Below are 57,671 nucleotides of genomic sequence, written 5' to 3'. Positions count from 1 at the left end.
AAGGCTTTATCCAACGCATCAGGGGTATGAGCATAATCGACGACAGCTGTCGCCAAATTTTTAGCACTAGTAGCCTCCATGCGCCCTGCAACAGCATTCACTTGGGCTACTAAATCTGGCAGTTCACTTAATGGTACACCTTGAATAAGCAGTACACTGATAGCCGCTAATAAATTATCAATATTAAAGTCGCCCAACAATGGACTAGTAATTTCAATATTGCCTAAATGGCTAGTGAGTCTAAAAGATACACCCTGGCTGTGGTGGTTAATATTTTCAGCCATAACAAACTGCTTATGAGTGGTAATATTTTGTTCGCGGCTATACAGCCAAAGAGTTTGTTGCTCAGGCCAATTTTCTAGCCATGTTTGTGCTTGCTCATCATCATAATTAACTACCGCAACTTGATGACTCTCAGCAGTAAAAATTTGTTTTTTTGCCTCACCATAACTTGCCATAGAACCGTGGTAATCAAGATGATCTCGGCTTAAATTAGTAAAGACTGCTATATCAAATAAGTCTGCTTGCACGCGTTTTTGTGATAAAGCATGAGAAGATACTTCCATAGTTACATAGCTAAACTTGCCATGAACAGAGTGCTCGTCATTAAAACGGTTGAATAATTGGTGTAGCTCACACGCACCAGGCGTAGTATTTTCTATCGGCTGTAAATCTTGTAAAGGGCCTGCACCATTGGTCCCAATAACAGCACAGGGCTTATCATAAGCACTAAGCATCTGGGCTAATAGCTGGCTAGTAGTCGTCTTACCATTAGTACCGGTAATACCCACTAAGGTCATATTATTTTGCGGCGCTTGATAATAACTTTTTGTTAGAGAAAATAAATGTTGGTTAAGTTGATAGAACTTAATAATTGCTATCTTATTGTCACTTGGCGTAAAAGTAACATCACCATGTTCGTTAATATCCTCACACTCAGCAATCACTAATTTAGCCCCCTTTAGTATTGCTTGCTCAATATATTGGCGACCGTCTTGATCGTGGCCAATAATGGCGCAGAAAATATCACCTTTAACAACAGCGCGACTATCGTTATGAATATCACCATAAAAGCTACTTAAATCAATAGAGTTCGGGACAGTAATGGAATATTGAGCTAAACAAGCGGCTATGTATTGTGTAGCAGGTTTAGACATTATGCTCTCCTAATTCTGCTAATTTTTGCTCTGGATGAGTCAGTTTAATATGCTTACTAGCTGTGCGTGATCTTTGTGCATCTGGTGCGACATTAAGTACTCGTAAAGCACCTTTCATCACTCGGGAAAAGACAGGAGCTGCGACTTCGCCCCCATGATAAAGATCACCACTTGGTTCATTAATAACCACAACAACAACAACTTCAGGATTAGAAATGGGGGCGACTCCGGCAAATAGTGCAACATAATCATTACCATAACCACCAGCAACGGCTTTAATCGACGTTCCCGTTTTCCCTCCAACACGATAGCCATCAATTTTTGCTTTCGGTACGTGTTCATCAACAACAGCTTCGAGCATATGAGTTACTGCGAGGCTACTTTTCGCAGAAAAAATTCTTTCTTGATCTTCTGAATCAGTAGTTTTATCTGTGGTTTTAACAATACTTAATCGACGTTTTATTCCGCCATTGGCAAGTGCCATATAAAAACGCGTTAATTGCACGGGTGTAATGGCGAGTCCCGCTCCCCAAGATAGTGTTGCTAATTCAAATTTAGACCAACGACTTCTATCATGCATCATGCCAGCACTTTCACCGACTAAGTTAGTGCCAGTATCATCAGCAAACCCAGCATCAAAAAACTTATTCAACAAATAGTCTTTGGGCACTGATAGCGCTAATTTAGTGGTTCCCATGTTTGACGAAGTAACAAGGATATCTTCAATCGACAATTTACCTCGATTAATTGGATCACTCACTCGACGCCCACCTAAGCGCATCCAGCCGGGGCTCGTATTAATGATAGAGTCAGCTTTAGCTGAGCCAAATTCTAATGCTGTTAACGCCGTGAGAGGTTTCATGGTAGAGCCTGGCTCATAGATATCCGTGATAGCACGATTTCTAAAGCGATGAATTGCTGTATTTCGACGGTTATTCGGATTGTACGATGGACTATTGGTCATTGCCAATATCTCGCCAGTGTGAATATCGGCAACCACTACCGAACCAGAAGTTGCCTTAAAAGCCTGCACAGCGCCTTTTAGTTCTTTATAAGCAATAGCTTGAATACGTTGATCGATGCTTAACGTTATATCTTGCGCTTGCTCTGGCTCTTCAACAGAAATAATTTCAATTTTTCGTCCTTTGGCATCTTTTCTAAAGCGTTTAGCACCACCTGTCCCTGTGAGTAACTCATCATACATGCGTTCAATACCTTCAATACCTTTATCATCAACATTAGTAAAACCAATAAGGTGGGCACTGATTTCGCCAGTAGGATAGAAACGCTTTGACTCTTTACGTAAATGTATTCCTGGAATTTTTAGCTCTTTGATGTAACTGGCCATGGCTGGCGAAATTTTACGCTCTAAATAAATAAAACGTTTACGCGGGTTTTTAACGACACGTGCGATAAGTTTATTTATATCTTGGTCAAGAACGTCCGCGAGCGCTTGCCAGTGTTTAGTCATAGAAATGGCATTATTGTCCATAATGATTTTAGGATCAGCCCAGACAGTTTCAACAGGGACACTAATGGCAAGTTCGGCGCCATTTCGATCAACAATTGAACCACGTTGAACCGTATTAGAAGCAACGCGTAAAGAACGTAAGTCGCCTTGTTTTTTGAGCATTTCCGGTTCAATAATTTGAATATAAGCGGCTCGAGCCATCAAACTAATATAAATAAGCGCAACAAAAGCCAGCACTAAATAATAACGCCATGGCGCGGTATTTAGTGGGTTATTGTTTTTGGCTGATTTTTTATTCACACCGTTCTCATTTATATTATTGTTTCACTATTGTCTGACTCAAATTTGAGTAAAATTTTCTATCTTTTCTGGATCACAAACTTTTTTTGCTAAAAAGTAACATCGCTAACTTTCTTATTCTAAAGTAACAATTACTTCTGAATTCCCATTCGGGCGCTTCATATCCAATAGATTTTTCGCTTTACTCTCAATTGCACTATGTTCTGCCAAACTACTTTGCTCTAATAATAAATTGCGCCATTCAATATTTAACTCATCTTTTTGCGATAATAGAATTTCAAGTTCACTGGTTGTCTGTCGATTAACATGGCTGTAATAAATAACAGAAAATGCAGACAACACGACAAATAACAGCAAGATATAAGTAACACTATAACGGACAATATCTTGCCAAATATCAAAGACTAAGGCACGCGCAGCCATAATTAATCAGTATTTCTCGCTAAACGTTCTGCCACACGTAATACTGAACTACGAGAACGCACATTTTCTTCGACTTCTGTTTTACTCGGCTTTAACTTACGACCAATCAAAGAGAGCTTTTTACCTTTGTTCAATTCAACCTCACTGATAGGTAAGCCTCTGGGTACTTTTTTACCTTGCGAATGTTTTTTCATAAATTGTTTAACTAAGCGATCTTCAAGTGAGTGAAAACTAATAACAACCAAGCGTCCCCCCTCAGCTAACACATCAAGCGATGCTGCGAGTGCTTTCTCAATTTGATCCAATTCACTATTAATATACATACGGATAGCTTGGAAGCTTCTAGTTGCTGGATGTTTTTTTATTTCCCTTTGCGGGGCGGTTGTTTTGATTAGCTTAGCTAATTGACTTGTTCTCGTTAATGGCGCGTCATCACGGGTATCAACAATAGCATTAGCAATTCGCCATGCATGTTTTTCCTCACCAAAGGTACGTAATACCCAAGTGATGTCTTCTACGTCCGCTACAGCTAACCATTCTGCAGCGGTTTGACCTTTACTTGTATCCATACGCATATCTAAAGGGCCATCTTTCATAAAACTAAAGCCACGTTCAGCTTCATCAAGTTGGGGAGAAGAAACGCCAAGATCAAGTAAAATCCCGTCAACTTTACCCATTAACTCATGCTTTTCGGCAATATCAGCTAACGCAGCAAACCCTTGGTGTTCAATTAAAAAACGAGAATCATCTTTGAATTTTTCAGCAGCAATAATTGCTGTAGGATCGCGATCAATGGCAATTAAGCGACCATTGTCAGACAATTTAGAAAGAATAACGGTAGAATGACCGCCGCGACCGAAAGTACAATCGATAAAGCAACCGTCATCGGTTATAGCTAAACCATCTACGGCTTCATTGAGCAGCACTGAGATATGAGTGGTATCTAATTCCATGTTATATTTTTATAACCCTTGTTAACGCATTATTTTTAAAAAGTGACTTTGATAAAACTAAAGTGATAAGTCTAGTAAGCGTTCAGTCAATTCAATTTCGCCCGATTGTATTTTGCTAATGCCCTGTTGCATTTGCGCCTGCCATGCTGTGTCATGCCAAATTTCAAATTTTTTCAATTGACCCACAAGCATGACATTTTTTTCTAAGCCAGCATGTTGTCTCAAAGGTCCATTTATTAATAACCTACCGCTTTTATCTATCTCACAGTCACTGGCATTGCCCAAAATGACTTGCTGTAACAATCGCTCCTGTGGGTTCATGCTTGATAAATTACACAGTTTCAGTTCAATTTCTTCCCATTCGGGTAGTGGGTAAAGTAATAAACACGGATGTTGAATATCAACTGTACAGACCATTTTTCCATGGCAATCAGCAAATAGCTCTTCACGATACTTGGTCGGTATCGTGATCCTATTTTTACTGTCAAGCGTAATAGCGCTAGTGCCTCTAAACATAGTTGTTGTTACTTCACTCTATTGAACAATAAACAAACAGTTGATTAAGAATGTGCTATCTAATTACCATGTAAGATCCACATTTCCCCACTTTTTTCCACATTGCTACAGTTTAGTGAAAAAAGCAACGATCTGTCAAGTGACGAAAATGAAAAATGAAAGTACAGACACTGGCTAAAACACCAGTAAAATTAGGCCTTGTGAGGAAGTGGATGAAATCGTGGGCTTTTGTGGCAAGTTATCCCAAAAAAGGAAAATTATTTATTTTTTTTAGTGAAATGGTGTCTATTTTTAGCGACAGGGGTGATTAAGGTGAAAAATTAGGGGTCGTTTTTCCAGAAAGAAAAAACGTCCCCTAACAGAAGCTATTTTATAGGCTTAAAATAACTCATCATCAATAGCAAACAAACATTCACTGCCTGATTTTGCTGATGCAATTAATGAAATTCGACGTGGTAATAGTCGAGTAAAAAAGTAACGAGCAGTATGTAATTTACTTTGATAGAAATCTTTACCGCTTTCACCATTGTTATCTTGCTGTGACAAAGAGACCTGTGCCATTTTTGCCCATACGAATGCCATCGCTGTATAGCCAAAGACATGTAAATAATCATTTGCAGATGCACCGAGTTCATTAATATCATCTTGTGACTTAGATAATAAGTCACTCGTTAACTCAGTTAAATCAGTGACCGCTGCTGTTAGCGGTGTAATAAATTCACGCATAGCTTCATCATTTGCATTACTTTCAATGAAAGTATTCACTTCATCTGTAAACACTTTTAGCATAGCGCCTTTAGAGCCTGCTACTTTACGCATCAATAAATCCATGGCTTGAATACCATTGGTTCCTTCATATATTTGAGTAATGCGCGCATCACGTACCAATTGTTCTTGGCCCCATTCACGAATGTAACCATGGCCACCAAAAACTTGTTGGCCCGCAACCGTATTTTCGAACCCTAAATCAGTAAAAAATGCTTTGGCAATAGGTGTCATCAGTGCCGCTAAAGTTTCACCTTTAGTCTGCTCTTCCCCTTCACCATAAGTTGCGTAATCAAGTTGCATAGAAATATAACTAGAAAGAGCACGTGATCCTTCATTTAGAGCTTTCATATTTAAAAGCATGCGACGAACATCACCATGAACCATGATAGAATCCGCTTCTTGATCAGGATTTTTAACACCATTAGTTTTACTGTCTAGCGCTCTTCCTTGCAGTCTATCTTTTGCATACTCTAACGCATTTTGATAAGAACGTACCGCAGCACTTAAACCTTGGATGCCTACACCAATACGCTCAAAGTTCATCATAGTGAACATACAAGCTAGACCTTTATTTAGCTCTCCAATTAAGAAACCTTTTGAATCATCAAAATTCATTACACAAGTTGCTGAGGCATGGATACCCATTTTATGCTCTATAGAGCCACAACTCACATTATTAAATTCACCAAGTGTTTCGTCATCATTAACATTAAACTTAGGCACTAAAAACAGAGAAATACCACGGGGACCTGCTGGTGCATCAGGTAATTTAGCTAAGACTAAATGAACAATATTTTCAGTCAGATCATGCTCACCACCTGTGATAAATATTTTGTTACCGGTAATGTTATAACTGCCATCATTTTGTGGGATGGCTTTGGTTCGAATAATACCAAGATCTGAGCCTGAATGTGATTCTGTTAAACACATAGATGCAGACCAGTCACCTGCATACATTCGTGTCAAATAACGTTCCTTTAATTCTTCACTGCCATGTTTTGCTAGTGATAGTGCAGCACCTGCAGTAAGGACGGGATAAAGTGCAAAAGATATGTCAGCACTGCATAACATTTCTTCATGCATTGCCGTTAACATTTTAGGCATGCCCATGCCGCCATAGCTGACATCACCGCCAAGAGCAGTCCAACCGCCTTCAGCATAAGTATTAAAGGCTTCTTTATAACCAGGAGCCGTGGTAACGACTCCGTCGTTAAAACTCACCCCAATTTCATCACCTTGTCGAGCTATAGGATCAAGTTCTTGTTCTGCAATTTTGGCACACTCTTGCAAAATAGCTTGAGCAGTATCTTTATCAACTTGCTCCGCTAGTTTTGGTAATGTTTGCCACATTTCATCTGCTTTAAATACTTCGTAAAGCAAAAAACTCATATCATTTAACGGAACTTTATACTCAGCCATGGTGACTTCCCTTAGTAAATTTGGATTTCTGCGTGCTAAACACACAATTAAAACACTTGTTTGAATAATAATATAAATCGTAAAAATGTAAAGCTATATTGAACATTAGCCGGCTATTTTTTATCTTATGCAGAGATTACTAAAAGAATTAAAGGTATTTACTGGTTAGAACTTTGAACGCTCTTTGCTATTATCCTTGAAATTAAGTTAATGTCTTACTTAGAGTTTGTACATTTTACCAATAAAGTGGATAGTTAAACCTGACTGTGTAATTGCCATTCGAAAAAATATGTATACAAACTAATGAAAATGACAATAATTTTGAAAACCTGTATTAATGAGTGAAATTGACGTGATGCCTGACTTACCTTTTGCCCTTTTTAAAAAGTTTCATCTTCCGCTTTCAATAGCTGCCCTTTTATTATGTATTAGTCAAACACAGGCACAGCAGCTAAGTTTTCGTAAAACTCAAGTGGGGCAAGAGTATCATTTTCAATATCAATGGCTCGATTACACAAAAGCCAAACAGACAATGAGCTTTAACCTCAATCAAGAAGGACTATTTGAACGTTTTAGAAGCTTTAAAACATATCAGAAGAGTTATGCTCAAAAAACAATCCTCAAGCGTATTAAGAAAAAAATGCAACAAACCCCTATACAAGGTGTTCAGATTTTTTATCGACAACAACAAGACAGTTTTTTCATTGAAGCCAAGGGCTCAGACAGTAGTAAAGTAGCAGAAGCTTATCAAACTTTAGCGCTACTAGAAAAAGAGGTGAGACAGCAGTATTTTGAAGATAATTATTATCAAGCGTTTACCAACCATGATCAGGTAACTGGTATTAAAGTCGATCATGTTAGAATCGCTAATGATTCGGTCTTAGATTTAAAACCATTAAAACCACTGATTTTAGAGCATGTATCCATTAAGAATATTCGAAAAGTCACTAACTATGTTTTAGGTTTTGTGCAAAGTATTCCTTATAACCCTTTAGAATCTCGTCTTACTTCATCTGGTGCTGGTTTTAATCCCCCTTTACAGCTTCTATGGGAAAATCAGGGAGATTGCGATAGTAAAATGACACTAACGGCATCTTTATTAAGAGCATTAATGCCGCGAATTGATATGGCGTTAATCTATATTGAGGGTCATGCTTTTATTGGTATCAATATTCAAGGAGAACCGGGAGAAGTAACCATTACCCATAATAACGTAAATTACTTATTAGCTGAGCCGACGGGCCCAGCTTTGTTGCCTTTAGGGACAATAGCCCCAGAGTCGGAGTTAGCCATCAATCAAGGACATTATATTGCTCAGGATTATCATGAAGTATTATCTGCGCAGAAAGCTGAAACTAGCGTAAAATAAACAAACACTAGCCACAGCACGAATCTTACTAAATTAGGCTTTAGTTAGGAAATCAAACGTTAATCAATATCTGCAACATGAGCAAGAAAAGTCAAACTTGGCGCAAAAAAGGCACTACCCGTTTCCGCTTGAGTATATTTAAGTAAATGATCTGAATTACCATGGCCATCTCCGTAAATCATGCTTTTGAGCATAATTTCGAAGGGCTTAGGTGATTGGCAATACGAAACGAAAAATAAGCCTTTTCGCTTCATATCACCATAAGGCATACTTTGCCTTACGATTTCAATGCTATTGCCTTGTTCATCTTTAAGGCTCGTGCGTTTAGTATGTGCTGTAAGCGGCTTATCATCACTATCGTATTCAACATTATCTAATTTAGTTCGACCATAAACATCTTCTTGTTCATGTTCAGCGAGAGAGTTCCAAAGTGTTAAGTTATGTTGATAGCGTTGAGTGTGTAAATAACTCCCCCCGACAAAATTAATATCATCTTGTGCTTTAACCAAGGCAACGTCTCGACGATGCAAACCTTGAGGGTTCTCTGTGCCATCAACAAAGCCAGTTAAATCTCTGCCGTCTAAAAACCTAAACGCTTGCACTTGCTCTATTAACTCAACACTATCACCGAGTAGTTGGCACACTTTAGTGCTGACAATATGATTAACATCAGCACGGTCACTGCGAATTTCAATATAAATATCATAACTGTTTGTCGGGGCAACTCTGTCATCACTATGCATGGTAGGAAATGGCGCTAACAATGCGGGACGTGCTTCAGGATAAAACTCATCCCAATATGCATCGCCTATAGCAACAACCCCAATAAGGTTGGCTTCTGAAAACTGCTCAGAATAGTTATCAAATAGCTTAGGCAAACGAGATATCGCCGCACGAATAAAAGCATTCTTATCATCTAGTGCATTGAATAATAAATAATTCCCATGAAGGTTTGGTTCAGCGCAAATACCAAATTGTTCTCTAGCCATTTTCCATTCCTATTTAACATATTTTAGAATACAAACTTTTATTGACCGTATTGTACACAATAAATATTATGTTATACCAGTTTAGTTACGTTTATGCTCTTGTTTTGCGTAGAGAAAATAAATCAGAATCAAAGGTTCAACTTATCAATAGTTCACAATTCGTACTAGTCTGGGCTAGATAACTTTCCATAACCCTTTATCATTAATACACATTAACTCTTTTAGTGTTTCTTTTTCATCGCCAAAGCTGTTATTAAAGGTAACCATTAGACATTGTTGCTTATTTTTAGTCGTCTTTTTACCCTTAATAATAGTGCCGCGATTACCACTTTCAACATTTTGCCAAACTGACTTTGTTTGGTTGCTGTCATTGAGTAATGCCACTACTTTTTCTTGCATAAGTGCAATATCTCGAGCGGTTAAATACTTAGCAGAACGAGAGTCAGCATCGACAATTCCAGTTAAACCTGAAACCACTTCAAATGGCAAGTTAATCACACCTTTAAAAAAGCCAGAAACTAAACCGCTACTCGCCTCTGAACCGACGGTTTTAGCATCAGCGACAGTATTTTCAATGCGTGAAAGGTATTCTGGAATATATTCTCTGGAGAGCTCGATTTCCTTTAAATAATGAGTGGAGTGAGGTCGCCAACGAGCAACCTCTTCAGTGGTATTATTGGTCGTTATAACAACATCATCAACACGCTTTAGTATCGCTGGCATAGAAGCTTGCAATTCTTCTACTTGCTGTTCAATATTTGCTATTTGATCTAGCAACCTTGGTAATTGGCGTGAGTAATATTCACTTTCAACGATGACTTGTTGTACGACAGGTAGAGTCGCTTCAACTTGTGATAAAATAGCAGGCGTTTGTTGAGAGACTAAATTTCTCACTTTGCTTACTTCAATTCTCACTAAAGCTACTTCACTAACAATGTCATCCACTTTAGGACTCACTAAATCTACTGTTGTTGTCGTTTTCTCAATGGCACTGATAATAGCTGGCACATGCATTGTAAATTTAAATAAAGACAATGCTAACAGAGCAATGGCTAGAGCCAACAATGCTTGGGAATAAGAAAATTGTTTTACCATAGGTATTCTACTGATGCTCTATCAAGTTAATTTCATCTACTAAACAATGGGTCAACTCACCAATCAATTCATGCTCTGGCTTATCTGTCATTGATCCTTTTCTAATTATAGTCTCTAACTCTTTTGCTGCCTGATTAAGTTCTATAAAGCCAAACATTTGTGCAGCTCCAGCTAAGCGGTGAGCAAGTAAAGCTATTGCTTTAATATCCCCTTTATCTCGATAACGAATAAGCTCTTCTTTATCTTTACTAAGATTGACTTTAAATTCAGCAATTAAGTCACTTAAATCTACCTGAGAGAGGCTTTGTTCAGCTTTATTAATAAGCTCACTGGTTAAAAACGCTTGCCTTATTAAGTTATCTTGTGAGTTAATTTGCGCGCTTTTATTTGGTTTATTCGTTAAATATTTAGCGATAGTAGCGATAAAATGTTTTCTTTCTATCGGTTTCTTTAAATGTCCCGTAAAACCAAGTCCCAAGTATTGGCTAACCTCATGAGACATAGCGTTCGCCGTTAAAGCATAAATAGGCTGATTACACCCTAAAGCTCGCAGGGTTTTAAACGCTTCAACGCCATCCATTTCTGGCATTTGAATATCCAAAAGCACTAAGTCGGGTTGATGTGCCACGCAAAGTGTCACCGCTTCCTTACCATTACTGGCAACAATGACCTCCAGCCCTAAGCTCGTTAATAAGCGGGCGATCAATCGCCTATTGTCATCGTGATCTTCAGCCAGCAATATCTTCCCACTAAAAAATACTTCGCTACTATCCATAGCAGGCGAAGCAACTAAAGGCGCTATACTGTCATTACTATCATGTTGATAAGGGAGTGTTAAACAAAAGCAGCTTCCTTTGCCTAATTCACTGCTTACTTCTATATTCCCAGACATTAATTTTGCTAACTGATTTGATAAAGTCAGTCCAAGCCCTGAGCCACCAAAACGTCTGCTAATACTGTTATCTGCTTGAGTGAAAATTTCAAAAACTTGGGCTAAATGTTCCTCACTTAATCCTATGCCAGTATCAGAAACAGTAAAAATAAGTTGTTCTTTTTGCCGACTAATGCTGAGCATTACCTGGCCATTTTCAGTGAATTTTATCGCGTTAGCGCATAAGTTAAGTAAAATTTGCTTTAATCGTAAACTATCAACGTGAATAATAAAGGGTGAAGGTAATTGATGCTCAATAGTGAAATCTAAATGCTTTTGTTGGGCTTGTGGAGTAAAAGTGTGGGATAAGTCTTGAAGTAACTCAACTAAGTCAAGAGATTGAATTTCTAATTCAAATTTATTCGCTTCAATACGACTTAAATCCAAAATATCATTAATCAACTCAAGTAGATGTAAACTATTTCCATGAATAACTTCGATGTCTTCTTGTACTTTATCTTTATCTATATCGTCATGAATAATGGCTTCTGCATGGCCAACAATAGCTGTTAGTGGTGTACGAATCTCATGGCTCATATTCGCTAAAAATTGACTTTTCACTTGATTGGCTTTTTCTAATTCTATCGTCAAATCTTCCAGTTCATGGGTACGTTGTTTTACTCGTAACTCTAATTCTTGTGTTAAGCGCCTTTCAAGATAACGGCGATAGATGAAAAAGGTCACCACGAGAACTAATATTAGCAGTAAAATAATAATATTACGTTGTTGCTCGATTTTGGCCGATTGTAAAACTTGCAGCTTTCTGCGCTGCTCTAAATCTACGATTTTTTGATTTAGTTGTTCAGACTCAAACTCCGCCAACTTAGCATTCAGGGTATTATTAGAGGTGAGTAGATAACTTTTTTCATATTGCTGCTGTTCTTTAAGAGCTTTAATAAATTGTTGATTGCTAGCACTAATTAAGGCTGAAATAGCTAAGTTTTCGGTTAGTAGTATTTGGTAATCAATTTTTTTACCAACAGCAATTGACCGTTCAATGTAATGCTCAGCTTGTTTAAAGTTACCAGAATAAAAAAAAGCTTTTGCCAAACTTTGCAAACTACCTGCATAGGCCTTTTGGTGGCCAACTTCTTCACTGATAATCAAGGCCTTTTTTCCATAATACATAGCCTGCTCGACATCAAACATATCATTATAGAGTTCAGACATATTATGTAGTTGTGCGGCTATATCATGTTTAAAACCATGTTGTTGAAAATACTCTAGTGCAGACAATAAATTTGCCTTAGCCAGAGCAAACTGCCCAGAATATTTGTAAGCTATGCCTAAATCAGCTTTCGCTGAAGCCACACCATAGCCGTCTTTTAATTGCTGTCGTTTATCTATTACAACGGTCAGTATATCGATAGCACTATCAAAGCGCCTTAAACTAATAAGCAAAGCAGCGATATTATATCGAACATCAATTTTATCTTCTTCATTACCATATCGGGCATACAAAGGCTCAGCAAGTTGATAATTTATCAATGCTAAGTTTGATTGTCCTAAGGAGGTATAAACGAGCGCAATATTGTTCAAAAGATTGGCACGTTCAATCGCAAACATATTCATGCCAATAATTTGGTTATTATCATAATAAGCCAAAGATATTTGATATGCCTTCAGTGCTCGCTTTAATTCACCCTGATAATAAAACAGTATGCCCAACATTTTATCAGCTTGAGCTTTTAAACTGAAAAGCTCAGATTGTTGAGCCAATTCAATAGCATTATTAACCGCATCAATCCCCTGATTGTATTGATGTAGAGTAAACAGTACCTTTCCCTGACTTAGCGATACTTCAGCCTTTTCACCAATAGTAAGCTCTGGTGAACCATATAGAATGATTAACTCTTCCAGTGCGGATTTTTTATCTGATTTCTGGCTAATCTCGGTTAGTTGTTTCTTTAATTGACTATCCTGAGCCCACGTTTTATCCACCAACCCTAGACTTGCTGTGGTGAATAAAAATAATAGCAGTATTATTCTTGTCAGACGTTCCATCATCAGGTATTCAAAGCTCAACTTTCGCTATCATAAGGTACTGAATCTAACGAATATTAGTAAGGGGTTATTATTTATAGCATTATTTGCAATTAAAAAACATCATATCCCTAAATCGTCTTTGCATTTTGACATAATAAATTGCATTACCTACAATCCAAATCTACGCCTATACAATGGTATGACTTCAGTTTTCTCATTTAAGGATAGCTCTATGATTAAAAAATCTGTTGTATTAATGCTCGTATTAACAAGTATTACCAGCCAACCCACCATTGCCTATAACGCTAAAAGTCAATTTGTCGAAGTAGAAATCCGCTCTCTTGATGCCTTAATGACCTTATTTAAAAAACATAATTACACCAGTAATGATTGGAAAAACGGTGTTAGAGAAGTACCAAGATTAACGTTCGAAGGCGTCAGTGAAAGATGGAAAGAAACATCAAGCGAGATCCCTGTCAAACAAAAAAAACAGGTGTTTTTTCGACTAATGGCACCTTTAGTTTTAATATCTAATGAGAACATTCTTGCAGAGCGCCAAACTGTAAAATCAGCACCCTTATCATCAAAAGCATTGCTTGTTATCGCTAAAAAATATCGTTTATTTAACAATACCCCCTTAACTCTGACTGAAAACCAACGCCAACAATTATTGCAGCAAGTTGATATTATGCCGCCATCATTAGCATTGGCGCAAGCAGCAGAGGAAAGTGGGTGGGCGACCTCACGCTTTACCGAAGAAGGTAATGCTTTTTTTGGTCAATGGGATTTTTCGGGTAAGGGAATGATACCTAAACAACAACGAAAAGAGTTGGGCAACTATGGCTTAGCTCGCTTTGATAGTCCACTGGATTCTGTTGAAGGATATATGCTGAATATTAATACGACTAGTGCTTATAAAAAACTTCGCGTATTAAGAGCGAAGTTACGTCAAGAGAATAAAGCTATAACAGGATTAGAGTTAGCTGGTACATTAGATAAGTATTCTGAACGTGGACAAGCCTATATTGACGGTCTTCGATCTATGATCCGATATAACAAGTTAGAGGATGTCGATGAGGCATATTTATCCAAAACTATTTTAATTAAACTTGTCTCAGCCAAAAAATAGCGCTCATCCCAAATTAAAAAAGGCAAAATCAACTTACTGTGATTTTGCCTTTTCTTCTCTCGCAATTTTATATTAACTCACAAAGTGCTTACTAAGTTATGGCTCTTTCATCGTAGCAATTTTTGCAGTGAGTTCTGTTTGTTTATCACCTGAGAAAAATCGTTTAACTCCTGCAATAAGGCGCGATGTTAATCGCTTGAGGTCTTCAATAATAATATACAAACTTGGAATTAATACTAAGGTGACTATCGTTGCAAACAATACCCCAAACGACAGTGATACCGCCATGGGGATCACTATTTGTGCCTGAGCACTGGTTTCAAAGAAAATGATCGGTACTAAACCAATAAAGGTAGTGATCGAAGTTAACAAAATAGCGCGAAAACGTTTGGTTCCAGCATGTATTACAGCATCTTTTAAACGTTCTCCACGCTTTCTTGCTTTATTAACAAAGTCGACCATGACTAAAGAGTCATTAACGACCACACCTGAAGCAGCGGCAATACCAAACATGGATAACACACTTAAATCTAAGCCTAATATCATGTGGCCAAACACTGCGCCAATAATACCAAAAGGTATCACGGTTAATATCATCAAAGCTTGAGAGTAGGACTTTAATGGTATTGCCAAGAGTGAAAATATAATCATGATAGAAATTAATAGATCACGAACTTGTTCCGCGGCACCATCCATTTCTTCCTGAATACGACCTGATACTTCGCTTTTTACCGATGGATATTTTCTAAGTAAGTTAGGGATAAAATTATCACGAACATCTTTAGCTATTTCAAAGGGTTCAACTTGCTCAGCATCAACAGATGCCCACACATTAACAGTTCGATTACCATTTTCACGGCGAATACGAGTAACACCATCGGTCAGAGTAATGTCTGCTAACTCGGATAAAGGCAATTCAGCACCATTTGGCGCCTGAATCATAACATTATCAACATGGCCAACACTGCTGCGTTGCTCAAGGGGATAACGCACCATCACCTTAATTTCTTCGCTATCACGCAAAATGCGCTGTGCCTCTAAGCCATAAAAGCTATAACTAACTTGCGAGGCAATATCTTCTAGAGTTAGGCCTAAGCTATAGGCTAGGGGTTTTAAGGTGAATTGCACCTCTTTCGCACTAGTTTGGCGGGAATCATTAACATCACCCACACCTTTGAGGGTATTTAGTTTAGTTTTTAATTCTTGTGCTGCCGCCATAAGCTGTGCATCATCCTGACTTTCCAATCTAAAGGCAATATCACCATCATCACGGCCACTACCAAAGAAATTATCACTAATGGTTAGCGATTTAACACCAGGGTAATCAGGAATAGCATTTCGCCATAAATCAGCAAGTTCAAAAGTATTGATCGCTCTTTCTTTTGGAATAACTAACTTAACCATCACTTGACCATTAGTTCTACTACGTAAATCAACCTGCATATCGGCAATCATCGAGCTGCCATATTTTTCTTCAATATCCTGATCTATTTTATAAATAATACTTTCAATGTTTAACAGGGTATTTAAGGTGGATTTTTCCGAAGCATCTATGTTCATTTCCACACTAATTCGAGGAAAATCATGAGGGATTTTAGGTTGCCCCACATAACGTACTAAACCACCACCAAATAATCCAGCACTTAGCAACATCAAACTGATAAAAAACATCAGTACTGCATATCGATATTCAATAAAGGTTACTAAAGTGGGACGATAAATATTTTCGATAAAGTTTTTCAACTTCGTATCAATCCAAGCTCGAAGTCTATCCAGAGGGTTTCTCGAATTAAACTTTTTTACTTTCATTTTAACTAAATGCGCAGGCAAAATAAGTTTTGATTCTATTAGGGAGAATATCAGGCATAAAACTACCACCCCACCAATGGCTTTGCCAAAGGCCGATGATGGTCCTTCACCAAAGAGGAAAGGTATAAATACAGCAATAGTCGTTAATACACCAAAAGTTGCTGGTATAGCGACACGTTTAACACCACGAATAACATTGTCTGTAGTATGGCCGTGCTCTTCTATTTCATCATGGGCGCTTTCTCCCATAACTATGGCATCATCAACTACAATGCCCAAAACCAATATAAAGGCAAATAAGCTAATAACATTGATGGTAACACCGATAAACTCCATCGGCATGAATAATAAAGTACCTAAGAAGCATACTGGCAAGCCCATCATTACCCAGAAGGCTAAACGAACACGTAAAAAGAGAGCCAACATCAAAAAGACTAATACAGCACCACTTTTCATGTTGTCTAGCATCATATTCAAACGACCATTGAGATAATATGTTAAATCAACCCAGGTTTCTAACTTAACACCTTTAGGTAAAACCGATGATTTATCATCAACATAGCTATTCATAATATCAGCAATCTTCGTGATACTTTGATTCTCTGAGGCGCCAATAAAAATAGTGATAGAGTTTTCGCCGTTAAACTTAGAGTACTGCAATCCTTCTTGGAAACCATCATTAATGGTCGCAACCTCTCCTAACATGACTTTTGTGCCATCTTCTAAGGTAAGCACTGGAATTTGTTCAAATTCATAACCACGATAGGCTTGGTTTTCAACGCGTAAGTTGATATATCCATTTTCTGCGCGTATCTGTCCCGCTGACATATTGCGGGAAAAACTGCGTACCGCGTTAGCAACGTCTCTGAAGCTTAAACCATATTCTCGTAATTTATCTTTACTAACTTCAACTGATATTTCATAAGCTAAACCACTATATAACTCAGAAATACTGATACCGGGTAGTTGCTGTATTTCATTATGAATTTTGCGACCCAACTCTTTCAATTCACCATTAGTTAAGTCACCATACAAGCTGATGTACATCACTTCTTGACGAAATTTCTCTCTTTCAACTTTGATTCGCTCCATACCTTCAGGAAAACTGGAAATAGAGTCTATCGCTGATTTAACTTCTTCAAGTACCACTTGTGGATCATAATCCAGCTCAACTTCAAACCAGCCGTTGGAATAATTTCGATTCGAATAGGTAATTACTCGTTTAAGACCCTGGACTGATTTAAGCGCTTCCTCAATCTTAATGGTAATACCTTCTTCAACCTCTTGTGGTGCGGCCCCAGGATATGGCGCGGCATACGAAATCCAGTTAAACTCTACTTGGGGAAACATCTGTTTATTTATGGTTAGTGCCGTTAAAGCGCCACCAAGCAAAATAAAAACCATAAGTAAGTTGGCAGCAATAGTATTACGCGCAAACCAGGCAATAATGCCTTTTTTTGTATCGATATCAGCATGAGGTCTATTTAAGTTTTCGCTGTCATTTTTTTCATTAGTTATCAAATCACTAGAGCTCATAACTATTCTCCTGACTCAATATTATTCGCCATTTGAGTTTCACCCTGCTCAGTTTCTTGGTCTTTTTCTTCCAATTGCAAAGCATCTGAAGCTAAGGCTAATTTCATGCCATCCACAGGGTAATCTAGCGCTGACACAATCAGTTGGTCACCATTTTGTAGACCATTTGAAACAATCACATGACTACCTTGCTGGCGAACAATGTCAATTACCGCATAATGCAATCGTGAATCACTATCTAAAATAGCAACCTTGCCATCAATCACTAAATGTCTTGGTACTGAGGTTGCTTGGGCAATGCTATTACCAACAATTTTAGCGTTAACATAACTGCCAAAACGAAGAGGCGTTATCTTCTGCTCAGCATTACTTTTTAACTGATACGGATCATTTAGCTCTGCGACTAAATAGCCCATACGACTCTTATTATCTATAACTCCTTCATTTCGCTTGATAGTAGCGCTCCATTGCATATCTTTACCCGCATATTTCCCCAAAAGATTTACTTTTGCATTCACGCCGTGGTTAGCTAAAAACTCAAGTTGATTATCAGCAACAGGTAAACGTATTTCGGCTGTCTCGGTTGCCAATACATGACCAATTTTACTGCCAACACCAACAAAAGATCCTAAGCCAATATTACGACTATTGATCATGGCATCATACGGCGCTCTTATTTCAGTACGCTCTAAGTTACGTTCAGCACGTAATACTGAGGCTTGTGCTGCTTTAACACGTGCAAGTTCCTGCGCAAGTTGCGGTTTACGTAAGCTTAACTCTGTTGGCGAAGTATCTGTTATTTGCTTCCATTCACGCTCGGCCACTTTGCCTTGAGCAACTTCTGTTTCTAGTGCCGCTCTAGCAGTTGCCATAGCGGCTTGTGCATCAATAAGCGCCGCTTGATAATCATTCGGATCTATCCGCGCTAACAATTGGTCTTTTTTAACAAAACCACCGCGAAGAAATGTGTCGCTCAATTCAACTATTTCACCGTTAACTTGAGCAATGAGCTCTGTTTCATATTTAGGAGTCACCATGCCATAAGAGTTTACTTCTAGTGTCATTGGTGTGACTGAGATTTCGCTTACCGCTACGATTGGCGTGTTATCAACTTCAGCTTTTTCTTCTGGTGGTTTTTTCATACTAGAAAAAACAGCCATGGCAGCAATGCCTGTTGCTAAGATAACTATAGGTATAATAATTTGTTTTTTAGTGGCCACTTTTAATCCCTTTTTTCTTTAAAAGTTTTATATATTTTTTTATTTGCTTCATTGTGCGCAAATTTATCTTTATTTTAATAGCGCTAGAATAACTAATTCTTAGTTACAAGTATTAACAAAGATGTAACTCAGTATTACAAGATGCACGCCAAAAAAGAGTAAAAAGACACGATGACGCGACAAAAACAATAAACACATTACTTTACAACAGGTTAATAAATTTATTTTATTTGTGTTTTTCTAAGACAGGATATTTTCAACCGTATTATTTTTTATTATTAGTCTTTTTCACTAATTCTTGAGTGGTTTATCATTAACATTGTTAAAATCGCCACATGTATAGCCATTACCTTTTAAAGTGCATATTGAATGTTAGTAGATATAGTGAGTGCAATCGAATTGAAATCAGTGGGTATAACTTTTTGAATACGTTATAATGAAAAAAATTTTTCCACGGCTTTTTTCATGACAGATTCTCAAAATACAACGCAAGCAACCATTGGTAAATTCAACCTGCTCAACATTGTTGCCATGTTAGACAAAGGCGCATACCTTGATGGCGGGGAATTAGGTGAAATTTTATTACCTTCACGCTGCTTACCAGAAGGTTGCAAGGTTGGTGAAAAAATTAAAGCCTTCCTATACCTTGATTCTGCTGACAGACTTGTGGCAACAACAACGGCACCTTTAGCGCAAGTCGGTGAGTTTGTCTCGTTAAAAGTTGTACAAGTAAACAAAATTGGTGCTTTTCTTGATTGGGGGTTACCTAAGGATATATTGGTACCATTTAATCAACAGCATACCAAAATGGAAGTCGGTAAATACTATCTTGTCAGGGTTTTTCTGGATCAAATAACTAACCGCATTGCCGCCTCAAGTAAACTCGATAAATTTATTGATATTTGGCCTGCCGACTACCAACAAGGTGATAAGGTCAATTTGATTATTGGTGGAAAAACGGATTTAGGATACAAAGCAATTGTTAATGACTTACATTGGGGCCTACTTTACGATAATGAAGTTTTTCAACACCTTAGAGTAGGTAAAAAAATTCCGGGTTATATCAAACAAGTCCGTGAAGATGGCCGTTTAGATCTCATTTTAACCCGCGGTAGCAAAAATAAGGTTAATGACTTTTCTGAGAAACTATTAGCACATATTGCAGATAGAGGTGGTTTAACGCCCTTAAATGATAAAAGTGCACCAGAGTTGATTCAACGAACATTAGGCGTAAGTAAAAAGACCTTTAAAGCCACGGTAGGCAACTTACTCAAGAAAGGTAAGATAGCTATCGTCAAAGAAGGTATAAAGTTGCTGTAGAGCTCGAACAAAAAAATATACTCGATAACATGCATAAAAAAGAGGCTATATAACTATAGCCTCTTTTTTATGCCAATTTTGACCTACTGTATTAAATGATTTTTCAGGTTGACAAAATACTGCTTATTAGCGAAAAGTAACTCAGGAGTAAATTCCTCCTAAGTTACTTTTTTTCAATCAATATCTTACCTTTAAGCCTTAAAGTGGCGCCAAGTTAGCAATAACTTATTCAACTTAGTATTACTTTTTAAAAACTTCCTCGAATGCCAACGCTAAAATTACGTCCAGGCAATGGTGCTACTTCTTTAAGAAAAGATGAGTGCACACGGGCATGTTCGTCTGTTAAATTTTGTCCTTTCAAATACACAGTTAAATCATCACCCACTCCATTGATGTAATAATTAAAGTTCGCATCAACCATGGTATAGCTATCTGTGCTTGTTTCTAGCTCAGCAATATCGTCTTGTTCGAAGTAATGACTCACACTTAACTCACTATCAAACTTATCAGCTTGGTAATTGAAAATTGCACCAACTCGCATCGGCGGAATACGCGGCAAATTATCGTTTTCATCTTCGTTCACTAGACGTGCGCGAATGTAATCAGCAATTAAGCTTGTTTTAAATGACGATGAAACCTGATAAACAAACTGAGCCTCGGCGCCATACATCTCAACATCATCTTGCTGATACACAAGAATTGGTAGGCCCGCTTCATCTTCGTGTTCATCGGCATGGCCGTGCTCCTCGACAAAAAATAGACCGGTATCTCGCTGATAATAATAATCATCAACACGGTTATAAAAAGCACTGATGACATAACCAAAATCACCATTAAATTTTCGGAAGGTTAAGTCAAAATTAAGTGATGTTTCAACACTTGGTGCCTGCTCTGCTAACTCAACATGTATTTCATCACCTTCTTGATGCACATCAAACATAGCACCGACTTCAAAAGTATTAGTTCCTATATGAGGACCAAAGGAAAATAACTCTCCTGCAGAGGCTGCTCTTTGAGATAAGGCCGTAGAGAATCCTATGTTATATCCCGGTTGATAATTCCATACAACGCCTACTGATGCGCTCATTGGCGTAAATGACTGTTGCTCGAATGAAACTAAGGTTTCATGATGGTCATCGTGTTCGTCTTCAGTATGCACTTCATCGTGATCTTGATGAGATTCTTCAAAACCAATTAAGCTATCATCTGCATCTATATTTACTTGCTCTATCCTTGCGCCTAACTGTAACAATACCGAACCGAAGTGTTTCTCTTCTAACCAAGCTATAGCGAACATTTCTGATTTAGCCGGGGGTGAAAAAGCCTCTTCACCCAGTGCTTTGAAATCGGAGTCTTTATAATGAATTGTCCATGCACCTTGCCACCCGGCGATGTTTTGGTGAAATAGATCAACTCGTGCTTCGGTACTTTTATTGGTAAACGTAGTGCCTACTTCACCTGATTCTATTTCTTGGTGCTGGTAATCACTATAAGAAAATTTTGTGGCTACTCGACTAATAAATTGTTGCTCAAAATTATATTCACCAAGTATTTGCCATCTATCTTGCTTCATTTTGGCATAAACGCCAGCTTCTTCAGCATGATCTATATGTTCTGAGTGTTCATCTTCATGCTCATCTTCATGTTCTTCCCCGTGACTATGTCCAGGAATGCCGTATTCTCTGTCCATGAAGCCATAAGAAAAGCCGATAAATCCATCTTCAAATAAGTAACTTGAACCGAATGTCGCGCCACTGGAGTTGCTCGCACTATTTGCTAAGCGATTGTCACCGTGTTCCTCGTGCTCCTCATGCTCTTCTTCGTGCTCATCTTCATGATCTTCATCATGGTCTTCGTTATGGCTGTCAGCTTCACCTGCAAGTTTATAATCTTTTGAGTCACGCCAAAAAGCATCTAAATGAAAAGCAATGTTGTCAGTTCCCGTTTGAATATTCACTGAAGCTTGCTGTTCATTTGCTACATCGTTATATTGTAACAAGTAATCTACTTGATCATCACTACTCGTTGGCACGCGATCATCAACCACATTCACCACACCACCTATTGCACCACTACCGTAAAAAAGCGTTGCAGGACCACGTAAGACTTCTATCTGAGTTGCGGTACTCGTTTCTGTCGCAACCACATGATCAGGGCCAACACGTGATGCATCGCCAACGTCTAAGCCATTTTGTGTGATAAGAACCCTCGGACCATCCAAGCCCCTAATTATTGGTGTACTGGCAACAGGTCCATAATAACTCGAGTGCACGCCAACTTCATTTTTTAATGTTTCACCTAAGGTTGCCGCTTGTTTCATTTTCAATTCATCTTCACTAAGTACGTTAATCGGCAGAGCTGACTCAATTGAAGAGGTATGTAATGGGGTTGCATGTACATCAATAACTTCCATCACCGATCTTGGTAACACCACATTTAAATTAGTGATGTCTTCTTCTTTCATGATCACATGTTGATTGCTGTGACCGTAATTCTTAGCACTAATGTGAAGCTCAAAAGTGCCTTCTTTCACATCTGTAAAGTTAAATATACCTTCAGAGTTTGTACGTACTTGTTGTGAATCTCCATTTAAGCCAACAAAAGCATTTTCAATAGGCTGCCCTTGCTTGTTCAATACAACACCAGATAATTGCTGGGCGAAGGTATTGGGGGAAAAGCATAGGACTGTGCTCAGTGTTGATAATACAGTAGCATTAACAATTGTTTTAATTGGTGATTGTAATTGAGTGTTAATACTCTTTTTAGTCGCAGAAAATGACATAAACTGGTTTCCGATAATGTGAGGAGATGCATACAGCACTGCACAATACGATGCGCAGAAAGACAACTAAGTCCAGGGCTTATTTTTACTAAATATTTCACTCGATATTGCCATTATCAATCAAGATGCGTGCTTCAGAGTACTTGAGTAATTTTATAGTGGCGTAATAGGCCATGTTAAAAATACTGTTAGTTCACACAAAATTGCGCACTGTCAATGGTAACGGGGATCAATACATTATGAGTAAATTATAAAAAACTTGGCGGTGCTCTTAGTGGTGGGTATACATAAGCGGGAGATGGAAGTCCGGGCTTTATAATGCGAGTTTTGTCATAATTAATGACACCAGAAGATAGCGGATATAGCTTTATCGGGCTTGGCGGAGTGTCGATACCTTGTTGGCATAAATTACAGTCATGCTGTTCAGAACTGGCATAGGCGTCAAATTCAACTTGTGCATAATGCTCACTATGGACAAACAATGTTGCACAAAAAAGCAAAAGCGTTAGTACGCTTTGGCGAATCTGTCGTTCGTTAAGTTGAAATAGGGATAATGCAAAGTTCATACTTGTTATAGTATAACAGTTAAAAATCAAACTCAATAATTGCTTCTATCTCTGAAGGATATTTTTTTACCATCATCAAGAAAACCAGCGGTGCTGCGCTATACTTTAAACGAGCTCTTATGTCCTACCATCGCATCGAGTAGTTATGCTGTTTCGTTAACACAAGGATATTTTTATGGCACCTTTTACCCAATCATCATTAAGTAAATTGAGTACTGGTTTTCTGAAAAATGCATTTTTTTTACTACCCATTATGGCTTTAACATTACCTGCTTATGGTGAGAGTTTTACCGCAAAACGAACTGGACAAGGTTTCACAGACCTAACACAAGATTTTACTTCATCACTAAGCAATCCAGCCTTACTAACTAAATTCCGAAATGGTAATGACGTTTTCTTTTCATTGAACATAGGTCTCATGGCATCAGATAAATATAATGTTATCGATACGGCGGAAACCATCAGCGACAATTTAGCGGTGCTCGCCGACGACATCAATGGTATGTCATTGCAAATCATTCAATCCCCTGCTCAAATGAAAAGCTATAATGATGATTTGAATCAGCAGGTCGACAATATAATTGCCGACCTTGAAAGTATCGATGGGAAAATTGTTAAAATACGAAATGGTTTAAATTTACAAATCATCATCCCTTCTCAATCATTCAGTTTTGGTTTATTTACTAATCAATATGGCCGTATTGGTGGCATAATGGATTACAACGAAAACGATGAAAAAATACTAGATGATGCTATTTTATCAGGTGACTTAGATTTACAAGATTTAGAGTCCGCCACGACAGCTGTTGGCTACTCGGTTGCCGAAGCAGGCTTTATGGCAGGTTATTCAGTACTTACGGATGCTAATTATGACTTAAGTATCGGTGCAAAGCTAAAATATCAACGTATTGATGTTTATTATAATCGAGTACAAATCAGCGAATTTGAAGATGATGACTTCGAGATTACTAATGATGAGAATATCACAGACAAAAGTGGTACTAATATTGACTTAGGCTTATACATAAATTGGGGTGTTAAACGTCAATGGCACGCAGCATTAGTAACGAATAACATAATAAAGCAAACAGTACATCATACTGAACAAAACCTTATTTTTACCTTAAAAAGTAGCACAAGCTTTGGCTTAAGCTACCAAAACAATTGGGTCAGTGTAGCAACCGATATCGATTTAACCGATCGAGAACAATTCGCAACCATAGCGCCATCAAAATATGCAGGTATGGGAGCTGAGTTTCGCTTTTATGAACATATTCAATTTCGGTTAGGCTATCGCACTGACCTAAACGATGTAGATGGTGACATTTACACTGCGGGTATTGGTATTTCACCTTGGGAAGTTTTCGCCATTGATATAGCCGCTTTTACCGGTGACAGTGATACTATAGGAGCTGCATTACAACTGAACCTAAAGATATAGTCACTTAAAAAGAAAAATAAACGCAACGCTCTTTAACGGAACTTATCCTACTGACTGTGCAATAATAAAGCAGTAACTGATCGCATCAATAACTGCTTTTTTATAATACATGCGCTGTACTTAACACAGCCTAAATCTCAAAGTAATTACAAAAAACTTTGTATAGTTCAGTACCTTGGTTAACACTAGCTGAAGCAAAGTGCAAAATAGGGATAACATCTTGCTCCAGTGACACGTAATGTAATGCCTCTCCATCACCATAATTATCCATACGTAGAATTCGAGCTAAAGGCTCACCGGCTGCTAACGGTTTACCAAATTCCCCAAGGTAGTCGACCATACCACCCATTGGTGAATATAAGGCTTTATAATCTTTCAAATAACAAGCATACCGAGTCATTTCTTGTGGCTGATACTCCTTATTATCAACAACCCCTTGAGAGTGTAAGTAAGCTAAAATGCTCAGCGCATCTTGCTTAGCTACATCTAAATCAATTTGCTCTTGAGAGCCAAGTTCAACCGTAAAGCTCTCTTTCTTAAAAACACCCTCACCCATGGTAAAATTTCGACCTAATTCTCGATAGGCTTCCTGTAAGCTCCACCATGGACAGAAAGTTGCTTCGTCCATTGCGCCATCAAAGCCATTTTGAATAAAGATGGTATGCTCAATATCGAAAAATTCCGCACTGGATTTGGCATATTCAGGACAATATAAATGCTTGCTTGAAATAGGTCCTGTATGTAAGTCTAAAACGATGTCAGCTTGATGTGCTAATCGTTGTAACTGGTAGGCAATCCGTTGTCCCGTAGTGATACCCCAAATATTATGTTCTAATCGTTGATCTATTTCAGAGAGCAAAAGTTGCTGAAATTTATCTGCTATCTCTTCCTCACTGGCATCAAGGTTTTGCTGAGCAAAGGGGGCAATAACACTTTGGTTAAAATGATACATGCGATTCCAGTTTTCCCCAGTAATAGGGTCAAAACGACCTAAGGTATACTCACCATTTTTATGATTACAACCGACCGGGTTCGCATAAGGTACTAAGGTGATATTACCTTGTAAATTACAGTGCTGTAGCAGTTCAAGTAGCTGAAAGATAACGGCATTACCTTGTACTTCAGCGCCATGCATATTGGCTTGGATATAAACACTCGGAGAAGAGTTATTTTCAGCTTCAAAAACATAAACAGGCACAGTGAGCTTTGCACCACTGGCCATTTCGCCAACTGACATAACTTCTTTGGTAAAATTATTCATCGTAACTCCTCAACTAAGCCAAATATGATGAAGCAGGCTGAGCTGCTCTAACTTGCGTTAGCGTACCGTTTTGGTATACATATTCAGCCGCTAATTCATGACATAAGAAAAACGGCATGCTTTCAGTAAAACCATAAGCGCCGCAATAACCAAACACAAGCTGTTCACCTACAGCCGTATCTTTAGGTAACTGTAAATGCCCTAATTTATCCATGCTCGTACATAAAGGACCATGTAAATCAAAAGCTTGCATAGTACCTTCTTCTGCTATGAATTCTTCTCGTAATATCTGCACAGGAAAAGGTTGATCTGTTATCGCAGGGCGCAATAAATGATTTATTCCCGCCGCCAACACAAGCTGCTCTTGGTTATAGTTAATTTTTCTATCAACAACAGGTACAACGTAATAGCCATACTCCGCAACCGCATAACGTCCTAACTCAAGCCATAATTCTTTAACGCCAGCCTTTGCTTTAATGATAGCCAGATCTTCGATAACACGAGACCAAGATAACGCCTGTCCTTCCCCTAAATAATCAATACCTAAACCGCCACCTAAATCAAGTACATCAAGGGTCATCCCGATGCTGTTAGCTAAGTCGGTTAAGGGAGTTATCATTTGAGACCATAATGAAAACATTTTTTCATTACTGAGCATGTTGCCCCATTGAAAAATATGTAAACCACAAAGGTCCAACGCTGGATAACTATCAACATGGATATTCTGCCACTCAGATACTGATAAGCCAAAAGGCGTTAAGCTATTACCACCTAATGGGTTTTTCTCACCTTCGTGCCATTGTAGCTGCACTCTTAAAAGTACTTTTGGTCTTGCATTTTCACAGTTAGGTTGGTCTTGTTCAAGAACAGCCTCATTCAACCAATTCAGTTGATTTAAACTCTCAACCACAAAAGTCTTCACGCCCTGCTTAACAAAAGCAGTCAATTGTTTTTTTGATTTAGCTGGTCCGGTGTTTAATACTCGTTCAGGATCTATTCCTTGGGCTAACACTTGTGCTAATTCACCGCTACTAGCCACATCAAAATTAAAACCTTCACTATCTAAAGTTTGAATTATTTTTGATAGTGGGTTTGCTTTAACAGCGAACCATAATTTAATGACATCTTGCTGCTGCAAAGCGGCTAAATGTGCTTTCAGTGCATCGAGTTGATAAACAAAGTAGCCTTGTTCATCTTCTGGTGATTCGTGTGTAATTAAAGCATTTTCAATGCTGGTATCAAACCAAGTGGGTGTAGTCATCATAGTTTTCTTTTAAGCTTAATAACTCAATCGAGTTAGTGAATTAGTTATTCATCTTTAAGCTGTAGGGTTCAAGCTAAAGGAACAAAGCACGGGGTTGATGAATATCAATGAGTACTTTAGACGTATAGATTGAACCATACAGCGACAAGATGATTAATTAACGTAGAATTGATTCTAATTCTAGAGAAGCATCACTTTGCTCATCGCGATATTTAACAATAAGCGCACAGGCCATATTTAACCCCTGCTCTTGTGCCCATTCACCTTTAACAGGACGAGTACCAGGGACAACAACAGCACGTTCTGGAATTTCAGCACCTTTTTCTCGCATAACTTGATTAACACAGTCATATACAGGTACAGATTTAGATAAAGATACGCCGGGTGCTAATACAGCGCCTTTCTTAACAACAATGCCTTCAACCACAACAACACCTGCACTTAAAAAAGCATCATCTTCAATGATTACAGGACTAGCACCGATGGGCTCTAATACGCCACCAATTTGAACCGCGGCTGAAACATGTACATTTTTACCAACTTGCGCACATGAGCCAATCAGTGCATGACTGTCAACCATAGTACCGCTATCAACAAAAGCACCTACATTGATATAAGCTGGTGGCATAATTATAACGCCTTCCGCAACGTATGCACCTGCGCGAACTGATGAACCACCAGGTACTAAACGAACACCATCTTGTGGAGTAAATTGACGTGCAGGTAAGTTGTGCTTATCAACAAAACCCTGGTAATTATTTTCAAAAACAACGTTTTTACCCGCTTTAAAAGCAGCTAAGATACCTTGTTTTACTTCAATGTTGGCATGCCAGTTACCGGCATCATCTTGGTTTGCCGCTCGTAAACTACCTGATTCTAACTGTGCTAATACATCTTGCCAGTCCATTTCTTACTCCACTTATCTGATAAAAAAATCTATAAAAATAATGAGTACCTGTGTTATTAACGACATGTAAAAGTACACTGAATTAATAACACTAAATACATTTTTTGGGAGGGCTGGGCATTGACAAAGAAGAGCATAACATCGGCTGGGCTAATGTTTGGGCTAAGATGCAAAGACCAGAAGCTCCCCACTTAAACAACCAACATAGTTGTTATTTAAGTGACAGTTGTTGGGATTCAGCCCACTACTTTATACACAATATAAAGTACACAACCGATAAACAGCTTATCAAATAGCCATTTATCTCGGCGTTAATCCCCCTCATTACCATCTACAGATTTTGATATCTGTTTTTGAATTGTTTAACACAATTCAAAACAATCGTAATTACCTGGTTAACGCTCCTCTTCTGGCCCTATTAAAATTTACTAGCAAATTGCATTACCAGTAAATTGGAATTAGGGACAATTGCTATTTAAGCATTTTTTTTATCTCGACACAATTAACTTCCAGCAAATAACGCTATTCCCTTATACTTATTTACCGTAGAATATAACCATTGTTCTTACTCTATTTATGCCCAGTGTCTTGCCCTATGTCATTGTCAAACCCTAGCCAAATTTTGTTACGTAATAGTGAATTACTTGTAGCTAATGCTCCCTTATTAATTAACTTACCTGAAGATGGTTTTATCGACGCTTATCTAGAAATTCATCAACCAGAGAGCGTTAGTTGCTTTAATACAAACTTTATTGATTATCAGGCAATTACCAAGAAGCATAGCCATACTAAAAACGTTAAGGCGACATTTGACAGCACATATCAAACACAAGGCTATCATGACCTGGTGATAATAGCCTTTCCCAAAAGTAAAACTGAGCTCAATTTCACCTTAGCGATGATTGCCCATTGCATTAATGATAAAACCCAAATAGTACTGGTTGGTGAAAAGAAAGGCGGCATTCAATCGGCGGTTAAATTAACCCAAAACATATTTTCTTGTTGTCAAAAAGTCGATGCTGCTCGTCATTGCCTGCTATATGTCGGACTATTTCAGCCAGAAAAGTTATCTATTGAATTCAATCTACATGAATGGTTTAAAAAATATCAAATTACGATAGAAGGTATTCAACTGACAATAGCTTCTTTGCCTGGTGTTTTTAGCCAACAAAAACTTGACGTTGGTACAGAATTATTACTGAGTAATTTACCGAAAGAAATGACAGGAAAAGTGCTTGATTTTGGTTGTGGTGCAGGAGTGATCAGTTGCTTTATTGGCAAAAAATTTAGCGGTACAACTTTATCATTACTAGATGTTAGCGCCTTGGCTTTAACCTCAGCACAAGAGAGCTTGGCTTTAAACGGCCTCTCAGGAAATGTATTCCCTTCAAATAGTTTATCGGAGGTTAATGAGCATTATCAATACGTCGTTTCCAACCCTCCATTTCATCAAGGTGTTAAAACCCATTACCAAGCTAGTGAAGATTTTTTAGCCGGAATAAATAAAAAACTCAATAAAGCAGGTAACATTACCATAGTCGCCAATAGTTTTTTACGTTATCAACCGATTATGGAAGCGCACATTGGCAATACTCGAGTGATAACCAAAGAGAAAGGGTTTACTATTTATCGAGCTCAGTTATCATAAAGATAAAAAGCATAATTTTTTGAGAACCATGCCACACAAAACAAACACTATAACGCTGCATAATCGCTTAGTTAAAAGTATAATGACTTTAACTTTATTAATAATCATCACTCTGTCGATAAGCATTATTTATATAGTCGATGAACAAGAGAATGAGATTATTGCTAGTGAAACTCGTGCATGGGCAAATATTCTAGCCCAAAATAGCAGCCTTTTTCTTAAAAGTGATAATGACAACAGCCAAAGTGCACTAAGCAGTCAACTTAAAAAGCTGATTTCAACGCCCCTTATCAATCGAATTCATATATATCGAGCGAATGAAGATGGAAGCATTGAGTACTTTAGCAGCTACAACAAAAACCTCAATTTTCCAGCAGTTAGCGACAAAATATCTCAAATCTCACAATTAAGTACCATTCAATATGAAGAAAACCATCTAGAGCTAATTGTAAAAATAACACAAGATCAACATCTCTTGGGCTACTTATATATTCAATCGAGTCTTGTGGAAAAACAGAACTTCATCAAAAAATTAATCTACCTGATGCTTAGCTTTCTATTTTTTGCTCTGCTACTTGCTTTTGGTGTTGCGCAATGGTTATTTAATAAAACTGATCAGCCTGTAGCTAAGTTAATAGAGGACATTGGACAAATATCACAAAGTAAAAACTATACGCTCGAACTTGCTAACCAACCCTATAAAGAACTCGATGTTCTCGCTAAAAATATTAACGTATTACTAAGTCGCACCGACAAACATATCAACAAGATAATTGATAATCATCAATATGCCTTATCTCAGAACCAAGCATTAGAAAATAGGCTTAGTGCTAGAACTGATGCATTAAAAGAATCCAATCAAGAATTACTTTCCACGCTAGAAAAGTTACATGAATTTCAAGGACAATTAGTAGAAACTGAGAAAATGGCATCACTAGGCGATATGGTGGCTGGCATAGCACATGAAGTTAATACACCAATTGGTTTGGGGGTAACGGCTTCAAGCTTATTATCAGATAAACTAAATGAAGTTAAAGCTGCTTTTGATGATAAGACACTGAAATCTAGTCAATTAAAAAAATTCTTAACCGATGGTGTTGAAAACGTTTCGATAATATTTCGCAATTTAGAGCGAGCAGCCAAGTTAATATCAAGCTTTAAAAAAGTGGCTGTTGATCAGTCGAGTGCTGAAAACTGTACTTTTAATGTCCATAGTTTACTCGATGAAGTATTGCTAACGTTATCAAGCAAACTGGAGTCTAATAATGTCTCTGTGTCATTACTTTGTCCCAAAGATCTCAACATCAACAGTCAGCCAGGTCCTATCAACCAGATTCTGATAAACCTGATCTTAAATTCTATTTATCACGCTTTTGAAGAGCTAGACCATGGCACAATAACGATCAACGTTATGAACTTGAGTGACCAATTGCATATTAATTATAGTGACGATGGCATTGGTATTGATAATTCAGTAAAAGCAAAGATTTTTGATCCCTTTACTACCACCAAACGTGGCAGTGGTGGCAGTGGTTTGGGCATGCATTTAGTTTACAATCTAGTGACTCAAGCACTTGATGGTCATATTGTGCTGAATAACGAATCAAAGCATGGTGTGAGTTTTGATATTACTTTTCCAGTAGAATTAGCAGCAACTTAATGAAATAATAGTCTTAAAAATTGTTTTTTCAATTTCACGTGACTAATATAGTTAAATAAATGTAAATATATTACAAATAGTTCACTCATTATAATAATAATCGCAATCACCATTTAAAAATTAGGTAAATTTCAACATGCAGACTTATCAAATCTTAGTTGTCGAAGATGAAGACGTTACCCGCTTTAACTTACGCAATTTATTTGAAGCAGAAGGTTACGTCGTTTTCGAAGCGGTTGATGGCAATAGTATGGCTGAACAGCTTAGACTACACACCATTAACCTTGTCATTATGGATATTAATTTACCAGGGAAAAATGGCTTATTATTAGCTCGTGAACTTACCGCAAATAAAGACTTAGGATTGATCTTCCTGACCGGTAGAGATAGTGATATTGATAAGATACTCGGCCTAGAGATTGGCGCAGATGATTATTTGACTAAACCCTTTAATCCACGCGAGTTGACTATCAGAGCGCGTAATATTTTGAGCCGCATTGGGCAAACAAGTACTGAACCAGAACAAAGTATTATGAGCTTTAATCATTGGGTATTAGACGGTAATTCTCGTCAAATGACCAGCCCAGAAGGTGAAGTGATTGCTATTCCTCGTGGTGAATTTCGTGCATTAAGCTTACTGATCAAAAATGCAGGTAAAATAATTTCACGCCAAGAATTAATTAAAGAAATGACTGGCAGAGATTTACGTTCTAATGATCGTACTGTCGATGTCACCATTAGGCGCTTACGCAAACATTTTGAGCTTAACCAAGACACTCCAGAGTTAATTAATACTATTCATGGCGAGGGTTATCGCTTTGTTGGTACTCTAGATTAATAAATTTTAAGTACAAAAATTTGCAGCCCTCAACGGGCTGCACTTGTATAGCTTTGCTGTAAAAATGTTAGGCTATACACTCTCCAGCCAATGTTGAAAGGCAACTATTGCTTGCTCATTAGATGATCTCAACTCCTCTAGCAAGACCGCTTTTTTATCTGTCGATGCATCCGTTTTTTCTAGTAACTTTAGTTGTCCATGTAATTGATACATGCCAACACTTGCGGCGGCGCCTTTCATTTTGTGGCAATGCTCTTGCCATCCAGAAATAGAATCAGTAAGTTGTGACCTTTCAATATCATTAAGGTAAATTTCTACCTGCTGACAATATAAAGAAAACATCTGCTCAACAATTGTTTTTCCTAAACTGTCTAAATAACCTTGTAGTAACTCCAGATCTAAATCAGGATTCGATGGTTTAGTTTCCACAATAAAGCCTTTTTCTGTAAAGAATATAGGAAGCTTCTATATTACCGCAGTAATAAAACTCAGACAAACTTATTGAAAGTTATGAAAAAACATATCATATAGCTATATTTTTCATCTCTATAGCAACAACAGTAATGATTACCATTAAAAAATAAGCTAGAATGTGCGCCCTTAGATCTACTCTTCATCTATATTCCAAGAATAATTTGATGAGTAGTTAGTAATTATCGTTTAAAGTGGAGTCGAAATGACGACATCAATGCCAGATATCGCCAACCATACAACAGCTCAAACCGAAGGTACACTTGACTGGGTCGGCATGAGTAACATTGAAATGCCTATTATGGTTGCCTCAAAAGGTGTGAGTGAGCGTATGGTCTCAGCTCATATTGATGCCTTTGTAAACTTAAAAGAAGCACAAGCTAAAGGCATCCATATGTCGCGCCTTTATCTACTTATCGATGAATTATCTACAAGTAATGTACTTAACTATCAAAGTTTAGTGAGCTTGCTTGATGGTTTTATTAGTAGCCACCAAGATTTAAGTGACCAAGCTAAAGTACAATTTAACTTTGAGTATCATTTGCGTAGAAAATCCTTAATTAGCGGGAAAGAGGGTTGGAAAGCCTACCCTGTAACGCTAACGGGATACCTTAATAAAGGTAAACTAACAATTGAATTAGCTATTGATGTACGATACTCATCAACTTGTCCATGTTCTGCTGCACTTGCAAGACAGCTGATTCAAAAAGCTTTTCAAGATAAATTTGCGCAACAAAGTGAGTTGGCTTTAACTGACGTTCATGACTGGTTAGGTACAACAGAAGGGATTGTAGCAACCCCACATTCACAACGCTCTGTTGCAGAAGTAAAAGTAAAACTTAACTCAAGTGTTAATGACTTTCCTATTACTGAAATAGTTGATCTCATTGAAGATTCACTTAAAACACCAGTCCAGGCTGCAGTAAAACGCGAAGATGAGCAAGAGTTTGCACGCTTAAATGGTCAGAACTTAATGTTTTGTGAAGATGCTGCTCGTCGTTTACAGCACGGTTTAAACCAGTCAAAGCAATTCGATGACTTCTGGTTAAAAATAAATCATTTAGAGTCACTCCACGCCCATGATGCTGTCAGCGTCACAACTAAGGGTGTCGAGAATGGCTATCAGCCATAGTAATAATTAATTCTATTATTAAACTAAAACCAATAGTGTCGTCGCTATTGGTTTTTTTATGTCTGTGACTAAATTGCTGGCAAAAACACCAGTGATCTAATTCACATAGATAATAATAAGCAAAACTGTGTATAGCCATGTAATATTACATAGCTATACACAGTATTTATTTCATCTTGTTCCTCGATAAAAATATAAACAACTCTCGTAAATAACAATCACAACAAAAACAATCCCTTGATAAAATCACCTTCTAATTATCCAGTTACGACTCGATACAGCCATCAAAATGGCTGACGAGCAAAAGCTCTATTTTAATTGACCTTTAACGAAGAACTGGGTAGTGTTGATAGGTCCACTTACTTAAAAAGAGGTGTATTTATGCATTTTTTCCATGCCTTTATTCTTTTTTACCTGTCCTGTAAGTAAGTTGGTTTATTATTAGGAGAAAAACATGCAACTTTATGATCATAGCGTCCAAAAAGACAACTGTGGTTTTGGTCTAATTGCCCATCAACAGGGTGAAACCAGTCACAAACTAATTAAGACCGCTATTTCCGCTTTAGATCGTATGCAACATCGTGGCGGTATCGCCAGCGATGGTAAAACAGGTGACGGTTGTGGCCTATTATTGCAAAAACCAGACAGCTTTTTTCGCGCCGTAGCCGCTGACAATAACTGGAAACTGGGTAAAAAATATGCTGTAGGCATGATATTCCTAAGCCCAGATCCTATAGAAGCGGCACTTTCTAAAAAAATATTAGAAGAAGAGTTATCAAGTGAGTGCTTAACATTAATAGGCTGGCGAGCGGTTCCTGTCGATACATCTGTATTAGGTGAAATTGCCATCGGTAATTTACCCACAATAGAGCAAATATTTGTAGATGCGCCTCCAGGATGGAGAAATCTAGAGCTAGAACGTCGTTTATATATGGCACGACGTCGTGCTGAAAAACGTATTACTGACCAGAAATTCTATGTAGCGAGTTTGTCTTGCTTAGTAACAATCTATAAAGGGCTAATGATGCCGGTAGATTTGCCTAACTTCTACTTAGATTTAGCTGATATTCGCATGCAAAGTGCTATTTGTGTATTTCATCAGCGCTTTTCGACCAATACCTCGCCTCAATGGCATTTAGCCCAACCTTTCCGCTACTTAGCGCACAATGGTGAAATCAATACCATTAACGGTAACCGTCAATGGAGCCGAGCGAGAACGCATCGTTTTAAATCACCACTATTACCTGATTTGCAAGATGCTGCTCCGTTTGTCGGCCAAACAGGATCTGATTCATCATCTTTAGATAACATGCTAGAACTCTTTTTGGCTGGTGGTATGGACTTATACCGTGCAATGCGTTTATTAATGCCCCCTGCATGGCAAAATAACCCCTTAATGGATGATGATTTACGTGCCTTCTATGAATTCAACTCTATGCATATGGAACCGTGGGATGGTCCTGCTGGTGTCGTAATGACTAACGGACGTCATGTTGCCTGTAACCTTGATAGAAATGGTCTACGCCCTGCCCGTTATGTTATCACACGTAATGGATTTATTACCCTCGCCTCAGAAGTCGGTATTTGGGATTACGGCGAAGATGAAGTTGTAGAAAAAGGGCGTGTTGGCCCTGGTGAAATGCTCGCCATTGATACCTATACGGGCAAAGTTTCTCACTCCGCTGATATTGATAATAATCTAAAAGAACGTCATCCATATAGGGACTGGTTAACAAAAAATATTCGCCGTTTAATCCCTTTTGATGAACTTGAAGCAAATTTAATTGGTCAACGTGCATTCACCGATGAAGAGATGAATCAGTACCATAAAATATTTAATTACAGCTATGAAGAAATTCAGCAAGTCATTAAAACCTTAGCTGAAAACGGTCAAGAAGCGACTGGCTCTATGGGAGATGATACTCCTATGGCAGTACTCTCAAGTCAAACGCGTACTTTATATGATTATTTCCGTCAGCAATTTGCGCAAGTAACCAATCCGCCAATTGACCCATTGCGTGAGCGCTATGTCATGTCATTAGGTACTTGTATTGGTCGTGAACATAACGTTTTTAACGAAACATCGGGTCATGCCGATCGCATGTTATTTTCTACACCAGTATTAATGTATACCGGCTTAAAACAACTCCGCGATTTAGACCCTGAACATTATAGATCTGACACATTATCGCTTAGCTTTGATGCAAAAGAAGGATTAGAAGCGGCTATCAGACGTTTATGTGATGAATCAGAAGACCTAGTGCGCAACAATGGCACGGTTATTTTGGTGTTATCAGATAGAAATATCCAACCAGGTTTACTCGTTATTCCAGCAGCGATGGCTGTTGGCGCAGTACAAAAACGTTTGGTCGACCAGCAGTTACGCTGCGACTCAAATATTATTGTCGAAACGGGGTCGGTGCGAGACTCTCATCAATACGCCGTATTACTTGGCTTAGGTGCCACTGCAATATATCCCTACTTAGCATTTGAAACAATTGAACAATTAGTTGAACAAAAGCAAATTGATTTATCTGCTCGTGATGCGATCGTCAATTACCGAGAAGGCATCAACAAAGGTTTATTGAAAATACTCTCTAAAATGGGTATTTCAACCATTGCTAGTTACCGTTGTGCTGGTTTATTTGAAGTGATCGGTTTGAACGAAGATATCATGGCGCTTTGTTTTAGTGATTTACCAAGTCGTATTAAGGGTGCTGATTTTAATGATATTCAGCAAGATGCGATCAACCTAACACGCAAAGCATTTTTACCTCATCAAAAAGTGAATCACGGCGGCATACTAAAATATGTGCACGGTGGTGAGTACCACGCATTTAATCCTAATGTGGTTAACTATTTACAACGCGCTGTGCAAAACGGTGATTATAACGATTATCGCACTTTTGCTGATGAAGTTAACCAACGCCCAGTAGCCACCATTCGAGATTTATTGAAACTTAGAGATGACTGCGATCCCATTGAACTTGATCAAGTAGAGTCTGAAGGGGAAATGTTCAAGCGTTTTGATGGCGCTGCTATGTCCATTGGCGCACTTAGCCCAGAAGCTCATGAAGCACTTGCCATTGCAATGAACCGTTTAGGGGGTTATTCAAACTCGGGTGAAGGGGGCGAAGATGAACGCCGTTTCGGCACCGTTAAAAACTCTCGAATCAAACAAATTGCCTCAGGACGCTTTGGTGTAACACCGCATTACTTAGTTAATGCCGATGTTTTACAAATTAAAGTAGCACAAGGAGCAAAACCTGGTGAAGGTGGACAATTACCTGGCGACAAAGTATCACCATTAATTGCTAAGTTACGTTACTCCGTGCCAGGAGTTACCTTAATTTCTCCACCGCCACATCATGACATTTATTCGATTGAAGATTTAGCACAACTTATCTTTGACTTAAAACAAGTGAACCCCAAAGCTGTTGTTTCAGTGAAATTAGTCTCTGGTCCAGGGGTTGGCACTATTGCATCGGGTGTGGCAAAAGCCTATGCAGACTTCATTACCATTTCAGGTTATGACGGCGGTACTGCTGCGAGTCCACTGACTTCAGTCAAATATGCTGGTTGCCCCTGGGAACTCGGTTTAGCGGAAGCGCACCAATCCTTAGTAACCAATGGCTTGCGTCATAAAGTACGTTTGCAAGTTGATGGCGGTTTGAAAACGGGTCTTGATATCGTTAAGGCAGCGATTTTAGGTGCTGAGAGTTTTGGTTTTGGTACTGCCCCTATGGTAGCACTAGGTTGTAAGTTCCTACGCATTTGTCATTTAAATAACTGTGCCACAGGTGTAGCAACGCAAGATGAAGTATTACGCGAACAGTTCTTTAAAGGCTTACCTGATCAAGTGATGAATTACTTTAAATTCATTGCACGTGAAGTGCGTGAGATCCTTGCTAACCTTGGCGTTGAAAGCTTAACAGATATTATCGGTAGAACTGACTTATTAGTACAGATTGATGGCATGACCTCCAAACAAAGCAAGTTAGATTTATCACCGATAATCGCACCTGTTGTTGCGGGTGAAAATACCGCACTGCACCAAACAGAGGAAAATACTGCCTTTGATGAAGGTCAGCTTAATCAGAAGATTTTAGCCGCTGCCAGTGATGCTGTGTCTCATAGCAAAGGCGGTGAATTCCGTTTTACAATTCAAAATACTGATCGCTCTGTTGGTGCAACATTATCAGGTGAAATTGCTCGTCAACATGGCGATCAAGGTATGGCTTCTTCTCCAATTACCATACATTTATCTGGGACTGCAGGACAAAGCTTTGGCGTTTGGAACGCTGGCGGTTTGAATATCACTTTAACAGGTGATGCCAATGATTATGTCGGTAAAGGTATGGCGGGTGGTAAATTGACCCTCAAACCGCCAGTTGGTGTTGAATACCCTAGCCATAAAACAATGATCATGGGTAATACCTGTCTATATGGCGCGACTGGCGGTAAATTATTCTCTTCAGGCCGTGCTGGTGAACGTTTTGCTGTGCGTAACTCGGGTTGTCATGCGGTTGTTGAAGGCACAGGTGATCATGCTTGTGAATACATGACTGGCGGTATAGTTACTATACTAGGAGAAACAGGTGTTAACTTTGGTGCAGGTATGACTGGTGGTTTTGCTTATGTATTAGATGAAACGGGTGACTTAGATGTTCGCCTGAATAAAGATTCTATTGAAATGCTGGCCATTGAAAATCTAACCATTCACCAAGAACATTTACGTGGCATTATCAATCAACACTTTGAAGAAACTGGCAGCTTACGCGCTCATGAAATGCTTCATGACTTTGACAGATATGCACCATTATTTAAACTGATTAAACCGACGGCTACTGATGTAAAGACCTTATTGGGTCACCGTAGTCGTTCAAGCGCTGAACTTCGTGTCCAAGCACAATAATTGGTAAGAATTGAGGATTTAAATAATGAGCAAAAATGTTTATCAATTTATTGATGTAAAACGCATAGACCCAGCAAAGAAGTCGATTAGTGAACGTAAAATTAACTTCGTTGAAATTTACCAACCTATGGGTAATGAACAAAGCGCGGGTCAAGCAGACCGTTGTCTCGACTGCGGTAACCCCTATTGTGAATGGAAATGTCCTGTGCATAACTTCATTCCACAATGGCTTGAATTAGTCACTGAAAATCGAATCTTTGAAGCCGCTGACTTGTGCCATGAAACCAACAGCTTGCCAGAGATGTGTGGTCGAGTTTGTCCACAAGACAGGTTATGTGAATCGGCTTGTACCTTAAATGATGAGTTTGGTGCGGTAACCATAGGTAATATCGAAAAACATATTACTGATACTGCTATTGCTCAGGGTTGGAAACCTGACTTATCTCACGTTATAAAAACAGATAAACGTGTTGCTGTAATTGGTGCTGGTCCTGCAGGAATAGCCTGTGCCGATGTGCTTACTCGTAACGGTGTTGAAGTAGTTGTTTATGACAGGCACGCTCAAATTGGTGGCTTACTCACCTTCGGTATTCCATCATTCAAATTAGAAAAAGATGTCATACAAACGCGCCGTGAAATTTTAGAAGGTATGGGCATAGAGTTTCGCTTAAATACCGATGTAGGCACTGATATTAGCTTTAAAGATATTAGCGATGAATATGATGCGGTATTTTTAGGGTTAGGTACTTATACCGATATGACGGGTGGCTTTGACAATGAAGGAGCTAAAGGTGTTTATAACGCATTAGACTTCTTAATTGGTAATACTCAGAACTTAATGGGTATCACTAAAGCAGATAACGCCCAAGTTAAACCTTATGTAAATTTCAAAGATAAAAAAGTCATTGTACTGGGTGGTGGCGATACTGCTATGGATTGTGTACGAACTTCAATTAGGCAACAAGCAACAAGCGTGACTTGTGCTTATCGTCGTGATGAAGCGAACATGCCAGGCTCGCCGCGTGAAGTACAAAATGCCAAAGAAGAAGGTGTGAATTTTGAATTTAACTTACAACCACTTGATATTGCAGTTGATGAGCAAGGTACTGCTATCGGTATTAAATTTGTTAAAACTCAACTCGGCGCTCCTGATGCTAATGGTAGGCGAAATCCTGAGCCGATCCCCGACAGTGCCTTTGTCATGGAAGCCGATGCCATTGTAATCGCTTTTGGCTTTTTACCCAGCCCACCTCAATGGATGGTAGATGCTGGCGTAGAGTTAGACGCTCGTGGACGTGTTGTTGCAGTGGATAATTCTGACTTTGCCCTACAAACGAGCAAACAAAATGTCTTCGCCGGTGGTGATATGGTGCTTGGCTCTGACTTAGTTGTGACTGCGATTGATCAAGGCCGAAAAGCTGCTATGGGTATATTAGACTTCATCACCCAATAGTTAGCACTTACCTTAGAAAATGATAAAGCTGCTCGTTTCTACCTGCAGCTTTTTTATTGCCTTAACCCTAGTATATTAATGATATTTCGGCCATTTGAAAATGCTCACTTAATTTCTACCCTTGGTATTACGATGAGCAATAGTTCACCTCCACATCATTTTTCCTATCAGCAGGTCGCATTGCTTCGAGTTCTTCAGTCGCTATTTTAACGAAGTATTCTTCAACTTTGATTACAGAATCTGGTACTGCTTTATCAACCACCCTCACCATTTCACTTCGCAACTCTGGCAATTTTCGGCCAATATCAAGAGCCATCTGAACCACATGCTCAGGATACCATGTAGCCAATTGAAGCATTAACCCATGAGCCTGCTGAGGTTGAGCAATAATCAAGACACGTGTAAGTTCCTGAATCTGATCAGGTATAGTTTCTTTCATCACTTCGTGAAGACGCAGTACATTCATATTTTCCGTGGTTGCCACGGCGCCAACAATGTCTACTCCCATAGTAGGATCATGTTTTGCAATTGCTTGAGTCATTTTTACCGCCGCTGCGGGATCTGATTCGGCAATGGAAATCGTTGCTTCTTCTTCTGCGCTAAGAGGTTGTTTAGGTGCTATGAACTCAGTACGAGGGTCAAGATCAATAGCTGAAAAAGCTTCAGCCCCCTGCATAACAAAACTCTCCTGTTCTGCTATAGGCAGTGCTTGTCGCACCGTCATACGATAAACAACAAACCCTGCTAATAAAAGTTGGCTTAATGCCAAAAAATAGAAAAGAAAAATACTGCCTAAAGTATCCATAACCAACGATGCCGCATAAGGTCCTATTATACCGCCCATAGCAAAGGCAAAAATCATCCCGCCCATGGCTGCAACCATTTGATTCTGTCTTAATTTATCAAACGCTTCAGACATACTAAGGGGATATGTACAGGCAATAATGCCACAGGTGATTGCAGTAGCACTAAAGACTCCAAGCAGATTACCTGCTGCCGCAAATGCCGGTATAGTTAAGTCAACCAGCGCTGAAATAATTAATATAATAAAGAGTACGGTACGACGATCATACCGATCTGACAAATAACCCACAGGAAATTGTAAAATGAAAGCGCCAAATATTGCGGTACCGACATAAAGAGAAAGCTCGAAATCAATAATATTAAATTCACCAGCAAAAACTGGCAGCAAGTTAAATGAAGCAGAATAAATGACACCAGAGACCAAACAACTGACCACGCCTAAGGGCGATATTTTATAAAGTGCTCGCAGTGACATAGCACTGACTTCCTCAATCACTGGTCCTGGGTGACGACTCAAGACTAGGGGGATCACCGCAACACAGAGCAAGATTCCAGCAATAACAAATAAGGTGGTATCCTGTGGGCTGGCCAAGTTCATAAAAAATTGACCGCCAAACAAGCCACCTAACCACACAGCATTATATACCGCGAGTGTTTTACCCCGTGTTTCTTTGGTGGAACTTGAACTGAGCCAGCTTTCCATAGCGGTGAACGCACAAGCATTGCAAAAACCAGTCACTACACGCATCGTGCCCCATAAGATAGGGTCAGAATAGAGGCTACAGATCAAAATACTGATCGCTCCTAAGGCAACACATCCGGCAAAAACTCGAATATGACCAGCACGTTTTATCAGATTAATGCTCAGTAGCGCCCCCAACAACATACCGACAAAATATAGTGATAACACCATGCCGATCGTATCAATCCCTGCACCGTCTAAGCCCATACGCACAGGTAATAACACATTGATTAATCCATTTGCTAAGAGTAAAACGAAACAACTAACAAATAAGGGGAACAATGTTCTAAACGTTGAGTGCATAAATAAAAACCTCTATAAAACTGACAACTCGATTTATTTTAATGAATAAAAAAGCGATACCTTATGGGAGATAAGATATCGCTCAACCCTTAATATTTAGAGGGTAATATAAAGTGGTAAGTTGTTATTACTTTAACGTAGGCATAGAAAATTCTACCCCTTCGCGCACACCAGCGGAAGGCCAACGTTGAGTAATTGTTTTACGCTTAGTGTAGAAACGCACCGCATCTGGGCCATAAGCATGTAAATCACCAAACAACGAACGCTTCCACCCACCAAAACTATGATAGGCAACAGGCACAGGTAAAGGTACATTGATACCTACCATACCTACTTGAATATTATCAGAGAAGTATCGCGCCGCTTCGCCATCACGAGTAAAGATACAAGTACCATTACCGTATTCGTGATCATTAATTAAATCCATCGCCTGCTGCATAGTTTGAACGCGCATCACTTGAAGAACAGGTCCAAAGATTTCTTCTTTATAGCTCACCATGTCGGCTGTGACATTATCTATTAAGGTGCCGCCAACAAAGAAACCATTACCATAACCTTCAACTTCAGGGCTACGGCCATCAACAACAATCGTTGCTCCCTGCTCTTGCGCATGGTTGATATAACCAACAACTTTATCGCGATGTTGGCTAGTAATGACAGGACCAAAGTCATTAGTACTATCGCTAAATGCACCCACTTTAAGGCCTGCCATTGCAGCTGTCATTTTGCTAACTAATGCATCGCCAGCGACATCACCCACAGCAACAGCTACTGACAAGGCCATACAGCGCTCACCTGATGAGCCAAATGCTGCGCCTAATAATTGATTAACCGCATTATCCATGTCTGCATCTGGCATGACAATAGCGTGATTTTTAGCGCCACCTAACGCTTGACAGCGTTTGCCATTGGCATTAGCTGTAGCATAAATATATTCAGCAATTGGCGTTGAACCTACAAAACTAACTGCCTTCACGCGTTCATCTGATAACAAGACGTCAACGGCCACTTTATCGCCGTTCACAACATTCATGACACCGTCAGATAAACCAGCTTCTTTCAATAACTGAGCAATAAAAAGTGTTGAACTTGGATCGCGTTCTGATGGTTTTAAAATAAAACAGTTACCACAAACAATTGCCATCGGAAACATCCACAAAGGCACCATTGCAGGGAAGTTAAACGGCGTGATACCAGCAACAACACCTAAGGGTTGAAATTCGCTCCATGAATCAATATTTGGTCCAACATTTTTGCTATGTTCACCTTTTAATAACTCTGGCGCACCACAAGCATATTCAACATTCTCAATACCACGCTGTAATTCACCCGCTGCATCATGTGATATTTTGCCATGCTCTTCGCCGATCATTTCGCATATTTTATCGGCATTTGCTTCCAGTAACTCTTTGAAACGAAACATTACGCGAGCGCGTTTGATAGCAGGCGTATTTCGCCATTGTGGGAATGCAGTTTGTGCCGCAGAAATTGCTTGTTCAACTGTCTCAACAGAGGCTAATGCAACTTGCTTAGTAGCTTCACCCGTTGCAGGGTTAAACACATCTTGAGTGCGCGCAGCATCGGTGCAAATTTCGCCGTTAATTAAGTGTCCGATTGTATTCATAAATAATTCCTAGAATTGTAAAAATAATATTAATGGCTAAGGTTAATCCCATAGCCCTTGGTAGATAGCAACCATCTCATCGATAGACGGTTCAATAGGGTTATTACCTGGCGAGCCAGAAGCCAACGCTTGTTTGGCCATGGTTTGACATACTTCGAAAAAGTCATCGCGCTTAATACCAAACTCTTGCGGCGTTGGTACTGCTAATTCATTATTTAATGCCCTAAGTTCAATTAATAGTTTTTGATTAGCCTCATCATTACTATCGAGATCTGAGGCTATGCCCATGGCTCGAGCACAATCAGCGTATCTTTCTGGCGCAGAGGCGATTGAAAATTCGGTAACACTAGGCAATAACATCGCATTCGATAAACCATGAGGAACATGAAAAAAGGCACCAATTGGTCGACTCATACCATGCACTAAAGCAACCGATGCACTAGAGAATGCTACACCCGCTAATGTCGAACCAAGCATCATAGCCTCACGTGCCTTTTTATCACTGCCATCATGAAAAACTTTTCGTAAGTTCGGTCCGATTAACTTAATCGCAGCAATAGCTTGACTATCACTATAAGGGTTAGCTTTTTTACTAACGTAGGCTTCCATGGCATGTGTGAGTGCATCAATGCCAGTATCCGCCGTTATGCGTGGAGGTAAACTCATTGTTAATTTATAATCAACCAATGCAGCTAGAGGCATAAAGCCAATACCAACACATAACATTTTTTCATCACTTGTTTCATCGGTGATAATGGTGAATTTTGTTACTTCAGAGCCCGTACCTGCGGTAGTTGGTATAGCGATAAGAGGTAAGCCTTGTTCTGTTACCATTCGAGGAAAGCGATAATCCTGCATCACGCCACCATGTTTAGCCAAAATGGCTATAGCTTTAGCACTATCTATTGGACTGCCTCCACCTAGCGCAATAATACAGTCATAATCACCATTTTTTGCTTTAGCAACTCCCGCCTGAATAGACGCAACGGTCGGCTCAGGTACAGTATCATCAAAAACATCACAGGCAATATCATGCTGCTGTAATACCGTTTGAATCGTGTTGGCATAACCCAGCTGCACCATCATTTTATCGGTTACTATTAAAGCACGTTGACAATTTAGGCTAGTGAGTACACTAGGTACTTCAAGACTGGCGCCATAACCTACCTGCATAATGCGCGGTAATATGATTTGCGAAGACATAGAAATAGTTCCTTGTTACAAGTTTTATTTTTTAAGAGGCGTATATAAACGCATCAAGATGATTTTCAATGCTAGCCATCAATGCATTCCGGTATAAGCGATTGAATCAGCCTAGACCGGAAGGTAAACAACTAAGCGATATGGTCTACTGTTTTTAATTTATCGGTATTTTCAATATCAGCTGCCGACTCACTATTTTTATCACTTAACTTAGATTTTTTTGCACCGGGCAAAGGCTCTTTACGCAGTGATGTGAATAATGCCCACGTTGTTAATATTAGTACTACTGAGTAAGGCAACGCAGCAACAATAGACGCTGTTTGCAATGCCTTTAATCCACCAGCAAGCAGCAACACACCAGCAACAGCACCAATTGAAAGCCCCCAGAACACTCGAAAACGTGCAGGTGGATGTTCATTGCCCATAGACACTAAGGTACAAATAACTAAAGTCGCAGAATCCGCAGAGGTTACAAAGTAGGTCACTAACATAACCACACAGATTGATGCGCCAATTAAGGTTAACATTGGACCCAGTTCCATCAGCTCTAGCGTAGTAAATAATGACATGGTGATATCTTTATTTACCGCTTCAGTAATGCCGCCAGCACCAAATAACTCAATAAATATTGCAGTATTACCAAAAACAGTTATCCAGAAAGTAGCCAAAATAGTTGGCGCAAGTAACACACCTAAGACAAACTCTTTAATAGTACGACCTTTAGAAATTCGAGCGATGAATATGCCGACAAACGGAGCCCAGGCAATCCACCAACCCCAATAAAAGATAGTCCACCAACCTTGCCATTGCCCCTTAGGATCTGGATCTATCCAAAGGCCAAGGGATACTGCATTAACTAAGTAATCACCGACATTGGTCGCAAATGCACCTAATAGATACGCAGTTGGACCCAGCACCAAGAAAAAGGTCAATATAACGGTGGTGAGGTGCATATTATATTCACTCAGTAACTTAATACCTTTATTCACACCACTTAATGCCGACAACGTCGCTAATATAGAGACAATAGCAATCAGCACGACTTGGTTAGTAGTAGAGATTTCAATACCGAACAAGTAACCAAGACCTGCATTCATTTGCTGAGCACCTAACCCTAGTGAAGTAGCAATACCAAATACTGTGCCAAATACCGCTAATAAATCAGCAGCATGACCAATAGGACCATAGATACGGTCACCAAAGATAGGATAGAGACCTGAGCGTACAGACAGTGGCATGCCTTTTCGGTATGAAAAATATGCTAGCGATAAACCTGCCATAGCAAAGATTCCCCAACCATGTAATCCCCAATGGAAAATACTAATGCGCATAGCCACTTGTGCAGCTTCCGCAGTCAATGCTTGCCCTTCAGCAATGAACGGATTGCTCTGAAAATGATAGATGGGTTCGGCTATACTCCAAAACAGAATACCTATACCTATACCGGCGCCAAATAACATTGAAAACCAAGAAAAGAAGTTATATTCAGGTTGTTCATCATCCGCACCAAGCTTAATACTACCGTACCGACTAAAAGCAGTATAAATCGCTAGAAATAAGAAAAAACTTGCTAAACCAATGTAATACCATGCGAAATTCGTTGCGATAAAGCCTTTTGCAGCAGTATAAATTGACCCGGCATATGTTGGGTCAATTACGGTAAACAGCACAAACAAAGAAACAAGTATCGCTGAACCAATGGCCATCACTGGGTTAACCCCAGACAGTACCCCATTGGTTTTGATCATATTTGAAATATTCTTCATGTAGTAACTCCTATATTAGCTACTGGTTGGTTAATGTGCTCATTGACATTAATCACCATTATAATCTGTAAGTTTTGCCATGAATTATCATGTACAAAGTGTAGTGCCTTAAATATGTTCTTCTAGTTCTAGTTCTATATATATCTATATTGTTCGGTGACGTTATTAGGTATCAGTTGTTTAAGAGTTCAACATTGATAGAGCAAATAATCATGACCAAAAATGACACGAGCCTCATTTTGTGGAAGAGTCAAAATAATCACAACCAATAAAAATCACCCCAAAGGTATAAAAATATTTATGAATATAATTCGGTGATTTATGAAATACTGTTGCGCAAAACTTAGTGAGTTAAATTAAAAAACTCACTAAACATGAATGAAAACTATAATAATAAATAATATAAGCGGGACTACATCATGAAAAAAAGATTACCACCTCTTAATTGGATTCGCTCATTTGAGGCCGCTGCGCGTCACTTAAGCTTCACCCATGCCGCACTCGAATTAAACCTCACTCAGGCAGCCGTTAGCCAACAAATCAAAGGCCTCGAAAGTCAGCTAGGTGCAGTATTGTTCAAACGCTTACCTCGAGGTTTAGAACTTACCAATGCCGGATCTGCATATTTACCTGCTGTACATGAATCAGTCGAGCGACTCAGTATCGCCACCGAAGAAATTTTTGGACAAGGTAGAACTGACTTACTCAATGTAAAAGTTAATTTAGTCTTTTTTCTAAAATGGTTGGCCCCCAAAATTAGCAATTTCAGAGCCTTATATCCAAATATAAATTTAGAAATTACCAGTAACATTTGGACTGATGATAAGGAAAGCTCTGCCGATAATGACTTTGAAATTCGTTATGGCAAAGGTAAGTGGCAGGCATTGAAATCAGATCGTTTGACATGGGATGAGTTATTTCCAGTCTGTAGTCCCGATTTTTTGAAAAAAAATACATCGTTAGTCACGCCTGATGATTTACCCAATCATACGTTATTACACGTTATTGGTTATGAAGAAGGTTGGGGGCATTGGCTAAATCAAACCAATCATGAACATATAAAACTAAGTCAAGGCTTTCAATTTGACACGTTAATAACAGCGCTTGAGATGGCTGCCCAAGGTGAAGGATTAGCACTTGGACGCACTAGCTTAGTCGACGGTATGATAAAATCTGGCCGTTTGGTTGTACCTTTTGAACAAAAAGTCGCAACTGATGAAGCCTTTTATTTAGTATATGCCCGCTCGCAGGCTAGACACCCCCATGCAGACATTTTTAGAAGCTGGTTATTAGAGGAAGTAGCACAACAATAATTGTGTTTCTCTCGTAAGTAATACAGGGATGTATTTTAACTTGCCAAAAAACGCACGCCAATTCACACCTCTTATCTCGTACCAACACCCCAAATTTCCCACCCCGTTTTTAATTATTTGTCCTCTAAACAGTCTTAATTATCCATAAATAAAATTATACCTTTGGGGCGTTTTTTATTGCTGGTTCACTTTCTAAAGACGTCCTATTATCAACCAACCAAATAACTCACAGAGCTAAATCGATAGCAAAGAGAGTATAACCTTTTAATATATAACGAAATTTTAAACAGCATTTTAAAATCCGTTAAAAGTGATTCTCAACAGTTTGGACAAATTTTTAAGTCCAACACAGTAAGGGATCAACAGTAAAAGAGCCATAAGGACAATTTAATATGAAAAATAATTTACCGTTAGTCGGCGTGCGCGTTATTGATTTTGGCCAACAAATTGCTGGACCAGCTGTCGCGATGATTCTTGCCGACTTAGGTGCTACGGTTATCCATATAGATCCGCCAAAAGGACCTCAATGGGATCATCCAGCTAACGCCATTTTAAATCGTAATAAAAGTAGTTTACGCATAGATTTAAAATCAGAAACAGGCCTTAACCAAGCCTTGGCATTAATTGAGAATGCTGATGTAGTACTTGAAAGTTTTACACCTAATGTGATGAATCGTTTAGGTATAAATTTTGAAGAATTACGTAAAAATCGTCCGGAATTAATTACCGTATCGCTCCCAGGCTTTGCCAGTAACGATCAACTTCGTAAAGAGTGGAAAGCCACAGAAGCGATCGTCGCAGCGGCATCTGGTGCATTTACCGATATGGGATTCAATCGTGTTCTAATGGGGTTAAATCCAAGCTTCTCACCTTTAGCGCTCGGCTCATCGTATGCTACTACACTAGCAGCAAGCTCTGTGGTTATGTCCTTATTATCGCGTGAGAAATCAGGTCGCGGTGATCATGTAGAAGTGCCTATCGTTGCCGCCTTAATGGAAGGTTTATCATATAACTCGGTAGTCATTGAAAATACACCAGATCGTTACCTAACCATGCGTGAACATGAAATTGCCCATCGCAAAGAAAACAACATTGAAATGGATCTTAGTTATCAGGATTTGCAAGAATACCTAGACCCATTTTATCGCACCTACCAATGTCGTGATGGTCGCTTCTTCTATGTTGTATGTCCGTCGCATCGTAACCATGCTAGCCGCTGCTTAAAAGCAATGGGTATCTACGATGAACTGAGAGCCGAAGGTTTACCTGAAGTTAAAGATCTCCACTTGCCTATCAACGAGTGGGATGGTGAAACCTCCATCGGTGTTTACCCTCTACCAAAGAAATGGGCTGACATCATTTCCACTAAAATGAAAAGAGTCTTTTTAACTAAAACATCCGAAGAATGGGGCGTTGTTTTCGGGGAAGGACAAATTCCAGGAGCGCCACATCGCACCACACAAGAATGGGTAAACAGCGAACATTGTAATGCCTCGGGGCTCATCGTTGAAGTAGAAGACCCACAACATGGCGTGATGAAACAACCGGGCCCTATTGCTTGGTTAGAAGAGTCGGTAAGTCAAATGTTAACGCCAAAACCGCGCAAAGACGTTAATTTTGATCAAGCCATGTCGCAGTTAGTCTCGGTTGCCAATAATGAAGTTGTCACAAGACCTACCGGAAAAAATATTGATACGCAGTCTCAACACGGTTGGTTAGATGGTGTGCGAATCTTAGATTTGACTAATGTTATCGCTGGCCCTCACTCTACCGCGTTTTTAGGCCGTTTTGGCGCCGAGGTTATCAAGCTCGATCCTGTCACACCACTTTACGATCCATTGATTGGTACATTTTTTACCTTCCAAACCAATATTGGTAAAAAAAGCGCTCTTGTTAATATTAATACCGATGAAGGTCGAGCAGCCTTTGAGTTGCTGGTGAAATCTGTTGATCTTGTTGTTATTAACGCGCCAGAGCGTCAAATGAAACCACTTGGTTTAGATAATGAAAGCTTGCAGGCGATAAATCCAGGCGTTTTATTCTGCCGTTTAGATTGCTTAGGTGGCCCCAAACGAGGACCTAAAACTGACTACATCGGCTACGACGATATTATTCAGGCCAACAGTGGAATAATGAGTCGATTTGGTGGTAATAAAACACCTGAAGAACATGCTCACTTAGGCACACTAGACGTTAACTGTGGTTTTGCTGGCGGTTTAGGTATGGCGCTATCGCTTTATCACAAACAAAAAACCGGTGAAATATCTAGAGCAAGAACCTCGCTTTCTGCGGTAACAAATTTAGCACAAGTTAAATTTGCCTTTGATTATAAAGATCGCGGTCCATTTGATGAAGCATCAGGTCGTGAAGTGTTAGGTAATGATGCCTTATCACATTTTTATCAGGCTAATGACGGTTGGGTTTACCTTGATTCAGATAGCGATCAATTAGCAATACTTGAAACCGTTGATGGCTTATCTGGCATCAGCCAAGTAGATTGCATCAGCGACTTCCTGACGGATGCTTTTAGTAAAGATTCAGCAGAGAACTGGGCGCAGAAGCTACGTCATGCAGGTCTTCCCGCTGTTCAGCCCATGAGTATTGAAGAGTTACGTGATCAATATACCCGTGAAGCTGATGGCACTGTTGGTATAGACCGTGGCAGCTATGCCTTCTCAACTTACAATAATCACCCAAGTGGTCATCGTGTTACCTTGATCGACCACTATTCAATCCGCCCTACTGAGGCAACTATTTTGGCTCAGCCTGAAACGGAACGTTTTGGTCATTCAACCAGAACAGTACTTGCAAGTATTGGTTACAGCGACGAAAAAATTCAATCAATGATTGACAATAAAATCGCTGGTACCGGCTGGGGCAAAGAATTCTTACCTAGCTAATGCCTTAGCAACCATTCTGAAAATTACTACCCAAACCATCGACAGCAATGACTGCTGTCGATGGTGAACGATAGAAAAAAAGCGCGTTACCCTTAATTAAAACTATTAAAAAACAGGATAATACCCATGAAAATTTCATCAATAGCAATGGCGATAATTGCCACTACATCATTTTCCATGATGGCGAATGCTTCTGAATTAACAGAGTTGGATGAAGTCAAACAAGAACTTAAGGAAATTAAACAACAGTTGGCTACAGACAAAGAAGCCAAAGACGCATCAATTAAAGTCGGTGGTGCAGTGCGCTTCCAATATGGCATCAAGGATTATGACGAAGATGATAAAGATCGTGGCGGAGACTTTGATTTTGATGTTTTCCGTCTAGATTTCAACGGCACTATTGGTGATGTGACATTATCAGCTCAATATCGCTGGTATCAATATATGGACGCGGTGCATCATGCATACGTTGCCTATCAGTTTGATGATAACTGGCAAGGACAAGTAGGTATCACACAAGTCCCCTTTGGCAACCTAACGTATAATTCAAATAGCTTCTTTTTTAGTACCAATTTTTACGTTGGCTTAGAAGATGATTACGATGCAGGTTTATCGTTCATTGGTGATTATGACAAGCACGATATACGCATCGCATTTTTCAAAACAGATGAGATGGGTGGCATTGATGGTTATGTCGGTGATAAAACCGGTCGCTATTCTTATGACATTGTCGGCACAAGAAATCCTGGCGAAGGGATATATGATACTCCACAACAAGGCCTTGCCGATGATAGTACCTTTAATCTTCGTTATGCATATAAATTTGATAATTTTGAGGTAGGTGCTTCAGTATTATCTGGTGGTATTGAAGGTGAAGATGGCAATGCTGGTGATCATAATGCTTATGCCATTCATACTAAGGGCAACATAAATAATTTTGGTTTCATGTTTCAGTACACTGATTATGAATATGATCTAGATGACGGATCTGATTTTGTTACGGTTGGTGCCTACGCCTTTTACGATACTATCCCTGCATCCGCTACAATTTATAACATGAACCTATCCTATTCTTTACCCGTAACAATAGGGCCAATTACCAACCTAACCTTTTACAACGATTATAATTTAATGACCGATAAATCAGGCGGTTTAAAAGAAGATACCATGATGAACGTCACAGGCGTAATGGTTACCTCAGGTAATTTATATACCTTAATTGATTATGCTATTGGACAGAATCAACCATTTCTTGGTGGCAGCCTCGCAGGCGATAGCGATGAAACCAATAGTCGTTTAAATATTAACTTTGGTTATTACTTCTAATAACACGGTATAAAGTTTTCTGTCTGTTTACCATCATTGATAAAGACATTGTGCAAAGCCAATCGCGTAACCGATTGGCTTTTTTATTATCACAATATAATTTACAGGCAACAAGAAGTGACTTTGCAAAATGCTTGATGGTCAGAACACTTTATGGCAATAGTAACTATCAATCGACTAACTCATGCCGTTTGAAATTTCTAGTGTAACTTCGATCATACTTTTTCAAACAATACTGAATAAGCTTACCGCCGTTTTTTGAACTCCAATCATGTGCTAATTCAGCAATTAACTGCTTGCTCGAGGTAAGTATCACGCCATGACTTTTTTAGTCCTGATGCTTCAAGCTCAAAGGAACATCAAGAGACTGTCAGCAACTGAAAGCTAAAAGTCTCTTGTCATACCCAATGCGAAAGTTGGCACTATTCCCCTCTAACTTGAATTTTTTCAACGTTGCTAAACTGTGACGTAGAAGGTTCATCGGTAAGTGCAAATTCAATAGCCACGTAATTATTACGAATTTTCTTTGCAGGCTTGGTGTAAACCCACTTTTGAACACCTAATATTGCACTGGCATCAAAAAGCCCATCGTGGTCAGACGCAGTTACCTGAATATCAGATACATTGCCATCTTTCTCAATACTGAAGTTTAATAAAACAGTGCCTTCTATCTGATTTTTTACAGCGTACTTTGGATAATTGGGTACAGCTCTTTTAATTACTGATACCTCTATATGGTCAGTGTTAAGCGGATTCGCGCCAATACTTTGAAAAGCAATTGAGCTACATAGTAGTAAAATTGCCGAAGGCAAAAAGCGCCATGTACTAGTACATCCATTCAACAAATTTTTTAGACGTATTTTCATATTTTCTTTCCTCGATAATGATGAGTTTTAAGTTATTACTGTTATTTTTAATAAGGAGCAACCTAGTAAAGCTTTTGTACCTACTTGTATAGATGTCCATGCCACCATAGATTACAACTGTAATCTACAATTATAATTACAGTTGTAATCTCTCGTGTCAAATTTAAAATAAACAACGACAAGTACTTCGATTATTACTTACGTCATTGGTAGTCGGTATAGCACTAAAGTTAAAATGAAATTAGGTATATAGGTAATTCAATGCCACTCAAAAGAGCGGCAACATTCACTAGTCGCATTCTCGCTAACCCCTTTTGTAGTTAATTAATGCTTGCTATTACAAATGGCAGGTGTAACCTTGAAACAATTGATTACACATGTAATTTATAGAGAGAAAGCAATGGAAGTAAGCAAGGCGGAATTTGAAATATTAAACGCCATTTGGGCAGAATATCCCTGCACAGCTAAAGATGTTGTTGATAGGCTAAATCAGCAAGATTCTTGGCATGAAAAAACTGTAAAAACATTACTCGGAAGGCTGGTAAAAAAACAAGCGATTTCTTTTGAAAAACGCAGCCGTCATTACTTGTATCAGCCTTTAATCGATAAGAATGAGTACATAATCAAAGAAAGCGATAACTTTTTAAAGAGGTTATTTGGCGGGAAGGTTTCCCCCTTAGTTGCAAGTTTTGCTAAATCTGAAAAACTCTCTCAAAACGATGTTGATGAGTTGAAAAAGATAATCTCTGACTGGGAGCAAAGCAATGATTAGCTGGCTCATCGAACAAGCTGTAGTAATGACTCCGTTACTACTGTTTTTAGTCGTCTTTCAGCAATTCGGTTTTAAAAAGCTTAGTGCAAGTATTATTTACGCTTGCTGGTTAGTTATCCCCTTAAGCCTGCTTTTCAGTTGTATTGACTTTACATCCATTAGTACAGCTCCCCCCAGCCAGCCACAGTTAATGAGTTACCAACAAGAGCTAGTTAAATACAATCAAGTTATCCACCAATACAGTACACCTATACTGTTGGTGTGGATATTCGGTTTTTGCTCTTTATTAGCAAATTATCTGATAAGACATATTTTATTTTTCAAACACCTAGAAATGAAAGAATGTTTATCATTAAGGAACTTGCTGCCAAAAAATATTGGGGCATATAGCGCAAGTCGAATATCTACCCCTTTTAGCTCAGGCTACTTTTCACCAATTATCGTTGTGCCTAAAGCTTTTCAGGCTGATTATACCAAGCAACAACAGCAGATGATTATCGCGCATGAGTTAAAGCACATTAGACGAGGAGACCTGTTTTGGAATTTTTTAGTCATGCTTATTCATATGGCATTTTGGTTTAATCCTGCCGTTTGGTATGCACGAAAACATTTTCATTTATGTCAGGAAGTCTCATGTGATGAGCTGGTTTTAGCTGACAAAACTAAACAACAGAAACTCAGTTATTCAAAAGCGCTATTAGTTTCACAAACAAGCAAACAAGTAAATTCGCCAATGAGTGCTTCATTTTTTCAGCAAGGCTTTTATAGTTGCCGCCTTATTCAAATAACGACTTCTTCAGCGAGTAACAAAGCTTACCTACTACCTTTACTCGTTTTATTAATCCTCATTAATTTTTCTATGCAGTTTTCAGTACACATACTCGAAAATTTTCACAGTGGTTTGATTAAACCAATTATGCGAATACTGCCAGTTTATCCTGAAAAAGCTGCTTCTAACGATATTGAAGGGTTTGCGATTGCATCGTTCTCGATAAATGAAGATGGTCAAACAGAAAATATTAAGATCAATACCTCTCAACCTGCTGGCGCTTTTGATAATGAAGTGATCAATGCCATTGAAACTTGGCAGTATAAAAAACCACAAGATAACGTTGATGGAGTTGAAGTGCAGCTCAACTTTAGAAAGCAAAATAGTCAGCCTATTAAGCTAGTAAAGAAAAATACCGAAGGAATTTTAGTTACGCCCAAGTAATATCAATTAGTTTAAATTTGCCCATTCTTATTACCTTTAATTGAGATACAACGTACTACTTTTTTGCAAATCGTAAGTAATGAATAAAGCAGGAAAATGTACTGATAATGCGCGTATAGCTGATTTGATGGCAAGGCAAACCATATATTAAAATAAATTCATATCTAAGTTGTAGAGGCTTTGTGGCAAAAGTGAATATATCTCGATAGTGCGCTTAGCGGACGTTAGTTATCGGTTGTTCTTTAGGTCAACTGATAGCCAATTGCGGACATAAGCCTTTGCAAATTTAGGGCAATATTAGCCATGATTTTCTGCTCACTTGTGGGACTGGTTTAAGCTCAAAGCGGTCATTGACTTAGTTACGTGTATTTGCTCTAATTAACTTATGCCTATAGAGGTGAGCGGACTCCCTTAATTCTTGATTACTAATGTTTTTTACATGGTATTCAAGAAGGTCCCTTAGTTGATAAAACATTTTACTAAGGAATGTAGTGACTATCTTTTACGTAGGTTGTGTCCGTGGATTAAAGCCAGCGAAAGCTGGTTTTTTTTTAGGAGAAATAAAATGGAATTACATGAAAAAATAACGTGGTATATTGAGAATGAGGCTGAAAAGCTAACTTTAAGACACCACGCTTACCATAATGCTTTATATGTAGAAAATGAGCGCAAAAAAACTCGCTCGTCATCTCCTACAAATTTAAAATCGGTTAAAAAACCTCTTCAATGGCTCGATGATAAAAAGTTTGATCCTTTTTATGTAAAAAAACACGCAAAAACCATTGCATATTCCATTGCAAAAAAAATCGAAACTAAGACTTATGAGCCTTTCGAGCCATCTAGAAATAAAATAGCTAAATCATCTGGTGGCTATCGAGAGGTGGCTGTTTATCAAATTCCTGATGCAGCAATATCTACTTTCTTTTATCATCGTTTATTGTCAAAAAACAAACATAGATTTAGTTCATTTTCTTACGCTTATAGAGACGATAGAAATGTTCATTTTGCTATTCAAGATATCGCAGTTGAGCTATCTCAAAGTTCAAGGCTCTTTGTTGCTGAGTTCGATTTTTCTAAGTTCTTTGATACGATATCACATCAATTTTTATTTGAACAATTTAATAAAAATGGTTTTTTTATCAGTGAAGAAGAAAGATGTGTAATTAAATCGTTTCTTAAAGGGCGTGACAAAGGAATTCCTCAAGGTACTTCCATTTCTCTTTTCTTAGCGAATTTGGCATGTTGGAAGTTAGATAAACAGCTTGAAAAAGAAGGGTTGCAGTTTGCACGTTACGCAGATGACACAATAATATGGTCACAAGATTACACCAAAATTACTAAAGCTCTTGATATTATGACAAGCTTCTCACAAGAGGTTGGTGTTGCCTTAAATTCCGAAAAATCTGAAGGTATTAGTATTCTTTGTCCAAAAGAGATGAGATCAGAGTTCTATAAAACTAAAGAGTGTGTAGAGTTTTTAGGGTATTCAATATCTGTTAATAATGTTTCAATTAAAAAGTCATCAGTTATTAAGATGAAACGCGAAATGTCTTATATTCTATATAAGCACCTTATACAACCTCTTAAAGCTTCAACTTTAACAGCTTTAAAAATACCTGCGAATAATAGAGATGAAGCGTTATTAAGCGCAATCTGCGAAGTTCGTAGGTATATGTATGGGAATTTGTCAGAAGATATGTTGAATGCGTACCTTTCAGGTAGAAGTAACAGAATATTTTTTAAAGGTATCATGAGTTTTTATCCTCTTATTAATAATGAGGTTCAGATGAAGTCATTAGATGGGTGGCTTGTAAATGCGATTTTTAAAGCTGTACAAAAACGCTCTAAACTATTAATTGCTCACCATCAGCCTCGAAATCACAGTTTTCCATTTAATGTATCAAGAAAAAACCTACTTAAAGGGTGTAACCGAAGCAAAGTACATGGAAAAAGGCTATTGAAAATACCAAGTTTTTTAGTTATTGCATATTCTCATGCATCGCGATCACCTAATACCATCTAAGCCGATCACCTAATACCATCCATCGCGATCACTCAATACCATCGATGCCGATCACTTTTCGGTCAAAATGGTATTGAGTGATCGGCT

The 57,671-nt window shown here is 38.7% G+C and carries 38 protein-coding genes and 1 riboswitch (1 of these 39 running past the window's edge); of the genes, 16 read left to right on the top strand and 22 right to left on the bottom strand.

The annotated features are described in order from the left end of the window. The 6 genes from ND2E_RS20915 to ND2E_RS20940 all read right to left on the bottom strand — a co-directional run. Positions 1-1,157, bottom strand: partial view of a UDP-N-acetylmuramoyl-L-alanyl-D-glutamate--2,6-diaminopimelate ligase gene (locus ND2E_RS20915; RefSeq protein WP_033091860.1) — the 5' portion only. The gene continues 451 nt to the left of window position 1, outside the view; the window shows 1,157 of its 1,608 coding nt (coding positions 1-1,157); it begins with the start codon at positions 1,155-1,157; its stop codon lies off the left edge, out of view. Next, complete coding sequence (locus ND2E_RS20920; protein WP_033091859.1) at positions 1,150-2,928, bottom strand: peptidoglycan D,D-transpeptidase FtsI family protein; 1,779 nt, start codon at positions 2,926-2,928, stop codon at positions 1,150-1,152. The genes ND2E_RS20915 and ND2E_RS20920 overlap by 8 nt, the downstream gene beginning before the upstream one ends. 114 nt (positions 2,929-3,042) lie before the next feature. After that, positions 3,043-3,351: a cell division protein FtsL gene (gene ftsL / locus ND2E_RS20925; protein WP_033091858.1), complete on the bottom strand. Its 309-nt coding sequence runs from the start codon at positions 3,349-3,351 to the stop codon at positions 3,043-3,045. A gap of 2 nt (positions 3,352-3,353) precedes the next feature. Further along, positions 3,354-4,304: a 16S rRNA (cytosine(1402)-N(4))-methyltransferase RsmH gene (rsmH, locus tag ND2E_RS20930; protein WP_033091857.1), complete on the bottom strand. Its 951-nt coding sequence runs from the start codon at positions 4,302-4,304 to the stop codon at positions 3,354-3,356. Positions 4,305-4,361: 57 nt separating this feature from the next. Next, positions 4,362-4,820: a division/cell wall cluster transcriptional repressor MraZ gene (gene mraZ, locus ND2E_RS20935; RefSeq protein ID WP_033091856.1), complete on the bottom strand. Its 459-nt coding sequence runs from the start codon at positions 4,818-4,820 to the stop codon at positions 4,362-4,364. Positions 4,821-5,198: 378 nt separating this feature from the next. After that, a complete protein-coding gene (locus tag ND2E_RS20940) occupies positions 5,199-7,007 on the bottom strand; it encodes an acyl-CoA dehydrogenase C-terminal domain-containing protein (RefSeq protein ID WP_033091855.1) in 1,809 nt (602 codons plus the stop codon). A 337-nt stretch (positions 7,008-7,344) separates the two neighbouring features. Here ND2E_RS20940 and ND2E_RS20945 point away from each other — a divergent pair, with 337 nt between their 5' ends. Beyond that, positions 7,345-8,376 (top strand): hypothetical protein, encoded by a 1,032-nt coding sequence (locus tag ND2E_RS20945; protein ID WP_052056160.1) that lies wholly within the window; start codon positions 7,345-7,347, stop codon positions 8,374-8,376. 59 nt (positions 8,377-8,435) lie between these two features. Here the strand turns inward: ND2E_RS20945 and ND2E_RS20950 are convergent, their stop codons facing one another. The 3 genes from ND2E_RS20950 to ND2E_RS20960 all read right to left on the bottom strand — a co-directional run bounded on the left by ND2E_RS20950 (position 8,436) and on the right by ND2E_RS20960 (position 13,398). After that, the gene (locus ND2E_RS20950) at positions 8,436-9,365 is read right to left on the bottom strand and encodes a Dyp-type peroxidase (protein ID WP_033091854.1); all 930 of its coding nucleotides are present in this window, start codon (positions 9,363-9,365) and stop codon (positions 8,436-8,438) included. 174 nt (positions 9,366-9,539) lie between these two features. Continuing rightward, positions 9,540-10,460: a hypothetical protein gene (locus ND2E_RS20955; RefSeq protein ID WP_033091853.1), complete on the bottom strand. Its 921-nt coding sequence runs from the start codon at positions 10,458-10,460 to the stop codon at positions 9,540-9,542. Between the two features lie 7 nt (positions 10,461-10,467). Continuing rightward, the gene (locus ND2E_RS20960) at positions 10,468-13,398 is read right to left on the bottom strand and encodes an ATP-binding protein (protein WP_223303493.1); all 2,931 of its coding nucleotides are present in this window, start codon (positions 13,396-13,398) and stop codon (positions 10,468-10,470) included. A gap of 211 nt (positions 13,399-13,609) precedes the next feature. On the opposite strand from ND2E_RS20960, the gene ND2E_RS20965 reads away from it, so the two are divergent. After that, positions 13,610-14,506, top strand: coding sequence for a glucosaminidase domain-containing protein (locus ND2E_RS20965; RefSeq protein WP_033091851.1), 897 nt, complete (start codon positions 13,610-13,612; stop codon positions 14,504-14,506). Between the two features lie 96 nt (positions 14,507-14,602). Here the strand turns inward: ND2E_RS20965 and ND2E_RS20970 are convergent, their stop codons facing one another. Next, the gene (locus ND2E_RS20970) at positions 14,603-17,851 is read right to left on the bottom strand and encodes an efflux RND transporter permease subunit (RefSeq protein ID WP_223303492.1); all 3,249 of its coding nucleotides are present in this window, start codon (positions 17,849-17,851) and stop codon (positions 14,603-14,605) included. 2 nt (positions 17,852-17,853) lie between these two features. Then, positions 17,854-19,071 (bottom strand): efflux RND transporter periplasmic adaptor subunit, encoded by a 1,218-nt coding sequence (locus ND2E_RS20975; RefSeq protein ID WP_033091850.1) that lies wholly within the window; start codon positions 19,069-19,071, stop codon positions 17,854-17,856. A gap of 465 nt (positions 19,072-19,536) precedes the next feature. On the opposite strand from ND2E_RS20975, the gene ND2E_RS20980 reads away from it, so the two are divergent. Continuing rightward, complete coding sequence (locus ND2E_RS20980) at positions 19,537-20,391, top strand: CvfB family protein (protein ID WP_033091849.1); 855 nt, start codon at positions 19,537-19,539, stop codon at positions 20,389-20,391. 247 nt (positions 20,392-20,638) lie between these two features. Here ND2E_RS20980 and ND2E_RS20985 read toward each other — a convergent pair whose 3' ends face one another. Together ND2E_RS20985 and ND2E_RS22590 are read right to left on the bottom strand one after the other, a co-directional pair. Beyond that, positions 20,639-23,173, bottom strand: coding sequence for a TonB-dependent receptor (locus ND2E_RS20985; RefSeq protein WP_052056159.1), 2,535 nt, complete (start codon positions 23,171-23,173; stop codon positions 20,639-20,641). Between the two features lie 248 nt (positions 23,174-23,421). Continuing rightward, positions 23,422-23,739 (bottom strand): hypothetical protein, encoded by a 318-nt coding sequence (locus ND2E_RS22590; RefSeq protein WP_223303491.1) that lies wholly within the window; start codon positions 23,737-23,739, stop codon positions 23,422-23,424. 175 nt (positions 23,740-23,914) lie between these two features. Here ND2E_RS22590 and traF point away from each other — a divergent pair, with 175 nt between their 5' ends. After that, complete coding sequence (gene traF / locus ND2E_RS20990) at positions 23,915-25,180, top strand: conjugal transfer protein TraF (protein ID WP_033091848.1); 1,266 nt, start codon at positions 23,915-23,917, stop codon at positions 25,178-25,180. A gap of 130 nt (positions 25,181-25,310) precedes the next feature. Here traF and ND2E_RS20995 read toward each other — a convergent pair whose 3' ends face one another. The 3 genes from ND2E_RS20995 to ND2E_RS21005 form a co-directional block, all read right to left on the bottom strand. Next, the gene (locus ND2E_RS20995) at positions 25,311-26,441 is read right to left on the bottom strand and encodes a succinylglutamate desuccinylase/aspartoacylase family protein (protein WP_033091847.1); all 1,131 of its coding nucleotides are present in this window, start codon (positions 26,439-26,441) and stop codon (positions 25,311-25,313) included. 13 nt (positions 26,442-26,454) lie between these two features. Continuing rightward, complete coding sequence (locus ND2E_RS21000) at positions 26,455-27,702, bottom strand: PLP-dependent decarboxylase (RefSeq protein WP_033091846.1); 1,248 nt, start codon at positions 27,700-27,702, stop codon at positions 26,455-26,457. Positions 27,703-27,862: 160 nt separating this feature from the next. Beyond that, on the bottom strand, positions 27,863-28,612 hold the full coding sequence (locus ND2E_RS21005) for a 2,3,4,5-tetrahydropyridine-2,6-dicarboxylate N-succinyltransferase (protein WP_033091845.1): 750 nt from the start codon (positions 28,610-28,612) through the stop codon (positions 27,863-27,865). 172 nt (positions 28,613-28,784) lie between these two features. Next, positions 28,785-29,029, bottom strand: a riboswitch (Lysine riboswitch). A gap of 178 nt (positions 29,030-29,207) precedes the next feature. On the opposite strand from ND2E_RS21005, the gene ND2E_RS21010 reads away from it, so the two are divergent. The 3 genes from ND2E_RS21010 (at position 29,208) to arcA (ending at position 32,758) form a co-directional block, all read left to right on the top strand. Further along, complete coding sequence (locus tag ND2E_RS21010) at positions 29,208-30,260, top strand: methyltransferase (RefSeq protein WP_223303490.1); 1,053 nt, start codon at positions 29,208-29,210, stop codon at positions 30,258-30,260. An 82-nt stretch (positions 30,261-30,342) separates the two neighbouring features. After that, positions 30,343-31,920 carry a sensor histidine kinase gene (locus ND2E_RS21015; protein WP_223303489.1) on the top strand — a complete coding sequence of 526 codons (1,578 nt, stop codon included), beginning with the start codon at positions 30,343-30,345 and terminating at the stop codon, positions 31,918-31,920. 136 nt (positions 31,921-32,056) lie between these two features. Further along, a complete protein-coding gene (gene arcA / locus ND2E_RS21020; protein ID WP_033091842.1) occupies positions 32,057-32,758 on the top strand; it encodes a two-component system response regulator ArcA in 702 nt (233 codons plus the stop codon). A gap of 72 nt (positions 32,759-32,830) precedes the next feature. Here the strand turns inward: arcA and ND2E_RS21025 are convergent, their stop codons facing one another. Further along, positions 32,831-33,187: an Hpt domain-containing protein gene (locus ND2E_RS21025; RefSeq protein WP_223303488.1), complete on the bottom strand. Its 357-nt coding sequence runs from the start codon at positions 33,185-33,187 to the stop codon at positions 32,831-32,833. Positions 33,188-33,434: 247 nt separating this feature from the next. Here ND2E_RS21025 and folE2 point away from each other — a divergent pair, with 247 nt between their 5' ends. The 3 genes from folE2 to ND2E_RS21040 all read left to right on the top strand — a co-directional run bounded on the left by folE2 (position 33,435) and on the right by ND2E_RS21040 (position 40,729). After that, positions 33,435-34,361 (top strand): GTP cyclohydrolase FolE2, encoded by a 927-nt coding sequence (folE2, locus tag ND2E_RS21030; RefSeq protein WP_033091840.1) that lies wholly within the window; start codon positions 33,435-33,437, stop codon positions 34,359-34,361. A 454-nt stretch (positions 34,362-34,815) separates the two neighbouring features. Continuing rightward, positions 34,816-39,276, top strand: coding sequence for a glutamate synthase large subunit (gltB, locus tag ND2E_RS21035; protein ID WP_033091839.1), 4,461 nt, complete (start codon positions 34,816-34,818; stop codon positions 39,274-39,276). 25 nt (positions 39,277-39,301) lie between these two features. After that, positions 39,302-40,729: an FAD-dependent oxidoreductase gene (locus ND2E_RS21040; protein WP_033091838.1), complete on the top strand. Its 1,428-nt coding sequence runs from the start codon at positions 39,302-39,304 to the stop codon at positions 40,727-40,729. Between the two features lie 127 nt (positions 40,730-40,856). Here ND2E_RS21040 and ND2E_RS21045 read toward each other — a convergent pair whose 3' ends face one another. The 4 genes from ND2E_RS21045 to ND2E_RS21060 form a co-directional block, all read right to left on the bottom strand. Beyond that, positions 40,857-42,578, bottom strand: coding sequence for an MFS transporter (locus ND2E_RS21045; protein WP_052056158.1), 1,722 nt, complete (start codon positions 42,576-42,578; stop codon positions 40,857-40,859). A 127-nt stretch (positions 42,579-42,705) separates the two neighbouring features. Next, on the bottom strand, positions 42,706-44,202 hold the full coding sequence (locus ND2E_RS21050) for a CoA-acylating methylmalonate-semialdehyde dehydrogenase (RefSeq protein ID WP_033091837.1): 1,497 nt from the start codon (positions 44,200-44,202) through the stop codon (positions 42,706-42,708). A 42-nt stretch (positions 44,203-44,244) separates the two neighbouring features. Further along, positions 44,245-45,405 carry an iron-containing alcohol dehydrogenase gene (locus ND2E_RS21055; RefSeq protein ID WP_033091836.1) on the bottom strand — a complete coding sequence of 387 codons (1,161 nt, stop codon included), beginning with the start codon at positions 45,403-45,405 and terminating at the stop codon, positions 44,245-44,247. A 131-nt stretch (positions 45,406-45,536) separates the two neighbouring features. Next, entirely contained in the window at positions 45,537-47,171 is a 1,635-nt protein-coding gene (locus ND2E_RS21060; RefSeq protein ID WP_081961931.1) for a BCCT family transporter, read from the bottom strand. 419 nt (positions 47,172-47,590) lie between these two features. Between ND2E_RS21060 and gcvA the strand changes: the two genes are divergently transcribed. From gcvA to ND2E_RS21075, 3 genes are all read left to right on the top strand, one after another. Further along, entirely contained in the window at positions 47,591-48,484 is an 894-nt protein-coding gene (gcvA, locus tag ND2E_RS21065) for a transcriptional regulator GcvA (RefSeq protein ID WP_033091835.1), read from the top strand. Between the two features lie 392 nt (positions 48,485-48,876). Further along, on the top strand, positions 48,877-51,384 hold the full coding sequence (locus ND2E_RS21070; RefSeq protein WP_033091834.1) for a CoA transferase: 2,508 nt from the start codon (positions 48,877-48,879) through the stop codon (positions 51,382-51,384). 126 nt (positions 51,385-51,510) lie between these two features. Next, positions 51,511-52,710 (top strand): porin, encoded by a 1,200-nt coding sequence (locus tag ND2E_RS21075; protein WP_033091833.1) that lies wholly within the window; start codon positions 51,511-51,513, stop codon positions 52,708-52,710. A gap of 422 nt (positions 52,711-53,132) precedes the next feature. On the opposite strand, the gene ND2E_RS22285 is transcribed toward ND2E_RS21075, so the two are convergent. Beyond that, the gene (locus ND2E_RS22285) at positions 53,133-53,576 is read right to left on the bottom strand and encodes an energy transducer TonB (RefSeq protein WP_052056157.1); all 444 of its coding nucleotides are present in this window, start codon (positions 53,574-53,576) and stop codon (positions 53,133-53,135) included. Positions 53,577-53,919: 343 nt separating this feature from the next. Here ND2E_RS22285 and ND2E_RS21080 point away from each other — a divergent pair, with 343 nt between their 5' ends. The 3 genes from ND2E_RS21080 to ND2E_RS21090 all read left to right on the top strand — a co-directional run bounded on the left by ND2E_RS21080 (position 53,920) and on the right by ND2E_RS21090 (position 57,584). Continuing rightward, positions 53,920-54,348 carry a BlaI/MecI/CopY family transcriptional regulator gene (locus ND2E_RS21080; RefSeq protein ID WP_223303487.1) on the top strand — a complete coding sequence of 143 codons (429 nt, stop codon included), beginning with the start codon at positions 53,920-53,922 and terminating at the stop codon, positions 54,346-54,348. Then, on the top strand, positions 54,341-55,561 hold the full coding sequence (locus tag ND2E_RS21085) for a M56 family metallopeptidase (RefSeq protein WP_033091832.1): 1,221 nt from the start codon (positions 54,341-54,343) through the stop codon (positions 55,559-55,561). The genes ND2E_RS21080 and ND2E_RS21085 overlap by 8 nt, the downstream gene beginning before the upstream one ends. A 565-nt stretch (positions 55,562-56,126) precedes the next feature. Beyond that, on the top strand, positions 56,127-57,584 hold the full coding sequence (locus tag ND2E_RS21090) for a reverse transcriptase domain-containing protein (RefSeq protein ID WP_052056156.1): 1,458 nt from the start codon (positions 56,127-56,129) through the stop codon (positions 57,582-57,584). The last annotated feature ends 87 nt before the right edge of the window (positions 57,585-57,671 follow it).

It is taken from the genome of Colwellia psychrerythraea (assembly GCF_000764225.1).
GTDB lineage: Bacteria > Pseudomonadota > Gammaproteobacteria > Enterobacterales > Alteromonadaceae > Colwellia > Colwellia psychrerythraea_D.
This window is presented reverse-complemented; position numbering and strand designations above follow the sequence as displayed.

What these genes read in the sequence shown, in the direction of transcription:
- ftsL (WP_033091858.1), bottom strand. Translation starts at nt 3,351, where the DNA reads ATGGCTGCGCGTGCCTTAGTCTTTGATATTTGGCAAGATATTGTCCGT.
- rsmH (WP_033091857.1), bottom strand. Translation starts at nt 4,304, where the DNA reads ATGGAATTAGATACCACTCATATCTCAGTGCTGCTCAATGAAGCCGTA.
- mraZ (WP_033091856.1), bottom strand. Translation starts at nt 4,820, where the DNA reads ATGTTTAGAGGCACTAGCGCTATTACGCTTGACAGTAAAAATAGGATC.
- ND2E_RS20940 (WP_033091855.1), bottom strand. Translation starts at nt 7,007, where the DNA reads ATGGCTGAGTATAAAGTTCCGTTAAATGATATGAGTTTTTTGCTTTAC.
- ND2E_RS20945 (WP_052056160.1), top strand. Translation starts at nt 7,345, where the DNA reads ATGAGTGAAATTGACGTGATGCCTGACTTACCTTTTGCCCTTTTTAAA.
- ND2E_RS20950 (WP_033091854.1), bottom strand. Translation starts at nt 9,365, where the DNA reads ATGGCTAGAGAACAATTTGGTATTTGCGCTGAACCAAACCTTCATGGG.
- ND2E_RS20955 (WP_033091853.1), bottom strand. Translation starts at nt 10,460, where the DNA reads ATGGTAAAACAATTTTCTTATTCCCAAGCATTGTTGGCTCTAGCCATT.
- ND2E_RS20960 (WP_223303493.1), bottom strand. Translation starts at nt 13,398, where the DNA reads ATGATGGAACGTCTGACAAGAATAATACTGCTATTATTTTTATTCACC.
- ND2E_RS20965 (WP_033091851.1), top strand. Translation starts at nt 13,610, where the DNA reads ATGATTAAAAAATCTGTTGTATTAATGCTCGTATTAACAAGTATTACC.
- ND2E_RS20970 (WP_223303492.1), bottom strand. Translation starts at nt 17,851, where the DNA reads ATGAGCTCTAGTGATTTGATAACTAATGAAAAAAATGACAGCGAAAAC.
- ND2E_RS20980 (WP_033091849.1), top strand. Translation starts at nt 19,537, where the DNA reads ATGACAGATTCTCAAAATACAACGCAAGCAACCATTGGTAAATTCAAC.
- ND2E_RS20985 (WP_052056159.1), bottom strand. Translation starts at nt 23,173, where the DNA reads ATGTCATTTTCTGCGACTAAAAAGAGTATTAACACTCAATTACAATCA.
- ND2E_RS22590 (WP_223303491.1), bottom strand. Translation starts at nt 23,739, where the DNA reads ATGAACTTTGCATTATCCCTATTTCAACTTAACGAACGACAGATTCGC.
- traF (WP_033091848.1), top strand. Translation starts at nt 23,915, where the DNA reads ATGGCACCTTTTACCCAATCATCATTAAGTAAATTGAGTACTGGTTTT.
- ND2E_RS20995 (WP_033091847.1), bottom strand. Translation starts at nt 26,441, where the DNA reads ATGAATAATTTTACCAAAGAAGTTATGTCAGTTGGCGAAATGGCCAGT.
- ND2E_RS21000 (WP_033091846.1), bottom strand. Translation starts at nt 27,702, where the DNA reads ATGACTACACCCACTTGGTTTGATACCAGCATTGAAAATGCTTTAATT.
- ND2E_RS21005 (WP_033091845.1), bottom strand. Translation starts at nt 28,612, where the DNA reads ATGGACTGGCAAGATGTATTAGCACAGTTAGAATCAGGTAGTTTACGA.
- ND2E_RS21010 (WP_223303490.1), top strand. Translation starts at nt 29,208, where the DNA reads ATGTCATTGTCAAACCCTAGCCAAATTTTGTTACGTAATAGTGAATTA.
- ND2E_RS21015 (WP_223303489.1), top strand. Translation starts at nt 30,343, where the DNA reads ATGACTTTAACTTTATTAATAATCATCACTCTGTCGATAAGCATTATT.
- arcA (WP_033091842.1), top strand. Translation starts at nt 32,057, where the DNA reads ATGCAGACTTATCAAATCTTAGTTGTCGAAGATGAAGACGTTACCCGC.
- folE2 (WP_033091840.1), top strand. Translation starts at nt 33,435, where the DNA reads ATGACGACATCAATGCCAGATATCGCCAACCATACAACAGCTCAAACC.
- gltB (WP_033091839.1), top strand. Translation starts at nt 34,816, where the DNA reads ATGCAACTTTATGATCATAGCGTCCAAAAAGACAACTGTGGTTTTGGT.
- ND2E_RS21040 (WP_033091838.1), top strand. Translation starts at nt 39,302, where the DNA reads ATGAGCAAAAATGTTTATCAATTTATTGATGTAAAACGCATAGACCCA.
- ND2E_RS21045 (WP_052056158.1), bottom strand. Translation starts at nt 42,578, where the DNA reads ATGCACTCAACGTTTAGAACATTGTTCCCCTTATTTGTTAGTTGTTTC.
- ND2E_RS21050 (WP_033091837.1), bottom strand. Translation starts at nt 44,202, where the DNA reads ATGAATACAATCGGACACTTAATTAACGGCGAAATTTGCACCGATGCT.
- ND2E_RS21055 (WP_033091836.1), bottom strand. Translation starts at nt 45,405, where the DNA reads ATGTCTTCGCAAATCATATTACCGCGCATTATGCAGGTAGGTTATGGC.
- ND2E_RS21060 (WP_081961931.1), bottom strand. Translation starts at nt 47,171, where the DNA reads ATGAAGAATATTTCAAATATGATCAAAACCAATGGGGTACTGTCTGGG.
- gcvA (WP_033091835.1), top strand. Translation starts at nt 47,591, where the DNA reads ATGAAAAAAAGATTACCACCTCTTAATTGGATTCGCTCATTTGAGGCC.
- ND2E_RS21070 (WP_033091834.1), top strand. Translation starts at nt 48,877, where the DNA reads ATGAAAAATAATTTACCGTTAGTCGGCGTGCGCGTTATTGATTTTGGC.
- ND2E_RS21075 (WP_033091833.1), top strand. Translation starts at nt 51,511, where the DNA reads ATGAAAATTTCATCAATAGCAATGGCGATAATTGCCACTACATCATTT.
- ND2E_RS22285 (WP_052056157.1), bottom strand. Translation starts at nt 53,576, where the DNA reads ATGAAAATACGTCTAAAAAATTTGTTGAATGGATGTACTAGTACATGG.
- ND2E_RS21080 (WP_223303487.1), top strand. Translation starts at nt 53,920, where the DNA reads ATGGCAGGTGTAACCTTGAAACAATTGATTACACATGTAATTTATAGA.
- ND2E_RS21085 (WP_033091832.1), top strand. Translation starts at nt 54,341, where the DNA reads ATGATTAGCTGGCTCATCGAACAAGCTGTAGTAATGACTCCGTTACTA.
- ND2E_RS21090 (WP_052056156.1), top strand. Translation starts at nt 56,127, where the DNA reads ATGGAATTACATGAAAAAATAACGTGGTATATTGAGAATGAGGCTGAA.